The 54823-nt window shown below is 64.8% G+C and carries 58 protein-coding genes (1 of these 58 running past the window's edge); 28 read left to right on the top strand and 30 right to left on the bottom strand.

The window, feature by feature from the left end:
• Both AC1Q5P_RS08755 and rho read right to left on the bottom strand, forming a co-directional pair.
• Positions 1-495 carry the 5' end (the start) of a helicase-related protein gene (locus tag AC1Q5P_RS08755; protein WP_492518727.1) on the bottom strand. 2067 nt of this gene lie to the left of the window's left edge, so the window shows 495 of its 2562 coding nt (coding positions 1-495); the start codon lies at positions 493-495; its stop codon lies off the left edge, out of view.
• Positions 496-616: 121 nt separating this feature from the next.
• Complete coding sequence (gene rho / locus AC1Q5P_RS08750) at positions 617-1873, bottom strand: transcription termination factor Rho (RefSeq protein WP_039333211.1); 1257 nt, start codon at positions 1871-1873, stop codon at positions 617-619.
• A 212-nt stretch (positions 1874-2085) separates the two neighbouring features.
• Between rho and AC1Q5P_RS08745 the strand changes: the two genes are divergently transcribed.
• Complete coding sequence (locus tag AC1Q5P_RS08745; protein WP_156135736.1) at positions 2086-2244, top strand: hypothetical protein; 159 nt, start codon at positions 2086-2088, stop codon at positions 2242-2244.
• A 41-nt stretch (positions 2245-2285) separates the two neighbouring features.
• Here the strand turns inward: AC1Q5P_RS08745 and AC1Q5P_RS08740 are convergent, their stop codons facing one another.
• Together AC1Q5P_RS08740 and hemE are read right to left on the bottom strand one after the other, a co-directional pair.
• Entirely contained in the window at positions 2286-2729 is a 444-nt protein-coding gene (locus AC1Q5P_RS08740) for a CopD family protein (protein ID WP_039333213.1), read from the bottom strand.
• A gap of 82 nt (positions 2730-2811) precedes the next feature.
• Entirely contained in the window at positions 2812-3840 is a 1029-nt protein-coding gene (gene hemE / locus AC1Q5P_RS08735) for a uroporphyrinogen decarboxylase (RefSeq protein WP_492518726.1), read from the bottom strand.
• A gap of 341 nt (positions 3841-4181) precedes the next feature.
• Here hemE and AC1Q5P_RS08730 point away from each other — a divergent pair, with 341 nt between their 5' ends.
• The 10 genes from AC1Q5P_RS08730 to AC1Q5P_RS08685 all read left to right on the top strand — a co-directional run bounded on the left by AC1Q5P_RS08730 (position 4182) and on the right by AC1Q5P_RS08685 (position 10802).
• On the top strand, positions 4182-5024 hold the full coding sequence (locus tag AC1Q5P_RS08730) for a pyruvate, water dikinase regulatory protein (protein ID WP_039333360.1): 843 nt from the start codon (positions 4182-4184) through the stop codon (positions 5022-5024).
• Positions 5021-5623 (top strand): Maf family protein, encoded by a 603-nt coding sequence (locus tag AC1Q5P_RS08725; RefSeq protein ID WP_039333214.1) that lies wholly within the window; start codon positions 5021-5023, stop codon positions 5621-5623. The genes AC1Q5P_RS08730 and AC1Q5P_RS08725 overlap by 4 nt, the downstream gene beginning before the upstream one ends.
• On the top strand, positions 5620-6492 hold the full coding sequence (aroE, locus tag AC1Q5P_RS08720) for a shikimate dehydrogenase (protein ID WP_492518725.1): 873 nt from the start codon (positions 5620-5622) through the stop codon (positions 6490-6492). Before AC1Q5P_RS08725 ends, aroE begins: the two co-directional genes overlap by 4 nt.
• On the top strand, positions 6489-7094 hold the full coding sequence (coaE, locus tag AC1Q5P_RS08715; RefSeq protein ID WP_492518724.1) for a dephospho-CoA kinase: 606 nt from the start codon (positions 6489-6491) through the stop codon (positions 7092-7094). The genes aroE and coaE overlap by 4 nt, the downstream gene beginning before the upstream one ends.
• A gap of 49 nt (positions 7095-7143) precedes the next feature.
• Positions 7144-7845, top strand: coding sequence for a DNA polymerase III subunit epsilon (dnaQ, locus tag AC1Q5P_RS08710; protein ID WP_039333217.1), 702 nt, complete (start codon positions 7144-7146; stop codon positions 7843-7845).
• A 68-nt stretch (positions 7846-7913) separates the two neighbouring features.
• Positions 7914-8498, top strand: coding sequence for a ribosome hibernation-promoting factor, HPF/YfiA family (gene hpf, locus AC1Q5P_RS08705; protein WP_062343044.1), 585 nt, complete (start codon positions 7914-7916; stop codon positions 8496-8498).
• A 173-nt stretch (positions 8499-8671) separates the two neighbouring features.
• Positions 8672-9133, top strand: coding sequence for a PTS sugar transporter subunit IIA (locus tag AC1Q5P_RS08700; RefSeq protein ID WP_039333222.1), 462 nt, complete (start codon positions 8672-8674; stop codon positions 9131-9133).
• Positions 9123-9605, top strand: a complete 483-nt coding sequence (locus AC1Q5P_RS08695) for a PaaI family thioesterase (protein WP_039333224.1) — start codon at positions 9123-9125, stop codon at positions 9603-9605. Before AC1Q5P_RS08700 ends, AC1Q5P_RS08695 begins: the two co-directional genes overlap by 11 nt.
• 6 nt (positions 9606-9611) lie before the next feature.
• Positions 9612-9956 (top strand): DUF1491 family protein, encoded by a 345-nt coding sequence (locus tag AC1Q5P_RS08690; protein WP_492518723.1) that lies wholly within the window; start codon positions 9612-9614, stop codon positions 9954-9956.
• 213 nt (positions 9957-10169) lie between these two features.
• On the top strand, positions 10170-10802 hold the full coding sequence (locus tag AC1Q5P_RS08685) for a cell wall hydrolase (RefSeq protein WP_039333228.1): 633 nt from the start codon (positions 10170-10172) through the stop codon (positions 10800-10802).
• Between the two features lie 102 nt (positions 10803-10904).
• Here the strand turns inward: AC1Q5P_RS08685 and purH are convergent, their stop codons facing one another.
• The 3 genes from purH to rpe are packed head-to-tail and all read right to left on the bottom strand — an operon-like array spanning position 10905 to position 15074.
• On the bottom strand, positions 10905-12494 hold the full coding sequence (gene purH, locus AC1Q5P_RS08680) for a bifunctional phosphoribosylaminoimidazolecarboxamide formyltransferase/IMP cyclohydrolase (RefSeq protein ID WP_427463610.1): 1590 nt from the start codon (positions 12492-12494) through the stop codon (positions 10905-10907).
• Positions 12495-12508: 14 nt separating this feature from the next.
• On the bottom strand, positions 12509-14398 hold the full coding sequence (locus AC1Q5P_RS08675; protein WP_062343050.1) for a heparinase II/III family protein: 1890 nt from the start codon (positions 14396-14398) through the stop codon (positions 12509-12511).
• A gap of 1 nt (position 14399) precedes the next feature.
• Complete coding sequence (rpe, locus tag AC1Q5P_RS08670) at positions 14400-15074, bottom strand: ribulose-phosphate 3-epimerase (RefSeq protein WP_062343059.1); 675 nt, start codon at positions 15072-15074, stop codon at positions 14400-14402.
• A gap of 342 nt (positions 15075-15416) precedes the next feature.
• Between rpe and AC1Q5P_RS08665 the strand changes: the two genes are divergently transcribed.
• On the top strand, positions 15417-15914 hold the full coding sequence (locus tag AC1Q5P_RS08665) for a DUF2141 domain-containing protein (RefSeq protein WP_039333233.1): 498 nt from the start codon (positions 15417-15419) through the stop codon (positions 15912-15914).
• Between the two features lie 57 nt (positions 15915-15971).
• Here the strand turns inward: AC1Q5P_RS08665 and AC1Q5P_RS08660 are convergent, their stop codons facing one another.
• The 5 genes from AC1Q5P_RS08660 to AC1Q5P_RS08640 all read right to left on the bottom strand — a co-directional run bounded on the left by AC1Q5P_RS08660 (position 15972) and on the right by AC1Q5P_RS08640 (position 20895).
• Positions 15972-16730 (bottom strand): phosphocholine cytidylyltransferase family protein, encoded by a 759-nt coding sequence (locus AC1Q5P_RS08660; protein ID WP_492518722.1) that lies wholly within the window; start codon positions 16728-16730, stop codon positions 15972-15974.
• A 92-nt stretch (positions 16731-16822) separates the two neighbouring features.
• Positions 16823-17923, bottom strand: coding sequence for an inositol-3-phosphate synthase (locus AC1Q5P_RS08655; RefSeq protein ID WP_039333237.1), 1101 nt, complete (start codon positions 17921-17923; stop codon positions 16823-16825).
• 276 nt (positions 17924-18199) lie between these two features.
• Positions 18200-18883: an HAD family hydrolase gene (locus AC1Q5P_RS08650; protein ID WP_492518721.1), complete on the bottom strand. Its 684-nt coding sequence runs from the start codon at positions 18881-18883 to the stop codon at positions 18200-18202.
• The gene (locus tag AC1Q5P_RS08645; protein ID WP_492518720.1) at positions 18880-19602 is read right to left on the bottom strand and encodes a phosphocholine cytidylyltransferase family protein; all 723 of its coding nucleotides are present in this window, start codon (positions 19600-19602) and stop codon (positions 18880-18882) included. The genes AC1Q5P_RS08650 and AC1Q5P_RS08645 overlap by 4 nt, the downstream gene beginning before the upstream one ends.
• A 195-nt stretch (positions 19603-19797) precedes the next feature.
• Positions 19798-20895 carry a CDP-alcohol phosphatidyltransferase family protein gene (locus tag AC1Q5P_RS08640; RefSeq protein ID WP_492518719.1) on the bottom strand — a complete coding sequence of 366 codons (1098 nt, stop codon included), beginning with the start codon at positions 20893-20895 and terminating at the stop codon, positions 19798-19800.
• Between the two features lie 125 nt (positions 20896-21020).
• Here AC1Q5P_RS08640 and AC1Q5P_RS08635 point away from each other — a divergent pair, with 125 nt between their 5' ends.
• Positions 21021-21953, top strand: coding sequence for a CDP-alcohol phosphatidyltransferase family protein (locus AC1Q5P_RS08635; RefSeq protein ID WP_039333244.1), 933 nt, complete (start codon positions 21021-21023; stop codon positions 21951-21953).
• Here the strand turns inward: AC1Q5P_RS08635 and AC1Q5P_RS08630 are convergent, their stop codons facing one another.
• A complete protein-coding gene (locus AC1Q5P_RS08630) occupies positions 21954-23456 on the bottom strand; it encodes a lipopolysaccharide biosynthesis protein (RefSeq protein WP_492518718.1) in 1503 nt (500 codons plus the stop codon). It abuts the gene before it with no gap.
• 64 nt (positions 23457-23520) lie between these two features.
• Positions 23521-24807: an MFS transporter gene (locus AC1Q5P_RS08625; protein ID WP_492518760.1), complete on the bottom strand. Its 1287-nt coding sequence runs from the start codon at positions 24805-24807 to the stop codon at positions 23521-23523.
• Between the two features lie 181 nt (positions 24808-24988).
• Between AC1Q5P_RS08625 and AC1Q5P_RS08620 the strand changes: the two genes are divergently transcribed.
• Positions 24989-25615, top strand: coding sequence for a class I SAM-dependent methyltransferase (locus AC1Q5P_RS08620; RefSeq protein ID WP_039333248.1), 627 nt, complete (start codon positions 24989-24991; stop codon positions 25613-25615).
• Positions 25616-25619: 4 nt separating this feature from the next.
• Here AC1Q5P_RS08620 and AC1Q5P_RS08615 read toward each other — a convergent pair whose 3' ends face one another.
• Positions 25620-26453, bottom strand: a complete 834-nt coding sequence (locus AC1Q5P_RS08615) for a hypothetical protein (protein WP_492518717.1) — start codon at positions 26451-26453, stop codon at positions 25620-25622.
• A 97-nt stretch (positions 26454-26550) separates the two neighbouring features.
• Here AC1Q5P_RS08615 and lipB point away from each other — a divergent pair, with 97 nt between their 5' ends.
• A complete protein-coding gene (lipB, locus tag AC1Q5P_RS08610; protein ID WP_039333252.1) occupies positions 26551-27219 on the top strand; it encodes a lipoyl(octanoyl) transferase LipB in 669 nt (222 codons plus the stop codon).
• On the top strand, positions 27198-27512 hold the full coding sequence (locus AC1Q5P_RS08605; protein ID WP_039333255.1) for a hypothetical protein: 315 nt from the start codon (positions 27198-27200) through the stop codon (positions 27510-27512). Before lipB ends, AC1Q5P_RS08605 begins: the two co-directional genes overlap by 22 nt.
• Here AC1Q5P_RS08605 and AC1Q5P_RS08600 read toward each other — a convergent pair.
• Both AC1Q5P_RS08600 and AC1Q5P_RS08595 read right to left on the bottom strand, forming a co-directional pair.
• Positions 27495-28376, bottom strand: coding sequence for an HpcH/HpaI aldolase/citrate lyase family protein (locus AC1Q5P_RS08600; RefSeq protein ID WP_492518716.1), 882 nt, complete (start codon positions 28374-28376; stop codon positions 27495-27497). The two genes, AC1Q5P_RS08605 and AC1Q5P_RS08600, sit on opposite strands and share 18 nt — an antisense overlap.
• Before the next feature lie 24 nt (positions 28377-28400).
• Positions 28401-29507: an alkene reductase gene (locus AC1Q5P_RS08595; RefSeq protein ID WP_492518715.1), complete on the bottom strand. Its 1107-nt coding sequence runs from the start codon at positions 29505-29507 to the stop codon at positions 28401-28403.
• Between the two features lie 81 nt (positions 29508-29588).
• Between AC1Q5P_RS08595 and AC1Q5P_RS08590 the strand changes: the two genes are divergently transcribed.
• Positions 29589-30482 carry a DMT family transporter gene (locus tag AC1Q5P_RS08590; protein ID WP_492518714.1) on the top strand — a complete coding sequence of 298 codons (894 nt, stop codon included), beginning with the start codon at positions 29589-29591 and terminating at the stop codon, positions 30480-30482.
• Position 30483: 1 nt separating this feature from the next.
• Here AC1Q5P_RS08590 and nadA read toward each other — a convergent pair whose 3' ends face one another.
• The 6 genes from nadA to AC1Q5P_RS08560 all read right to left on the bottom strand — a co-directional run bounded on the left by nadA (position 30484) and on the right by AC1Q5P_RS08560 (position 34832).
• Positions 30484-31482, bottom strand: coding sequence for a quinolinate synthase NadA (gene nadA / locus AC1Q5P_RS08585; protein ID WP_492518713.1), 999 nt, complete (start codon positions 31480-31482; stop codon positions 30484-30486).
• 57 nt (positions 31483-31539) lie between these two features.
• Positions 31540-32271 carry an adenylate cyclase gene (locus AC1Q5P_RS08580; RefSeq protein WP_492518712.1) on the bottom strand — a complete coding sequence of 244 codons (732 nt, stop codon included), beginning with the start codon at positions 32269-32271 and terminating at the stop codon, positions 31540-31542.
• A gap of 111 nt (positions 32272-32382) precedes the next feature.
• Positions 32383-33036, bottom strand: coding sequence for a DUF4230 domain-containing protein (locus AC1Q5P_RS08575; protein WP_492518711.1), 654 nt, complete (start codon positions 33034-33036; stop codon positions 32383-32385).
• Complete coding sequence (locus tag AC1Q5P_RS08570; protein ID WP_492518710.1) at positions 33018-33935, bottom strand: MBL fold metallo-hydrolase; 918 nt, start codon at positions 33933-33935, stop codon at positions 33018-33020. The genes AC1Q5P_RS08575 and AC1Q5P_RS08570 overlap by 19 nt, the downstream gene beginning before the upstream one ends.
• Positions 33936-34021: 86 nt before the next feature.
• A complete protein-coding gene (locus AC1Q5P_RS08565) occupies positions 34022-34507 on the bottom strand; it encodes a DUF1465 family protein (protein WP_174544576.1) in 486 nt (161 codons plus the stop codon).
• Positions 34508-34634: 127 nt separating this feature from the next.
• Entirely contained in the window at positions 34635-34832 is a 198-nt protein-coding gene (locus AC1Q5P_RS08560; RefSeq protein WP_039333267.1) for a YdcH family protein, read from the bottom strand.
• A gap of 234 nt (positions 34833-35066) precedes the next feature.
• Between AC1Q5P_RS08560 and AC1Q5P_RS08555 the strand changes: the two genes are divergently transcribed.
• From AC1Q5P_RS08555 to ftsH, 6 genes are all read left to right on the top strand, one after another.
• The gene (locus AC1Q5P_RS08555) at positions 35067-35225 is read left to right on the top strand and encodes a YdcH family protein (RefSeq protein ID WP_082013319.1); all 159 of its coding nucleotides are present in this window, start codon (positions 35067-35069) and stop codon (positions 35223-35225) included.
• A gap of 148 nt (positions 35226-35373) precedes the next feature.
• On the top strand, positions 35374-37653 hold the full coding sequence (gene ptsP / locus AC1Q5P_RS08550; protein WP_193827367.1) for a phosphoenolpyruvate--protein phosphotransferase: 2280 nt from the start codon (positions 35374-35376) through the stop codon (positions 37651-37653).
• A gap of 126 nt (positions 37654-37779) precedes the next feature.
• Positions 37780-38760: a helix-turn-helix domain-containing protein gene (locus AC1Q5P_RS08545; RefSeq protein WP_492518709.1), complete on the top strand. Its 981-nt coding sequence runs from the start codon at positions 37780-37782 to the stop codon at positions 38758-38760.
• Between the two features lie 120 nt (positions 38761-38880).
• Positions 38881-39873 (top strand): tetratricopeptide repeat protein, encoded by a 993-nt coding sequence (locus AC1Q5P_RS08540; RefSeq protein ID WP_492518708.1) that lies wholly within the window; start codon positions 38881-38883, stop codon positions 39871-39873.
• Between the two features lie 16 nt (positions 39874-39889).
• Positions 39890-40840 carry a tRNA lysidine(34) synthetase TilS gene (gene tilS, locus AC1Q5P_RS08535; protein ID WP_492518759.1) on the top strand — a complete coding sequence of 317 codons (951 nt, stop codon included), beginning with the start codon at positions 39890-39892 and terminating at the stop codon, positions 40838-40840.
• Positions 40841-40987: 147 nt separating this feature from the next.
• A complete protein-coding gene (gene ftsH, locus AC1Q5P_RS08530) occupies positions 40988-42919 on the top strand; it encodes an ATP-dependent zinc metalloprotease FtsH (RefSeq protein ID WP_039333275.1) in 1932 nt (643 codons plus the stop codon).
• Between the two features lie 145 nt (positions 42920-43064).
• Here the strand turns inward: ftsH and AC1Q5P_RS08525 are convergent, their stop codons facing one another.
• Positions 43065-44108, bottom strand: a complete 1044-nt coding sequence (locus AC1Q5P_RS08525) for a DUF3667 domain-containing protein (protein WP_492518707.1) — start codon at positions 44106-44108, stop codon at positions 43065-43067.
• A 187-nt stretch (positions 44109-44295) separates the two neighbouring features.
• Here AC1Q5P_RS08525 and AC1Q5P_RS08520 point away from each other — a divergent pair, with 187 nt between their 5' ends.
• The 4 genes from AC1Q5P_RS08520 to AC1Q5P_RS08505 are packed head-to-tail and all read left to right on the top strand — an operon-like array spanning position 44296 to position 47695.
• Positions 44296-45825, top strand: a complete 1530-nt coding sequence (locus AC1Q5P_RS08520; protein WP_492518706.1) for a peptidoglycan DD-metalloendopeptidase family protein — start codon at positions 44296-44298, stop codon at positions 45823-45825.
• 37 nt (positions 45826-45862) lie between these two features.
• Positions 45863-46855, top strand: coding sequence for a porphobilinogen synthase (hemB, locus tag AC1Q5P_RS08515; protein WP_039333282.1), 993 nt, complete (start codon positions 45863-45865; stop codon positions 46853-46855).
• An 11-nt stretch (positions 46856-46866) separates the two neighbouring features.
• A complete protein-coding gene (locus AC1Q5P_RS08510) occupies positions 46867-47430 on the top strand; it encodes a gamma carbonic anhydrase family protein (RefSeq protein ID WP_039333376.1) in 564 nt (187 codons plus the stop codon).
• Positions 47411-47695, top strand: coding sequence for a DUF167 domain-containing protein (locus AC1Q5P_RS08505; RefSeq protein WP_492477108.1), 285 nt, complete (start codon positions 47411-47413; stop codon positions 47693-47695). Before AC1Q5P_RS08510 ends, AC1Q5P_RS08505 begins: the two co-directional genes overlap by 20 nt.
• On the opposite strand, the gene AC1Q5P_RS08500 is transcribed toward AC1Q5P_RS08505, so the two are convergent.
• The 5 genes from AC1Q5P_RS08500 to AC1Q5P_RS08480 form a co-directional block, all read right to left on the bottom strand.
• Positions 47692-48330, bottom strand: a complete 639-nt coding sequence (locus AC1Q5P_RS08500) for a YoaK family protein (protein WP_492518705.1) — start codon at positions 48328-48330, stop codon at positions 47692-47694. The two genes, AC1Q5P_RS08505 and AC1Q5P_RS08500, sit on opposite strands and share 4 nt — an antisense overlap.
• Positions 48331-48378: 48 nt before the next feature.
• Positions 48379-48774: a group II truncated hemoglobin gene (locus tag AC1Q5P_RS08495; RefSeq protein ID WP_492518704.1), complete on the bottom strand. Its 396-nt coding sequence runs from the start codon at positions 48772-48774 to the stop codon at positions 48379-48381.
• A gap of 99 nt (positions 48775-48873) precedes the next feature.
• Positions 48874-49062, bottom strand: a complete 189-nt coding sequence (locus AC1Q5P_RS08490) for a hypothetical protein (RefSeq protein ID WP_193827361.1) — start codon at positions 49060-49062, stop codon at positions 48874-48876.
• 59 nt (positions 49063-49121) lie between these two features.
• Complete coding sequence (locus tag AC1Q5P_RS08485; RefSeq protein ID WP_492518703.1) at positions 49122-50717, bottom strand: cisplatin damage response ATP-dependent DNA ligase; 1596 nt, start codon at positions 50715-50717, stop codon at positions 49122-49124.
• Complete coding sequence (locus tag AC1Q5P_RS08480) at positions 50717-51733, bottom strand: ligase-associated DNA damage response exonuclease (protein WP_492518702.1); 1017 nt, start codon at positions 51731-51733, stop codon at positions 50717-50719. Before AC1Q5P_RS08480 ends, AC1Q5P_RS08485 begins: the two co-directional genes overlap by 1 nt.
• Before the next feature lie 136 nt (positions 51734-51869).
• Between AC1Q5P_RS08480 and AC1Q5P_RS08475 the strand changes: the two genes are divergently transcribed.
• The gene (locus tag AC1Q5P_RS08475; protein ID WP_082013320.1) at positions 51870-52385 is read left to right on the top strand and encodes an EF-hand domain-containing protein; all 516 of its coding nucleotides are present in this window, start codon (positions 51870-51872) and stop codon (positions 52383-52385) included.
• A 64-nt stretch (positions 52386-52449) separates the two neighbouring features.
• On the opposite strand, the gene clpA is transcribed toward AC1Q5P_RS08475, so the two are convergent.
• Entirely contained in the window at positions 52450-54813 is a 2364-nt protein-coding gene (gene clpA / locus AC1Q5P_RS08470; RefSeq protein WP_039333296.1) for an ATP-dependent Clp protease ATP-binding subunit ClpA, read from the bottom strand.
• Positions 54814-54823: the final 10 nt, after the last annotated feature.

Below are 54823 nucleotides of genomic sequence, written 5' to 3'. Positions count from 1 at the left end.
CGAAAAGCGCGGGCGAGTGACGATTTCCGCCTCGGGCACCAGCGCCTTGATCATCGGCTCCAATGTCGAGGAGCCAAGCAGCATCGTCTCCTCGCGACCGCGCGTGTGCAGCAGGCGATCGGTGAAGACGTGGCCGCGTTCGGGATCGGCAGAGAGCTGAGCCTCGTCCAGCGCGACGAAGGCAAGATCCGGGCGCGAAGGCATGGCCTCGACCGTGCAGAGATGCCAGCGCGCGCCCTTGGGCTCGATCTTCTCCTCGCCGGTGATCAGCGCGACGTTGTCAGTGCCCTTTATCGCGCAGACACGGTCATAGACCTCACGCGCCAGCAGCCGCAGCGGAAAGCCGATCGCACCCGAGGAGTGCGCGCAGAGACGTTCGATCGCGAGGTGGGTCTTGCCGGTGTTGGTCGGCCCAAGCACCGCCTTGACCACGCCTCCACCATTTGCGCCGGTGTGGGCGCTCTTCCGAGGCTGGGCAGGAATGCGCGGGGCCATGTGTCTGAATGTGGCGGGCATGATGCCCATAAACAAGAAAGGGCGGGGAATTTATCCCCGCCCTCGATTCTCGTGCGCTCATCGAGCTTACTGGTTTCCAGAGTTACTGGTTCCCCCAGAGTTACTGATTCATCGTCGCGAAGAAGTCTTCGTTGGTCTTCGAATCCTTCATCTTGTCGAGCAGGAACTCCATCGCATCGACAGTGCCCATCTGCATGAGGATGCGGCGCAGGACCCACATCTTCGAGAGCTGGTCCTTCGGCACAAGCAGCTCTTCCTTGCGGGTGCCGCTCTTGCCCACATCGAGCGCGGGGAAGATGCGCTTGTCGGCAACCTTGCGGTCGAGCACGATTTCCGAGTTGCCGGTGCCCTTGAATTCTTCGAAGATCACTTCGTCCATGCGGCTGCCGGTGTCGATCAGCGCGGTGGCGATGATCGACAGCGAGCCGCCTTCCTCGATGTTGCGGGCAGCACCGAAGAAGCGCTTGGGGCGCTGCAGGGCATTGGCGTCGACACCGCCGGTCAGCACCTTGCCCGAGGAGGGCACCACGGTGTTGTAGGCCCGGCCCAGGCGAGTGATCGAATCGAGCAGGATGACGACGTCACGCTTGTGCTCGACCAGGCGCTTGGCCTTTTCGATAACCATCTCGGCAACCTGCACGTGGCGCGTGGCGGGCTCGTCGAACGTCGAGGAGATGACCTCGCCCTTCACGCTGCGCTGCATGTCGGTGACTTCTTCCGGGCGTTCGTCGACCAGCAGCACGATCAGGAAGACTTCCGGGTGGTTGTCGGTGATTGCCTTCGCCATGTTCTGCAGCAACACGGTCTTGCCGGTGCGCGGCGGGGCGACGATCAGCGCGCGCTGGCCCTTGCCCTGCGGGCTGACCAGATCGATCACGCGGGCCGACTTGTCCTTGACCGTCGGGTCGAGCGTGTCGAGCTTGAGGCGCTCGTTCGGGTAGAGCGGGGTGAGGTTGTCGAAGTTGACGCGGTGGCGCACGGCCTCCGGCTCGTCGAAGTTCACCTTGATCAGGCGGGTGATCGCGAAATAGCGCTCACCATCCTTGGGCGCGCGGACTTCGCCTTCGACGGTATCGCCGGTGCGCAGGCCCCACTTGCGGACCTGGTTGGGCGAAACATAGATATCGTCAGGGCCAGCAAGGTAGTTCGCCTCGGGGCTGCGCAGGAAGCCGAAGCCGTCGGGCAGGACTTCGATCGTGCCGATGCCGAGGATTTCCTCGCCGTCTTCCGCCATTTCCTTGAGGATGGCGAACATCAGGTCCTGGCGGCGCATGGTGCTGGCGCCTTCGACCTCGAGCTCTTCGGCCATCTGGACCAGCTCGGCGGGGGTTTTCTGCTTGAGTTCCTTCAGGTGCATTTCGTGTTTTTCCAAAGGGTTGGATAGATGGCCGGAAACCTCTGAAGGGCTTGGAGAAAGCGAGAGGGCGGCTGCATCGATCGGCAGCACATCTGCATTCCGGTTCGCCGCAGATATGCCTGCGCCAGCCGATAGTCAATTGTGGATAGGGGCACGGGGGTGGTATCCTCCCGGCATCAAACCGGAAAACCGGTCTTTCGAGAGGAACAACAATGATCAGATTGCCCCGCCGCGGCGAAACCTTCCCCCGCCCGCAGGCACAAGATGCTCCGGCCAATGCCTGGGGCTCGCAATGGAAGCATCTGCCGCGTTCGCCCATGCACCTGGTGCGTAACGCAATGCGCGATGGCCTGCGGACCTTGCGCGGCTGACCTGGGCTCTGACCCCTCCCGCCTGAGGGAGGGGAGAAGAGTCAGAACGGCTTCACGATCACCATGATCACGATCACCGCGGCAGCGATGCCCGGGATCTCGTTGAGCATGCGCAGCTTCTTGCCTGAAAGCTTCCGCACCCCTTGGGCGAGCAACTGCGCGTAGCTGGCCAGCCAGAAGTGATAGGCCGTCAGCACCAGGACGAAGGCCAGCTTGAGGTGGAACCACCCTTGCGCAAACGCGCCGATGTCCACCGCCAGCAGCAGCCCGAGCACCCAGACCACCACCAGCGCCGGCCACATGATGATCTTCATCAGCTTGCGCTCGCGGTCCACCCAGACCGCATTCTCGGGCGAGCCTTCCGGCGCCTCCTGATGGTAGACGAAGAAGCGCGGCAGCATGAACAGGCCGGCCATCCAGAAGATCACGAAGATGACATGGCCCGCCTTGAGCCAGAGATAGAGCATCGCCAATACCTGCTGCATCTGTTGCGGCTCCGCCTGCCAGTGCGCCCCTGCTGAGGGCTATTTCGGCGCGGAAACCGGGGTTTGCAAGTGCCCGAAAAGTTCAGTCGCGCGACCAGCTCCGCACGATCTTCAGCAGGGCCTCGACGTTTTCGATCGGAGTGTGCTGGCCGATGCCGTGGCCCAGGTTGAACACGTGCGGACGGTCGGCGAAGGCTTCGAGGACGCGGATCGTCTGCTTTTCCAGCTCCGGTCCACCCGCCAACAGCAGCAGCGGATCGAGGTTGCCCTGCGCCGGCATCCCGGCAGGCATTTCGCGCGCGGCCCACAGCGGGTCAATCGTCTCGTCGACGCCGACGGCATTGACGCCGGTCTCGCGGGCATAGGCGGCCAGCTTCTCGCCTGCACCCTTGGGGAAGCCGATCACCGGCACGTGCGGATAACGGCGCTGCATTTCGGCCGCGATCCTGGCATTGGGCGCGATGACCCAGCGTTCGAATTCGGCAGGGGCAAGGCTGCCCGACCATGAATCGAACAGCTGCAGGCCTTCGGCACCGGCCTCGACCTGTCCCGAAAGGTATTCGATGGTTACCTGCGCGATGGCATCGACGATCGCCTGGAACTGGCCGGGATCGCGATAGGCCAGCGCACGGGTATCGTGATGATCGCGGCTGCCTTCGCCTGCCACCATGTATGTGGCAACCGTCCATGGGCTTCCGGCAAAGCCCAGCAGCGTCGTCTCAGGGCCGATCTGTGCCTTCACCTTGGCCACCGTCTCGTAGATTGGCGAAAGGCGCTCAGGCACCGCGACAAGGCTTTCCAGCGCAACGTCGAGCAGGCGAGGAGACAGGTCCGGGCCTTCGCCAACGAGGAACTTGAGATCCTGACCCATCGCATAAGGCACGATCAGGATGTCCGAGAACAGGATCGCACCGTCGAAACCGAAGCGGCGGATCGGCTGCACGGTCACTTCTGCCGCGGCGTCAGTGTCATAGACCAGCGCCAGGAAACCGCCCTTTTCCGCGCGCAACTCGCGGTATTCGGGCAGGTAGCGCCCCGCCTGGCGCATCAGCCAGATCGGCCGACGGGAGAGATTCTCACCCTGAAGAGTCCTGAGAAGAGGGCCGGGCATTTCGATCCAATCCACTAAAATAGATTCTTAGAATCAGGTTGAAGGTGTTTGTTGGCCCTGTGGAAACCGGGGATTGCGTGTCACTGCCCGATTTGTGAGTCCGCTTCCACACTTTTTGCTGTTCGCGACTCTGGACAGCACATGAGTCAACGCGAAGTTCTCACCGCTCTCCACAGGCTGGGGAAAACACTGTCCACTTGTCCACAAATGGTCCTGAACAGGACTCGGATCGAGGGTGAATCTGCCGGTCAAACTTGTCCCTGACTCTGTCCCGTGGTTTATCGGTGCTGTTTCCACAGGGTCATCCCGGCCCTGCCCGGATGTCCACGGAAAGCCCGCCAATGCAGCGCCTGCACCTGCACCTCCTGTCGGATTCCACTGGTGAAACGCTGGAAATGATCGCCAAGGCGGCGCTCGCGCAGTTCGATGGCGCAGACGTCGTGCGGCATTTCTGGCCAATGGTGCGTTCGATGCAGCATCTCGATCGCATCATGGGCGAAATTGCCGCAAATCCGGGACTTGTCCTGTTCACGCTGGTCAATGCCGAAACGCGCGAGCGACTGGAACAGCGCTGCATTGCCCTGGGCCTGCCGATGGTCCCCGCGCTCGATGCGGTGACGGATGCGCTGCAGCAGCAGCTCGGCGTTCAGGCCAAGGGTCGCCCCGGCCGCCAGCACATGATGGACGAGGCCTATTTCGCCCGCGTCGATGCGATCCAGTTCACCATTGCCCACGATGACGGCGTGAACTGGGAAAACTGGGAAGAGGCCGACATCGTGCTCGCCGGCGTTTCGCGCAGTTCGAAGACGCCGACCTCGATCTACCTTGCCAATCGTGGATACAAGGTGGCGAACATTCCGATCGTGGTGGAAAGCCCGCCGCCGCCGATGCTGTTTTCCCTGCGTCGGCCAATGGTCGTGGGCCTCACCACCAGCCCGGAGCGCCTGATCGCGGTGCGTCGCAACCGCCTCCTGTCCTTGAACCAGGCGCCCGAGACCGCATATGTCGACAACGAACAGGTGACGCGCGAAGTGCAGTACGCCCGCCGCATGTTCGCCGACAATGGCTGGCCGGTGATCGACGTGTCGCGGCGTTCAATCGAGGAAACAGCAGCGGCCGTGATCAATCTCTATAACGAACGTGGCGCTGCTGGCGGCAGCGGGGACGGAGCAAAACCGATATGACACTCGTGCCCCAGAAGCTGATTTTGGCCAGCCAGAGCTTCTCGCGCCGGATGATGCTCGAAGCCGCGGGCGTGCCCTTCGAGACGCGCACGTCCGATGTTGACGAAGCCGCGATCAAGCGCGAGCTGATCGGCGTCACCGGCTGCCAGATTGCCAGCGTTCTTGCCGAAGCCAAGGCTTTTGCCGTGTCCCTCGCCATGCCCGGACGGCTGGTGCTCGGCGGGGACTCGATGGTCGAAGTCTGCGGCCGTCAGTTCGACAAGCCGACGAGCCGCGAGAACGCTGTCGAGCATCTCGAATTCTTCTCAGGCAAAGACATGCACCTCCATTCCGCTGCCGTGCTGATGCGCGATGGCAAGGTGGTGTGGAAAACCTGCGAGACCGCAAACCTGCGGGTCCGGGAGCTTTCTCCCGCATTTATCCAGAGCTATCTCGACAGGGAGTGGCCCGAGGTTTCGGGCTGTGTCGGCGTGTTCCGCATCGAGGCACTGGGCGTGCAACTGTTCGAGAGAATCGAGGGCAGCCATTTCACGGTTCTCGGAATGCCGCTATTGGCGCTGCTGGGCGCGTTGCGTGAACAGGGTGAGTTGCCGTCTTGAAGCCTGACAAAGTTTCCGTGCCTTATGCCGAAGTGATCGGCGATCCGATCGCACAATCGAAATCCCCGGTGATCCACGGCTTCTGGCTGGAAAAGCTCGGCCTCGAAGGGCGCTATGATCGCGCGCATGTGAAGCCTGAAGGTCTCGCCGACTACCTTGCCGCGCGTCGCGCCGATCCTGACTGGCGCGGCTGCAACGTGACCATGCCGCACAAGCAGACGGTGATTCCACTGCTCGACCGGCTGGACCCCATGGCCGCGCGCATCGGCGCGGTGAACACCGTGGTGCCCGAAGACGGCGCGCTGGTCGGCTACAACACCGATGCGCCCGGCTTCCTCGAACCGCTGCGCGAAGACCTCGGCAGACCTCACTATTTCCGCATGGCCCGCGTGCTCGGCACCGGCGGCGCGGCGCGGGCGATCATCGCCGCGCTGGCGGACGAGCACATGGTCGTCGTGCTGGCCGGCCGCAATGTCGAAAAGGCCCGTGCCCTGCTCGACGAACTTGATCCGCAGGGGGAGCACCACGTCGCCCCGCTCGATCATTTTGCCGACGCCACCGATTTCGCTTTCGACGACCGCGAAGGCTGCTTCGATCTCGTCGTCAACGCCTCGTCGCTGGGGATGAGCGGTCAATCCCCGCTCGCCTTCGACATGACCCACGCCCCGCCGGGCTCGGTATTCTACGACATCGTCACCAGCCCGCTCGAAACCGAGTTCCTGAAAGCCGCCAAGGCCGCCGGATTCCGCACGGTCGATGGCCTGTCGATGCTGATCGGCCAGGCCGACCACGCCTTCCGCCGCTTCTTCGGCGCCGTGCCGCCGCGTGGGCAGGCAGACAACGAACTGCGTGCGAGAATTCTGGCATGAGCAGGCCCTACATCCTCGGACTCACCGGCTCGATCGGCATGGGCAAGTCTGCCGTCGCGCTCATGCTGCGCGAACTGGGCGTGCCGGTGTTCGATGCCGATGCCGCCGTGCACCACTTGCAAGGCCCGGGCGGCGAACTGATCCCAGCCATCGAGAAAGCCTTCCCCGGCACCACCGGCCCCGAAGGCGTCAAACGGCAGGAATTGGGCGCGAAGGTATTCGGCAATCCCGAAGCATTGAAGCGTCTTGAAGCCATCGTCCATCCTGCCGTTGCCCGCATGCGCCACGCCTTCATGGTAGAGCACATGGGCGAACCGCTCGTGGTGTTCGACATTCCGCTGCTTTATGAAAAGGGCCATGGAGCGGATCTCGACGCGGTCATGGTCGTCTCCGCCCCCGCCGAGGTGCAGCGAAAGCGCGTGCTCGCCCGTCCCGGCATGACGCCCGAAAAATTCGCCCACATTCTTTCGCTACAGGTGCCTGACGCCGAGAAGCGCGCCCGGGCGACCCACGTGATCAACACCGGCGTCACCCTCGCCGAGACGGAGGCCCAAGTTGCCGCGCTGGTTGCGGCCATCCGGGAAAAAAACCCCCGTCAGTAACCGTCTCACCCCCTTGCCAGTCCGCGGCGAGGGGTCCACATATTCTTCAATGCGTGAGATCGTTTTCGATACCGAGACGACCGGACTGGACCCGAAAAGCGGGGATCGGCTGGTCGAGATCGGCTGTGTCGAAATGGTCAACCGGGTGCCTACGGGCCAGGTTTTCCATTGTTATTTCAATCCTGAGCGCGACATGCCGGCCGAGGCTGAAGCTGTCCACGGCCTGTCGATCACATTCCTTTCCGACAAGCCGAAGTTTGCCGAACTGGCAGACGAGTTTCTCGCCTTCATCGCCGACTCGCCGATGGTCGCGCACAACGCCGGATTCGACTTCGGCTTCATCAACAACGAGCTGGAAATGTGCGGGCGCCAACCTGTCAGCCGGGATCGCATGGTCGATACGGTGGCGATCGCGCGGCGCAAGCACCCCGGTGCCAAGCTCAGCCTCGATGCCTTGTGCACGCGCTACGGCATAGATCGCAGCCACCGCACCAAGCACGGGGCGCTACTTGACGCGGAACTGCTCGCCCAGCTCTATGTCGAGCTGATGGGCGGGCGGCAGATCGGCCTTGAACTGGCGGCAGTTGCCGCAGGGGCAGCCGGTCTCGTCGTGGTGGAGGAGTCGATCACCGTCACCTCCAGCCTGACCCGCACCTTCCGTTCCCCGCGCCCGCACGCTGCGAGCGCAGAGGAGCTTGCCCGTCATGCCGAATTCATGGCGGGCTTTGCCGAGCCGATCTGGTCGCGCTGAAACCTTCCGGCTTGCCCGTGGGTTCAGTCAGACCGGGCGTCTCGCCCGAGTGACAGGAGAAGTGACTTATGGATATTCGCGTTTCGGGACACCAGGTCGAAACCGGCGCTGCGCTGCAGACCCATGCCGAGGAGCGCCTCGGCGCCATCGTCGACAAGCACTTTTCCCGAGCGCTTTCCTCGAACGTGACCTTGGGCAAGGCCCCGCACGGGGGCTTTCGATGTGACATCGTAACCCACGTGACCCAGGGCCTGATCCTCAAGGGCAGCGCCGTGGCGCAGGACGCGCACGTTGCGCTCGACCAGTCGGCCGAGAAGATCGAGAAGCAGCTGCGCCGTTATCGCCGCCGCATCAAGGACCGCCATGAAGGCGCCGATCACGCCCGCAAGGCAGACGAGGCCAACTTCGAACTGCAGGAAGCCGCGTACACCGTCTTCGCCCATGACGAAGCGGGTGAGGAAGAACCCGCCGACGCACCGCTGGTCATCGCCGAAACCCGCGTCGACGTGCCCACCGCCAGCGTCTCGGACGCAGTGATGATGCTCGACTTGCGCAACACCAATGCCCTGCTGTTCAAGAACGCCGGCACCGGGGTGCACAACATGGTCTATCGCCGTGGTGACGGATCGATCGGCTGGGTCGAACCCAAGTAAGGCCCAAGTAAGGACCGCCAGGCCAACCCGGCTCGCCACGGCGGGCCGGGGATGGCAAATGCAAGCCTGCGTACGGCCCAGGAACGTGCTTTGCGCTTGCCTTCCCCAGCATTCGGGAGCATGGCGCGCCCCAATTCACCGTGCCTTTGCACTCATGTGATACGTTTTACCGTATGTCGGCTCTGTTCCAACTCGATCCACAAGCTGTCCGCGTCATCCGCGCCGATTCCAAGCAGCAGATCCTTGCCGATCTCGCTGCCTGCTTCGCGTCGGTCTACGCGCTCGACAAGGAAGTGGTGATCGATGGGATCGAGGAACGCGAAAAGCTTGGCAGCACCGGCTTCGGCCGAGGCGTTGCCATTCCCCACGCGCGTATCGACGGGCTGGAACGTCCGGTTGCAGTGTTCTTCCGGCTCGAGAATCCGGTCGAATTTGCCGCCGCCGATGGCATGCCGGTCGATTGCGTGTTCGGTCTGCTCTCGCCCTCGCAGGCTGGCGCCACGCATCTTCAGGCCCTCGCTGCGATCTCGCGCCTGATGCGGGACGAGCGGATGCACGAGCGTCTGGTCTCCGCTACCGATGCCGATGCGATCTACGGCCTGCTTGTCAACGTCATCGATCGCGATGCCGCCTGAGGACGGCGCCGACAGCGCAAGCCTGCACTGGCGCGCGCTGGAAGGTCTCTACGCTTCGGCGCCGGTCAACAGCCTGTTCGAATCCCGCCTGGAAATCGTCGGCGAGGGCTTGTCCCGCATCCATTTCGATGTCTCGCCCTCGTGTTTTCATGCTGCTGGGGCGGCCCATGGCACCATCTACTTCAAGATGCTCGATGACGCCGCGTTCTACGCTGCGAACACGCTGGTTACCGACCGTTTCCTGCTGACCACATCGTTCAACCTGTTCTTCAGCCGCCCGATCAAGGGCGGGCGCGTCACGGCGGAAGGGCGCTGGGTCTCGGGCCGGCGCCGCGTGCTCGTGGCCGAAGCGCGCCTGATCGATGAGGAAGGCGAGGAAGTGGGGCGGGGAACCGGCACGTTCCAGCGCTCGCGCATCCCCTTGTCCAGCCTCGATGGCTACAACGCCGGCCTGCGCGCCGCGCTCGCCTGATCCGCAGTGACGGAATCGCGCCTTCCGGCACACCTCGAAGTCCAGGGAATCATCCGTGCGGTCCAAGCCGAAGGCGGCTTTGCCATGGTGCTGCACAAGGGCGAACGCGATGGCGGAACAGTCCTGATTGTTATCTTGGAAAATCAGTCTCTTGGCATTCTTTACGAACGCATGCCCGACGTTGATGGACGCCGCAAATGGCGTATTTCCAAGTCGCAAGTAATTGAAAATAAGCAGGAATTCGAAGACTATCTGAGCCGCCGAATGCAGCAGGATCCGGACGTGTGGATAGTTGAACTGACCGTCGCGGATCGCGAACGGTTCGTCCGGGACAACCTTTCCGCTGGCTGAACGCGGGTTGACTCTTCCGCAGCGCACAATAAAGGCCCCATACCGATTTTTGCGCAGGCGGTGACGGACGGCAGCAAGGCCCGACGCACTGGCACGCAGACGGGGGGCAACCGACATGGCCCTTCGGCGATTGACCGGCACGCGGCATCGTTCGCGCACACCGGCCTTTTGTCGCGCCATGGCAGGAAGCTCACCGCCCATTGACGACAAAGTATGAGCACGAAATTCAAATACGCAGCCAGCTTCAGCATTGCTGCGACTTTCATCACAACGCTTCTCAGCACTGGCGGATCCCACGCCGCCGCTCAAAGCCTCAACACCCCGGCCGCGATCACCGCGACCTTCATCTCCCAGCCCGTGGTTCAGCCCACCCCGATTCAAGCCGTTGCCACCGCAACGCCCGGAGCTGCCATCGAAGCTGAAGCCGCCGACGCGGATTCGCTTGCCGAGCTGGTCGAGGACACCCAGATTCCCGCCACGCTGTCGAACGAGCTCGAGTGCCTTGCCGGCGCCGTCTACTTCGAGGCCAAGAGCGAAACTCTTGCCGGACAGCTTGCCGTCGGTCGCGTGATCGTCGCTCGCGCCAATTCCGGGCGCTTTCCTTCGTCGTACTGCGGCGTGGTCTACCAGCCCTCGCAGTTTTCGTTCGTTCGCGGCCACGGCATGCCGGCAATCAACCGCGACAGCCGCGCCTGGCAGACGGCCGTGCGCATCGCCAAGATCGCCGATGAAGGCCTGTGGAAGAGCCCGGTAGAGGGCGCAATGTTCTTCCACGCGGCGCACGTCTCACCGCGCTGGGGCAAGACCCGCATCGCGCGCGTCGACAGCCATATCTTCTATCGCTGATTTCAGCTGCCTTGGACGGCAATGAAAAGGGCCGGTCCCCGATGCGGGGCCGGCCCTTTCTTCTTGGCGTCTCCCTCGCCGTGGCGAGGGAGACGTAATCAATCAATGTCGGAAGTGGCGCATGCCCGTGAAGACCATGGCCAGGCCGGCCTCGTCGGCAGCCTTGATCACGTCTTCGTCGCGGATCGAGCCACCGGGCTGGATCACGCAGGTCGCGCCTGCTTCCACCGCCGCCATCAGGCCATCGGCAAACGGGAAGAACGCATCCGAAGCAACGGCAGAGCCTACCGTGCGCACTTCGGCAAAACCGTGGGTTTCAGCCGCTTCCTTGGCCTTGGCTGCCGCAATGCGCGAGCTGTCGCGGCGATTCATCTGGCCCGCACCGATACCGGCGGTGACGCCGTCCTTGGCGTAGACGATCGCGTTTGACTTGACGTGCTTGGCCACGGTCCACGCGAACAGGGCGTCTTCCAGCTCCTGCTCGGTCGGGGCGCGCTTGGTCACGACCTTGAGGTCGGCCTTCTCGATCTTGCCGGCATCGCGATCCTGCACCAGCAGGCCGCCTGCGATCGGCACCGTCGTCAGGCCCTTGCGATTGGCATCGGGCAGACTGTCGATCAGCAGCAGGCGCAGGTTCTTCTTGCGCGCAAAGGCTTCCTTGGCCGCATCGTCGGCGCCGGGCGCCACGACCACCTCGGTGAAGATTTCGCAGATCGCGTTCGCGGTCGGCCCGTCGAGCGGAACGTTGGTCGCCACGATGCCGCCGAATGCCGAAACCGAATCGCACTCCAGCGCGTCCTTCCACGCATCGAGCAGCGTATCCGCCGTGGCGACGCCGCAGGGATTGGCGTGCTTGACGATGACCACGGTCGGCTTGGCGCCGGCGAACTCCGCCACCAGTTCCAGCGCGGCGTTGGCATCGTTGTAGTTGTTGTAGGACAGCTCCTTGCCCTGCACCTGGGTTGCCTGTGGCAGGCCGGTGACGGCAGGATTGCGCGGCACATAGAGCGCTGCGTCCTGGTGCGGATTCTCGCCATAGCGCAGCGTCGTCACGCGGGTGTGCGCGGTGGCGAGGACGGGCGGGAAGTGCTCGCCCTGGTCCACGGTGGCGAACCACTGCGAGATCGCCGAGTCATAGGCCGCCGTCGCCGCATAGGCCTTGGCCGCCATCTTGCGCCGGAAGGCCAGCGTCGTCGCGCCGCCGGTCTGCTCCAGCTCACCCAGGAACGTGGCGTAGTCCGCAGCGTCGGTCAGGATCGTCACGTAATCGTGGTTCTTGGCGGCAGAGCGCACCATCGAAGGTCCGCCGATGTCGATGTTCTCGATCACTTCGTCGCGCTCGGCACCCTTGGCCACGGTCGCCTCGAAGGGATAGAGGTTGACCACGACCAGATCGATCGCGCCGATCTGGTGTTCGGCCATGGCGGCGGCGTGTTCGGGATTGTCGCGCACGGCCAGAAGGCCACCGTGGATCGTCGGGTGCAGTGTCTTGACGCGGCCATCCATCATTTCCGGAAAGCCGGTGTGCTCCGACACGTCCTTCACGGTGAGGCCTGCATCACGCAGTGCCTTGGCGGTGCCGCCGGTCGAAAGCAGCTCGACGCCGCGCGCTGCCAGCGCCTTGCCAAGATCCACAAGACCGGACTTGTCGGACACCGAAAGCAGCGCCCGCTTGATCGTAACCTCGCTCACGTGGGAATTCCTATCTATCGCATCTTCTTCAGCAGCCAGGAGAAGCTCTCGCCGCTGCGGGGAACCTTGGCCGTCACGACCAATTGCCGCGTGCCGATAGGCCTTCCGAGCCCGTCTGCCCAGAGGGATTCCTCTATTCCGACAGCATCGCGGCCAGAGCGGAACTGCCACAGGCTGCCGTCTGGCAGCGATAGCGTCACGCCTTTGCCATCCGCGCTGGCGGCCAGTTCGATATGGGGCCCGAGATGAAAGCGCAGAGCAACGCCGATCATCCCGCGCTTGCCCTTGCGCCCGGAGGGCACCAGCAGGTCTTCGCCGCGCAGCTCGGTCCCGTCATCGCGCAGGATCAGGATGCGGCGGTGGGTCAGGCCGTAGCGGCTGACGTAACCGTTGTGGCTCGCCTCGATCCGCGTCGCGCCGGGCCCTGCACCTTCGGCCGAAAGTGTGCGCCGATCGACCTCGACCTCGGACACGCCTGACCCCAGCTTGCCGTTGATCAGCACTGCGGTGGAATTGAAATCGTCGATCGTCAGCGTCGAATGCGCTGCCGTCGCGCGCAGGCCCTGTTCAAGCCGCAGCGGGATCATGCCGCCGGCAAAGGCCGCGCCGCCGCAGTTGACGATCAGCCGCTCCGCCCCGTGGCTCAGCTCGAATGCCAGCGTCGAAGCACAGCCATCGCGCGTATGCCGCGCCACCGGCGGGGGCCCCGCATCGAACTGCAGCACCGCCTTGCCTGCCGTCGCGCGTTGGTAGCCCCACTGCCGCGCATCGCGCAGGGGCCGCGTGCGGACGCCGCTGGCGCGCACCAGTTCCTCGATCCGCTCGGCCGGGATCGCGCCCGCGCCCTGCCAGTTGCCAAGGCCGCCATCGCCGTGAAGCAGCGCCAGCAGGGGCGGCACCAGCAGCGTCAGCATCGTCTGGATCTGCGGTAGCGGTTCGGCCCGGATCGCTTCGTAGCAGGCGCGCAGGTCCACCAGCAGCTCGATCGCCTCGATCTGGCAGAGCGGGCTGCGCGACAGCACGCCGCCATCGTCACCCACCAGTTCGCCCAGCGCCTTGACCAGCCCGGCCTCGCCATAAAGGCGGCGCGGCTTGCCATCGGCCATGAGCAGACCGACCGCGACCAGCGCGCACCAGCCTGCCACTTCGGAAAGCCGGTCGTCAGCCTTGGTCACGCGGCGGTCGAGCCAGCGCGCCGTGTCCTCGATCGTGTGCAGCACCCGCGTCCGGAACGCGCGGTCCTGGCCCGAAAGGATCAGCGGTGCGTGGACCATCCAGTTCAGCAGGCGGTGGCCGACATTGCCCACGTCCCACGCCGGCGTGGGGTCCGGCTTGGGATTGGCGGCCAGCCAGGTCTGGAGAATACGCTCGGCCACTTGTGCGCATTGTGCCCGCGTGCCGCCCGATTCAAGATCGCGCAGCCAGCGGAAACCATGGACCATCCGCTCGAACGAGGGCGACAGGCGGGGCCCCGAAAAGGCCGTGTCGGCGATGGGTGACTTGTAGCCGTGGACAAGGAAATGCCCGGCGCGCAAGGCCTTGCCCGCTGCGGCATCGCCCGGCAGCGGCGGCGTGACCGTGGCCGTCAATCGCGTGCGGGCGCGCTTGCGGAAAGGATGGATCGCGCTGGCCGGAAGTCCCAGGCTGTAGGCGAACCGCACCAGCCTGTCGCCCGTGCCGATGGCGGGAGGTGCGAAATCGGCAAGGGCAAGCGCGCGCCCCGGCTCGATCACCGCCGGGTCCGGGCGGTCGTCGTCAAGCGCCACGTAGCGGCTGCTTGCCTCGGGCGTCGGATCGGCCAGCGGTTCCTCCTTCGTCGCATCGAGCGGGATGGCGGGCGTGAGAGCAGAGCGGCCAGCACCTGCCGGGCGACTTCCAACATCCGGGAAGCCGCGTGTCTCCATGTCAGGCGGCCTCACCCTGCCCGAGGGCCTTCAGGGCGGCGATGTTGGCCGCATACTGCGAAGGGCCGCCCTTGAACGTGGCGGTCCCGGCGACCAGCACGTCGGCCCCGGCTTCGACGCAGGAGCGGATCGTGCGGGTGTCGACCCCGCCGTCGACCTCGAGGTGGATGTCACGGCCCGACTTGTCGATCATTTTCCTCACCGCCTCGATCTTGCGAAGCTGGCTGGAAATGAAGCTCTGCCCGCCAAACCCGGGGTTCACGCTCATGATCAGGACCAGATCGACGTCATCGATAAGGTAATCGAGCATCTTCGCCGGGGTTCCGGGGTTGAGCGAAACGCCCGCCTTCTTGCCAAGGCCCTTGATCGCCTGAACCGTGCGATGAATGTGCGGGCCTGCTTCGGGATGAACCGTGATGATGTCCGCCCCGGCATCGGCAAATGCCTGAAGGTAGGAATCGACCGGCGAGATCATCAGGTGCACGTCAAACGGCTTGGTCGTGTGCGGGCGCAGCGCCTTTACCACCATCGGTCCGATCGTGATGTTGGGCACGAAGTGGCCGTCCATCACGTCGACGTGGATCCAGTCTGCCCCGGCTGCATCGATTGCGCGCACTTCCTCGCCCAGCTTGGCGAAATCTGCGGAAAGGATCGACGGCGAAATCAGCGGGGTCATCTGGTCATCTTCCTGCGTCGGGTGGCAGGCAGATTGGTAAACGCTCATGCGCTCAGGCATAGCCACCCCATCCCTTGCGCTTACCTTTCGCGAATCGGCGGAACAAGCACTATCGGCCTCATTATCCACACGGAATGTCCCGCTTTGGAGGCGGTTGATGTGATGAACGGCGGGCGAGCCAAGGGTTCAGCCACTATTCACGGCACGAATCTTACTTAACGAACCAGCCAACCGCCGTTATTGGAATCGGCGGGGAAGAAACGAGGCGCTGCGAGAGCTTTCATTGGAAGCGCGTGGATCAAGCGGTTGCCGCAGGAAACATCGAAATCGGGGCTTTTTGATATGACCAAGCCGAGACGGCTGCGCGCTGCGGCCGCTTTGACTGCCACTGCACTCGCCGCCACTGCAATGGGTGGAAGCACTGCTGCCAGTGCGGCTGGCCCGAACTGTGCAGGGCCGGTGAGCGACACCTGGATCAACGTCACGATCGACGGCGTGCGCAACGGCAATGGACTGATGGCGGTGACCCTCTATGCCGACGAGCCGCGCAAGTTCCTCGTCAAGAAGGGCTCGATGTACGTCGGCCGCGTTGATGCCACGGCGCCCGAAACGCGCATGTGCCTTTATGTGCCCAAGCCCGGCGTCTATGCGCTCGCCGTCTATCACGACGAGGATGCGAGCCGTAACATCAAGCGCAGCGGGGTTCTCGGCCTGCCCGAGGAAGGCTTCGGCTTTTCCAACAATCCGCCGACGATCGCAAGCATTCCCTCGTTCCGCTCGGTCCGCCTGAACATCTCGAAGTCGGGCCTGTCGACCCGGATTCATCTTAAGTATCCGTGAACGCTTGCCTCCTCCCCTCCCGCAGGCGGGAGGGGTTGGGGGTGGGAAGCTTGTGTATTACTCGCCCGCAGGCACGCCGATATCCGCGAAAGTGCGCGCCAGGTGCCATGGCGCCAGTTCCTCGGCCAGCGCATGGGCGCGCGGATCGTCGACGTCCATCCACCACGCATCGTCGATGTCCATGGTGCCCGCGCGTCCTGCATCGGCGAGCCGTTGCATGCCGTCCGAAAGGCTGCCGGGCTTGCCTTCGGCAATCGCCTCGTGGATCGCCCTGGCCAGGTCCGGGGTGGCCAGAAACGCCCCGCAATCGACCGCATCATAGGGTGCGATGGTCTTGCCGATAGCGGTAATCATGCCGTCGTCATCCAGCTTGACCCAAGTCGCGTCCTCGGGATCGACCAGCGGGTTGTCGATGCGGCGGTCAACCGCCAGCGTCACGGCGCAGTCCGGCCGGTGTTCGTGGATCAGCCGCTCCAGAATGTCGGCATCGAACATGTGGTCGGCCATCATCAGCAGATAGTTGCCGTCGCAGCGCGTGGCCCCGGCCATGACCGAATGGCCGTTGGGCGTGGACCAGTTGGTCAGTCGCACCGGCACGATCTCGATGCCGGCGCGCATCGAGAGATCGGCAAGAAAACCTTCCAGAAGGTCGGCCTGATGGCCGGTCACCACGACGACGCGCGTCACGCCGGCCTGCATGGCCTGCCGCACGCCGATTTCGATCAGCGGCACGCCTGCAACCGGGGTCATCGGCTTCGACGGGGAAAGCTCGGCAAGGCGGCTGCCAAAACCGGCAGCGATGATCAGCGCATCCATGGTCGCTTCGGGTAAAGGTTTAGGAGCCAAATGAAAAGGCCGACCAGACGAAACGTCGGGCCGGCCTTTCAATCCGTCAGGGAAGCTGTCGCTTATTCAGCGGCCAGCTTCTCGACCGAAGCGTATTCGTCGACCATCTGGGCGGCGACGTCGTCATTGAACTGCTGCGGCGGGTGCTTGCAGAAGTAGGCCGACGGGCCGATCAGCGCACCACCTTCGCCACGGTCGAGCGCGACCTTGCAGCAGCGGATCGCGTCCATCACGCAAGCAGCCGAGTTCGGGCTGTCTTCAACCGACAGGCGCAGTTCCAGGTTCATCGGAACGTTGCCCCACTGCTGGCCTTCCATGCGGATGAAGCACAGCTTGTTGTCCTTCTGCCAGGGAACATAGTCCGAAGGACCGACGTGGATGTTCTCGTCCTCGAGACGCGTGGCGAGCATTGCCTGCACGGCCTCGGTCTTCGATTCCTTCTTGCTGCCCAGACGCTGGCGGTCGAGCATGTTCATGAAGTCGGTGTTGCCACCGGTGTTGAGCTGGTAGGTGCGCTCGACGTTCACGCCGCGAGCAGCGAACAGGCTGGAAAGCACGCGGTGAACGATCGTTGCACCGACCTGCGCCTTGATGTCGTCGCCGACGATGGGGATGCGCTTCTCGCGGAACTTCGCTTCCCATTCCGGGGTCGAAGCGATGAACACGGGCATGCAGTTGACGACGGCGACGCCGGCTTCAAGCGCGCATTCCATGTAGAATTCGGTCGCTTCCTGCGAACCGACGGGGAGGAAGTTCAGGAGAACTTCGGCGCCCGATTCCTTGAGAGCCTTGACGATGTCGGCCTGGGTGGCTTCGGGCTGGTCGGCCACGATGAAGCCCTTTTCGCCGACCGAGGTCATGTGCGCGGCAACGCCGTCCGACACGCGGCCCATGATCACCTTGCCGCCGGTCATCGGGACATTGGGCTGGAACACGGTGGTGTTGTTCGGCGCGGCGAAGATCGCCTCGGCGATGTCCTTGCCAACCTTGCGCGCATCGACGTCGACGCCGAGCACGAAATCGACGTCACCGGCGCCATAGCCGCCAATGCGGTCGTGGATGAGGCCCTGCGACGAATTGTTGTTGCGATAGTAGGCTACACCCTGCACCAGCGAGCTAGCGCAGTTGCCCACGCCGATCACGGCGACCTTGATTGGCTTCATGAATAACGATCCCTTCAGACAGGCGCCCTGCGGCGGCTGTAATCAAACTGCCTCAAAATACCGAAATGCCATCGAATGCAAGCCGAATCCTCAGTCCGTCAAGACGAAGCGGGGAACCGCCGGTCATGGCAGACCTTGCAATCCCCACTCCCTGCTCGCAATCGTGCCGCCTGCGCTGCACCAAAGGGTGGGCGCGCAAGCCACAGCAATTTCCGATGGGACCGCGCCCTTAACGGAAAAAAGCTGCCAGCGATAGCCCGTTTCGCCAGAAGCCCTTCACAAGCTGGTCACAGCGTCGGCAACCGTTGCAATATGGTCACCGAGATCGGCCAGGTTCATCAGGGTCCGGGTGCCCGGAACCGCCCGTTCGAAATCTTCCGGACCAAAGGCATCGGTCAGAAGAGCACGAAAACGCACCCGTGCGGCGGCCGCGATGTGGGCGTCGTTCGGTGAATCTCCGGTGAACAGGAATGCGGAGCGGTCGATTCCGAACCGCTCCTCGATCGCTCCGAAGTGCGGTTCGCCCTTGGCAAAGCCGGGATCATCCATTGACGGGGCGCGATAGCCCAAAGCGCAATCGACCGGCCAATCGCTCGCCAGACGCTCGACATATTGCTCGAGGTTGTTCGAGGAGATGACCACGAGAAGGCCGGAATCGCGCCACCGCTGCAGCAGCGCGGCCGTGTCGGGGGCAATGGTAATCCCGGTAAGGTAGCCGTCCTTCCAGTCCTCGAAGCGCTGCGCAACCGGATCGGTGTCCTGCCCGGGGTAAAGCTGGCGCAACTGCTTTTCGAATGGCAGGCCCGAGGTTGCGAAGTAGGAGCGGCGGGCCTGCGCAAACGGCGTGCCGAATGATTCTTCCATCAATTGCGCCGCACGGTCGGCGTAGTCCTCCATCGTCGGCACCAGCGTACCGTCGAGGTCGAACACCAGAACGCGGACATTCTGCTCCTGGCTCACGCGGTCAGGCTTTCGCGGGCCACGGCAAGGTCCTCGGGCGTGTCGACTTCGAACCACTTGAGGCCGGAGAGCCAGCGCACCTGCGGGGCGGTCGCCTCGTCCTGCGCCAGTTCATGCAGCACCATCTCGACCGAGGCAGTGGCGAGGTCCTTGGTTTCGCCGACCCTCTCGAACGCGGCCCAGTATGCGTCGCGGGCTGACTCGCGTACGAACGTCGTGCCGATATAGGCGCCGTCATACCTCGGCAGGGTCTTGGAAATGGCCTGCAGCGCGCCGTCCTTCTCGATGACCTTCATCTCGTCGGGCAGGACCGGCCGTTCCCGCTCGCAGGCGACCGCCACAGTAGCGCCCGCCGCTTCGGTGGTGAAATGGCGGGTGTACATGTCGGCGGGGAAGAGGTGGTCGGCGTTGGTCAGCACGAAGGGCGCGTCGCCGATGAGCTCCCGCGCCGCACCCAGCGAGGTCAGGTTCCCGGCTTCGAGCTGCGTGTTGCGCACGGTCCGCACCGGGGCACCCGGCCACTCGGCAGCGATGTGATCCTCGATCAGCTGCGCGCGATAGCCGGTCACCACGATCACGTCGTCGGCCACCGCAAGCAGGGCTTCGATCGCGAAATCGAGACAGGTGCGCGAGGCGACCGCCATCAGCGGCTTGGGCAGGGACTCGGTCGCGTCGCCGAGCCGACTGCCACGGCCCGCAGCAAGGATAACACCTTTCATGTTTTCTCACGGTTCCTTGTTGCGGTCGTTGCTTGGGCTAATTTGGGGGAAGGCGGCGCGTCGCGCAAGGGGTGGGGCTGATTGGTGCCGCGTTGCAGCACCAAAGGGTGCCCGAGTTCGCGCCAGGTTACCTGCAAGTTGTGCCAGAGTTGCCGGGGAGTTGCCCGGAAGTTCGGGAGAGTTGGAAATGCCGGGTCAGAGCTGGCGCATGTGCGGCGGAAGCAGCAAGCCTTCGCTGTCGGCGGCAATCAGCGGCGCGCACCAGGCCACTGCGCCAAGCCAGATGCACAGGCCGCCGAGCAGCATTCCCGGGAGGACCCAGGCAAGGCCCAGGAGGCAGAACACGCAGGCAACAAGCACATAGACGTCGCGCTTGAACAAGCGCTCCAGCGTCAGCGTCACGCTCTGCAGGATCGGACGACCTTCCAGCCTGCGCTCAAGCGCCGCGCGCAGAACATCGAAGCTGCCGCGCTTGGGGCCGATACGGACAAGGATGCTCATGGCCACGATGCCGCAGACCAGCAACACCACGCAGGCTAGGGCAATCCAGCCATAATCCAGGCCATAGGTGCGGATGACGCCGGTCATCAGCCCGATCACGAAGCCGAGATTGGCCACCATGTCGCAGGCGGTATCGAGCAGCGCACCGCGCCGGCTCATCGCCCACGAGACGCGGGCAATGTCGCCATCGACGCAATCGGTGACGGAAACCGCCTGGAACAGGAAACCGCCCAGGGCCAGCCATTCCACGCCGCCCCGTCCCAGAATGACGGCCATCACCATGGCCAGCGCCAGGGTGAACCAGGTGATGGGGTCGGGACCAAGGCCGAACTTCATCGCCAGCGCGGACATGCGGAACGAAATCGGCCGGTTGATCCAGCGACCTACCGGTCCTTCAGTGGGCTTCAGCGTCGCGCGCAGCAGCGCCAGGACCGTGGCATGGTCGCTCTCGGCGCGAATCAGCCGTGGATCGCCGCGGACCAGAACCAGCGCCGGATCCTCGCGCAGGGCTTCGAGCGCGGCCTTGGTGGGCTGCGCATCGGCTGGCAGCAGCGCGGTGCCGGGTGGCAGCGGCGCAGACGGTGCGGCGTAGGTGATCTGCGGCAAGGGGCGCGCGCGCATCGTGAAACTGCGCTGCCAGTCCTCGGCGACCGGAGAATCGGCGAGAATCACGATTGCGCTGGCGCCTGTGAGATCGGCAAGAATCACCGCTCGTGCCACGCCGCTGATGCCACCGATGCGGCGGCGCAGGTAGGGACTTGCCGGAATCGCGACGGAAAACGGGGTATTCAAGCGTGCGTGCCTCATCCAGAGCCATCAGGCCCTTTCCACGGCCTATAGACACGGCTACCTGATGCGCCAAGCCAGCATCGTCGGGATACTTGCTGGCTGGCCAAGGCATTCAAGGGGTCGCAAGGGTGAACGCGGGAAACAGGACCGGGGCAATCGAGCGGCCCAAGCGTCCGCGTGAATTGCAGGACAGGCTGAACTACCATCTCTACCATCCGCTGGCGTGGCGGCTGGCGCGGATTCTTGCGCATACGCCGCTCACCCCCAACATGGTCTCGGTCTTCGGCGGCCTGCTCGTCGTGGCGGCAGGCGTGGTCTATTTCAACATGGATTCGACCGGCGGCCCATGGGCGCTCGGCTGGCCGATGGGCGCGATGCTGGGCATGGCCCTGCACATGAGCTGGCACGTGGTCGACGGTGCCGACGGCGATCTGGCGCGGATCACCGGCAGGACCAGCCCGATCGGCGAGATGGTCGACGGCATCTGCGACTATGCCAGCCATATCGTGCTCTACGTCCTGCTCGCCTTCGTGCTGACCCGGCAGATCGGGTCCGGGCAGGCCTGGGCCTGGACTCTCGCCGCAGGCGCCAGCCACATCGTGCAGTCCAATCATGTCGAGGTGCAGCGCCGGTTCTACCAGTACTGGACCTATGCGGTCCCGTGGCTGAACAATGCCAAGGACAACAACGCCGGCCTGTTCGGGGAAAAGACCCTGTTCGCGCGCCTGTTCGAGCCGATCGCGCGCGGATACCTGTTCCTCGCCGCCGGGATGACGCCGCATGCCCGCCAGATCGACGAAGCAGTGCGACAGGCGCTGGCAGCGGATGACAAGCCAAGGCTCGCTGCCATCCGTGCCGAAGTGGCGCGCGAGCAAAAGCCGCTGCTCGATTTCCTCAAGCTGCTGGGCCCCAATCCGCGCGCGATCGTGCTGGGGCTGGGCATGATTGCGGGCAGCCCGGTCTATTACTTCTTCTATCAGGTGGTGGTGCTCAACCTGCTGCTGCTGATCTCGGTGCAGCTTCACAACCGCGCCGCCAAGCGCACGGCGTCGAGGATCTGATCAGTTGATGCGGTAGCGGTTGAGCGAAAGCACGCCTGGCTGCGCCTTGCGCCAGACCATCACGAAGCCTGCATAGAACAGCAACGCGATCATCGGCGCCATGGCGTTGGTCACGACGGGATGTGCGTCGGCAAGAGCCGTGCCCTTGGCAAGGCCGCCAAGCCATATGCCCAGCAGCACTGCCGCTCCCGCTGCAAGCAAGGGAATCGCGGCGTGGAACGGATGGGGTCGCACACCGAGGCCCGAAAGCCAGTGGCGCCGCATGTAGGACGCGACCAGCGCTGCCAGCAGCATGGCCAGCGCCGCGCCGAGAATGCCGTACTTCGGGGTCAGCAGCGGGATGGCGAGTCCGGCAATCACGATCAGGATCAGGTTGACCTGCAGGGCAAGCGCCGGGCGGCGGTAGTAGAGGATAAGCTCTGATACTCCGAATGCGCCGTTGACGGTTTCGGCCAGCACCATCGCCAGCAGCGCGGCATAGCCGCCTGCATAGTGGGCGCCGAACAGATCGAGCAAGGCCTCGCCGGTTGCCGCCATCAGCAGGACCACGCCAAGCTGGATGGTCAGGATCACGCGCGTTGCCGCCGCCGTGGCCTTGCCGGTGGCGATGTCGCCATCGGTCATCATGGTGCGGGCCGTGAGCGGGGTGAGGATGCCGTCGAAGGCCTGGCGTACCTGCAGGATCGGCGTGCGCAGCTGTCGCAGCACACCATAGACACCGACCGCTGCATCGCCGAGCAGGAAGCCGACGAGATAAAGGTCGATGCGCTGGGCCAGCGTGGTCAGGAAGTCGCTACCGCTGGCCGGCACCAGTGCGCGGACGCGGCGGAGCAGTTCGGACGGGTGCGGACGCCAGCGTCGCAAGCCAAGCGGACCGAGGCAGTGCCGCGCGCTCCACAGCGAGAACAGCGCGAGGGCGATCGATCCGGCCCAGTAGCCGATGATCATGCCGGTCTGTTCGAAGCCCAGATACCAGGCGCCGAAGGCCACCGCGGTCATCACATAGGGTTCGACAAGACCGCGTGCGATGACCTCGTAGCGCATCTTGTGGGTCCAGCGCGTGGCAGCGAGTGCAATATCGCCAGTGATCTGGCCCAGCACGGCAGGGGCGATCAGGGCGAGGGCAAGGCGCAGGCTTTCGGACACGAGGCCATCCGGCAGCGCCTGCGCGCCCAGAACCAGCAGCACCGAGACCGCCATTCCGGCAAGCGCGGCAAGCAGCAGCGCATCAAGCAGGACATGGGTGGCGCTGCGCCGGGCATTGTCCGGCGTCGTCTCTTCCAGCCAGGGAAAGATCATGCGCTTGAGGCCCAGGCTGGCGATCGGCACGGCAAGTTCGACCATTGCGCTGGCCATGGTGAACACGCCGTAGTTTGCCGCACCATAGAGCCGTGCGCCGACATAGAGGAACGATGCGCGCGCGGCGAAGCGGATGACGAAGCTCAGGGCGTTCGATCCCGCGCCGCGCGCGATTACTGTCTGTGAGCCCCGGTCTGCCGTCATTGCGCCCGCGCGCTTGGCGACAAATGCGCGCTGGCGCAAGGGTGCCGGGGTGCGTGGAGCGCGGTCAGGCCGGGTCGCGCTTCATGGCGACAAGGCACAGCAGCACGACGCCGAGCGCCAGAACTTCCATCACGCCCCAGGCAAGCCATTGCGAATGGTTGTAGAGCCAGACGCCGATGGCGGGTGCCGCGATGTAGGCCGCGCCGTTCACCGAAGCGACGATGCCGGCGGATTGGCCCTGTTCGGCCGGCGAAACGGCAAGGCTCGCGCCCGAGGTGAAACCGGGGCGGAACAGGCCGAAGCCCATCGAAGCGATGGCAAAACCGACTGCTATGGTGTGAAGGTCACGGCCCATGGCAACGGGAACGATGCCGGTAGCGGCCAGGCTCATTCCCCAAAGCGTCGATGTTCTGGGTCCGAGCCCGAGCATCGGGATCAGTCCCCACTGCGCGAGCAAGGTCGCCACCGCGCCGCACATCAGCACGAGGCCGACCGGGCCGGCGCCAGCATCCGGATCGCCGCGCAGGCCAAGCCGGTCCAGCAGCAGGAAGCCTATAACGCCCAAGACCATCGCTTGAGCATGCCCACCGACCAACCCTGCAGCCAGCCAAGGGCGCAGGCGGCGGTCGGTCCAGCGCAGACGGTCGATTCCCTGCTGCTGGGGCTCCGCTTCGGGCAGTTCGTCGGGACTGCCATCGGGATGATCCTCCACCATGCGCGGATTGGACGAGGCGCTGAACGGCGCCGACATCACCTCGCCCCGCGCGGCAAAGCGGGGATCGTCATCGGGCAGTTGCGTGCGCAGCAGGACCAGCACGATCACCCCGAACAGCGCGAACATGGCAAAAGGGCCGACCAGCCCGAGGCCGGGCAGGATCAGCAGCGGAGCAAGCGCGGGGCCCAGGACCGTGCCCAGACCGAAGCTCGAAGCGACCAGCGACAGCGCCTTGGTCCGCTCGGCGCGGCCGGTGCGGCTGGCGACATAGGCCTGCACAGCAGGTGGCGCGGCCGATCCGAAGCCGCCATACAGCGAACGGGCGATGGCAAACAGGCTCATGGTCAGGCCCGCGCCGAACCAGCCATCGAGGCCGAAGTGGAGGATCGCCCCGCACAGGGCGAATGAGGAAATGAAGCCGATAACCCCCAAGGCCATCATCGCCTTGCGCCCGCGACGGTCGGACCGGCGCGCCCAGTAGGGGGCCATGATCACCCAGAGCAGCGCCGACCAGGAATAAGCGAGGCTTACCCAGACGTCGGCAATGCCAAGCCGCGTGCCGATCGAGGGCATGACGGATTGCATGGCAGTATTGCCCGCAGCCGTGACCAGCATGACCGCAAAAAGCAGGGCCATGCGCTCTTTCGGCAGGCGGATGGCACCCTCGCTCATGTCTTCACGCCCAAGGCGGGGATCGAAATTGTCCACGGCTGGTTCATCCAATGCTGACTAGGCCGGGCGAACGGTGCTTGCAATGGCAGGCCAAATTTGCGACCCGCTTCAGCCAAGCTTGACCGGCAGAGGACCATTTCCTGCAATGACTTCGACCCAGGTGGCGCGTGAGCCTCTTCTTCAGCGGGCAAAACGCAAGGTGGAACGCTTGGCTGGGCCGGCCGGGATCTTCTTCAAGGGCTTCCTCAAGCACCCCGCCATGGTGGGCGCAATCGTGCCGTCCTCGAACCGCACGATCGAGCGCGTGCTCTCGGTGGTCGACTGGGAGGAATGCCGCCTTTTCGTGGAATACGGCCCGGGTGTCGGCACCTTCTGTCGTCCGGTGCTGGAAAAGCTGCGCCGCGATGGCCGCCTGATCGTGATCGACACGAACCCCGATTTCATCGCCTACCTGCAGAAGACGATCGGGGACAGCCGCTTCATCGCCGTGCATGGTTCGGCTGCCGATGTGGAAGAGATCGTCAAGGCGCATGGCTTCGACCATGCCGACTACGTGCTTTCCGGCCTGCCGTTCTCGAACCTGCCCGAAGGCGTCGGCCCTGCGATCATGGGCGCAACGCATCGCGTGCTGCGCCCGGGCGGCGCGTTCCTCGTCTATCAGTACACCGCCCGCGCGCGCGATCTGATGGGCCAGTTCTTCCGCCGCATTGACAAGGGCTTCGAGCCGCTCAACGTTCCGCCCTGCGTGATCAGCTGGGGCTGGAAGGAATAACCCTTCAGTCGAAGATCGAGCGGATTTCCAAGGTGTTCGGTCCGCCGAGCTGGCGGTAGACCGCCGCCAGCACCGCGATGAAATAGATCAGCGCGCCCGAGGTGATCGCGCTTGAAACCGCGGCTGTCAGCACGCGCTGCAATTCGCCGCCGGTCGTCAGCACCAGGACGACGCCGACCAGCATCATGGCCAGGCCATAGACCACCGCAAAGAGCAGGCCGAGAAGCACGAGGAAGGCCAGCAGGCGGCTTGAATTGCCCTGGGTCAGCGCCCACGAGCGGCGCAGGGCCCGGATCGGGTTGCGCTCGCCCTCGATGGCGAGAACCGGCGCGACGAGCGCCATGCGCAGGCTGCACCAGACCATCGCCACGAATGCGGCAAGGATGACGATCGCACCAATGGCCTGAACGCCGGTCAGCGCGGCCGCGCTCACCAGCACGAGGAACGCCATGCCAAGCGCACCACCGACGATGATCTGTGCCAGCACATAGGGCCCCAGCGCGCGAAAACCGCGCGCGATGGCCTGGGCAACGGTCGGCCGGTCAGGATCGGTCATGACAATGAGCACGGTGACCGTCCCGGCCATCTGCAGCAGCGTGACGATGATCAGCAGGGGCAGTGACGAAGTCCAGGCATCGGCCATGATCTCCATCATCCGGCCCGGCGGCGTGCCGGGCGCCATCTGCGGTTCGGGCACGAAGATCGAGAAGGCAAGGCCCGGCAGCAGGAAGAATACGCCGGCAATGGCCATCAACACATCGCGGTTCGTCGCAACGAGGCGCGTGGCGGTCTTCCAGGCAAGGCTGCTGTCAAGTTTGCTGTCAGGGCGAGGCGTCATGCCGTGCGCAATAGCAGCGTCGGACGATCACGTCGAACGTCAGTTTTGCGTGCCCAGCCTCTTGTCACCCGTCCGGCGCTGGGCCATTTCGCAGGCCATGGCCCGAAATGAGACTATCGAGATCCGGTGCGAAAGCGCGCAAGTGCCCTATCGCGTTGCGCTGGACGAAATGGCCCGGCGCAATGCCGCGATTGCCGAGGGCGGCGCACAGGAACTGATCTGGCTGCTCGAACATCCGCCGGTCTATACCGCCGGGACCAGCGCCGCGCCCGACGAACTGCTCGATCCGCGCTTCGAGGTGGTCGAGGCCGGGCGGGGCGGGCGTTACACCTATCACGGGCCGGGGCAGCGCGTGGGCTACGTCCTGCTCGACCTGCGCAAGCGGGCGCGGGACGTGCGCGGTTTTGTTCATGCGCTCGAAGGCTGGGTGATCGATACGCTGGCCGATTTCGGTGTCGAATCTTGGCGAGCCGAAGGGCGAGTCGGCATCTGGACGCATGGTGCCGACAGGCGCGAGGCCAAGATCGGTGCCATCGGCGTGCGCATCCGCCGATGGGTGACGATGCACGGATTTTCAGTCAATCTCTCGCCCGATCTCTCGCACTTTGGCGGTATCGTGCCCTGCGGGATCGAGGAATTCGGCGTGACCAGTCTTGCCGCGCTGGGCAAGGAGGTTACACCGGAAGCGTGGGACGAGGCGCTGCTCTCGCACCTCGATCGTTTTCTCGAACGTCTGGATACGCCGTGCCCGCCATCAGCCGCCTGATCAGTCACCCGATTGCACTTCTCCCGATTGCACTGGGGCTCGCGCTGGGCGGTTGCGGCAAGAAAGCCGATGACAAGGCGGCGACAGCAGCCGGTGCAGAGGTGCTGCCAGGAACGATCTCGGACGACATGATCAACCTCGATACGTCCACCGCATCTCCGCCACTGGCACCAGTCCACACCGAGAAGAAGAAGGCAGCAGCGCCCTCGGCAAGCGAGGCTGCTGCGCAAACACCGGTTGCAGGCGATGACGCCGCTGCGGCACCGGCAGCAGGTTCAGCTGATCCCGAGTAGCTGCCGCGCCATCCTCAAGTGCGGCTGATCGACCATGCGGCCGTTGTATTGCAGCGTGCCAGCGTGGGGATTGGCAGAAAAGAGTGCCACTATGGCGTGGGCCTCGGCCAGTTCCTCCTCGGTGGGGGCAAAGGCGGCGTTGATGATCGGTACCTGTGACGGGTGGATCGCCAGCATGCCGGTGAAACCATCGGCCTTGGCCGCTTCGGCGGCGCGGCGCGTGCCCTCTTCGTCACGGAAATCGTCGTAAAGCGTGTCGATTGCCCACACCCCCTTGGCATGGGACACCAGCAGGCACTGCGCGCGGATGAACCGGAAGGCATCCGTCCACGCGCCCGCGGCATCGCGCTTGCGGCTGGCGCCAAGCACGGCAGAGAGGTCCTCAGCGCCCCAGGTGAGGCCGGCAAGGCGTGGCATGGGCTCGTCGACGTACAACGGGATGGTAAGAGCCGAGCGCGCGGTTTCGCTGACCAATGGCAGGATTTTCGTGGCGCCGTTGGGCAGGCGGTTGCGTTGCTCGAGTTCGTAGATTTCGGCAGCGACCATGCGGAACTGGCCGGGGCCTTCGCACTTGGGCAGCATCACGCCATCGGGCGCGCCAGCCATGACCACGGCGAGGTCCTCGCGCCACAGGCCGGTCTCGATCGCGTTGATGCGCACCCAGCGCGCCAGCGGGCGGTTCTCGGTCACGTGCTGGCGGTGGATCGCAAGCCAGTCGCGAGCGAGGATGCGTGCCTGTGGCTTGGCCGCAGGGGCGACCGCATCCTCCAGATCGACGATCACCGCATGCGCGCCGGTGGTCATGGCCTTGCCCAGCTTCTTGTCACTGTCACCGGGAACGAAGAGCCATGATCTTGGCGGCATGCGGCATTGCTCCATTGGGTTTTGTTACTCGGCCGAGGCGGTTTCCTCCGCCAGCGTAGGATAGTCGGTATAGCCGACCTCTCCCGGGAAATACCATGTCTGTGGCACCCCCTTGTTCGGATTGATGTGCGCTCCGACACGGATGCGCTCGACCAGATCGGGGTTGGAGATGAACGGACGGCCGAAGCTGATCGCATCGGCCCGACCCGAGGCGACGTCGGCAGCCGCCTGTTCGGGTGTGTAGTCGCTGTTGAGCACCAACGGGCCGGTGTAGATCGAGCGGATCAGCGCGTCCTGCTGCGGCACGCCGGTCTGGCCGAAGGTACCATCCGGGCCGGGCTGGCGAAGTTCGAGGAACCCGATGCCGAGGTTCTGCAGAACGCGGGCCGCCTCACCGAAGGTCGCCGCCGGGTTGCTGTCGTCAGTGCCTTGCGAATCGCCGTTGGGTGAGAGGCGCACCGAGACAAGGTCCTTGCCCCAGACCTCGATCAGGCGCTCGACCACTTCGCGCAGGATGCGCACACGGTTTTGCGGGCTGCCGCCATAATCGTCGTCGCGCAGGTTGGTGCCATCGCGCAGGAACTGGTCGATCAGGTAGCCATTGGCCGCATGAAGCTGCACGCCATCGAAGCCGGCCTTCTTCGCGTTTTCCGCAGCAAGGCCGTAGTCATCGACAAGACGCGGCATTTCATCGAGGCGCAGGGGCCGCGCCGTGGCGAAGTCCTTCTTGCCCTCCGGGGTGTGCGCCTGTCCCGGCGCGCGGGTGGCCGAGGCTGAAACCGGCGGCTCGCCTCCCAGGAAATACGGGTGCACGATGCGGCCCATGTGCCACAGCTGCATCACGATGCGGCCGCCAGCCTTGTGCACGGCTTCGGTCACCGGCTTCCAAGCCTCGGTCTGTTCTGCCGACCAGATGCCCGGTGCGCTCGGCCAGCCCGACCCTTCGCGGCTGATGCCGGTGGCTTCGGAAATGATTAGGCCTGCGCTGGCGCGTTGCCGGTAGTATTCGGCCATGACTGGCGTCGGCAAGCCTTCGCCAGTAGCGCGACCGCGGGTAAGCGGCGCCATGATGATGCGGTTCGGGGCTTCGATCGCGCCAAGGCGCAGGGGCTGGAACAGCGGTTCGTGCATGCTAGAGGACCTTTCCGAAGATGACGGGAAACGCCAGGTTTCCCTCTAAGTTTCTCTTTGCAACTGGATTAGGCTGCGCTCATGACGAATTCAAGTGACGCGGTCCTGTCATTTCGCCCCAGTCCCAAGCATTTCCTTGCCCTGCTGACAGGAAACCTTGCGTTGGCGCTGGGCCCATGGTTCGTGCGCATTGCCGATAGCGGGCCGGTCTCGGCGGGGTTCTGGCGGCTGGCACTGGCGCTGCCGTTACTCGGATTGTTTGCATGGCGCAGCAGGGAGCCTCTGCGCGGCTATCCGGCCAAGGACTGGTGGTTCATCGTCGCTGCCGGCGTGGTCTTCGCGCTCGATCTGGCGAGCTGGCATGTCGGGATCGAGCGGACCAAGCTCGGCAACGCTACGCTCTTCGGCAATTCGGGCAGCGTGATCCTGATGGTGTGGGGCCTGGTGACGATGCACCGCCGCCCGCACTTGCGCGAATTTGCCGCAGTGGCCATGGCGCTGGGCGGGGCCGGGCTGCTGCTGGGCCGCTCGATGGAGATCGATGCGCGCACCCTGGCCGGAGACCTGTTCTGCATCCTCGCCGGGCTGTTCTACGTCGTCTACATCCTGCTGGTGCAGAACGTGCGCGAGCGTCTTCGCCCGTGGAGCCTGCTGTTCTGGTCAAGCCTTGCCGGTTGTCCGGTCATGCTCGGCACGGCGCTGGCGATGGGTGAGCCGGTACTGGCACACAACTGGTGGCCGCTGATCGGCCTGATGCTGGCAAGCCAGATCGTCGGCCAGGGCCTGCTGGTCTATTCGCTCGGCCATTTCCCGCCGCTGGTGATCGGACTGGTCCTGCTCACGCAACCGGCCGTCTCGGTCCTCGTCGGGTGGCTCTCGTTCAGCGAGGTCCTCGCCCTGCCCGACGCCATCGGCATGGCGCTGGTCGGCACCGCGCTGGTACTGGCACGGCTGGGCGAGGGAAAGAGCGCCTAGCTCAGCTACCGAACGGCTTCGCCCCCAGATCGCCCAGGCCGACCGTGCCGCTGGCCATGTCGAGCATGCGGTCGAGGCTCTTCTTGGCGGCGAGGCGGAGGCCCTCGTCCATCTCGATGCGCGGCTGCAGGTCGCGCAGGGCGAGGTAGAGCTTCTCCATCGTGTTGAGCGCCATGTACGGGCAGATGTTGCAGTTGCAGTTGCCGTCAGCGCCCGGCGCACCGATGAAGGTCTTGTCGGGGACGGCCAGTTCCATCTGGTGGATGATGTGCGGCTCGGTCGCCACGATCAGCGTGTCGCCCGGCATGGTCTTGGCAAACTGCAGGATACCGCTGGTCGAGCCCACGTAGTCGCAGTGGTCGATGATGTGCGGCGGGCATTCGGGATGTCCGGCTACCGGAGCGCCCGGATGCTGGGCCTTGAGCTTGAGCAGCTCGGTTTCCGAGAACGCCTCGTGCACGATGCACACGCCCGGCCAGAGCAGCATGTCGCGCCCGAACTTGCGGTTGAGGTAGCCGCCGAGGTGGCGGTCCGGCCCGAAGATGATCTTCTGTTCGGGCGGGATCTGGGCGAGGATCGTTTCCGCGCTCGAGGAGGTGACGATGACGTCGGAGAGCGCCTTCACCTCGGTCGAGCAGTTGATGTAGGTCAGCGCGATGTGATCGGGGTGGGCTTCGCGGAACGCCTTGAACTTGTCGGGCGGGCACGAATCCTCAAGGCTGCAGCCGGCATCCATGTCGGGCAGGACCACGATCTTGTTAGGAGACAGGATCTTGGCGGTATCGGCCATGAACTTTACGCCGCAGAACGCGATGACGTCGGCATCGGTCTCTGCAGCCTTGCGCGAAAGCTCGAGGCTGTCGCCCACGAAATCGGCAATGTCCTGAATTTCCGGGCGCTGGTAATAGTGCCCGAGGATCACCGCGTTGCGCTCCTTGCGCAGGCGGTCGATCTCGGCGCGCAGGTCGAGGCCGGAAAGATTCAGGGGCTGGGCAGTCATCGCATCAAATCCTCTCGCCCGGCGGAAGGCGGCCGGGCGAGAGGGGACTTAGGGTTCTCAGCCCGCTGCCGCAATACCTTCAGCAAGCGAAACGAACGGCGGGAATACGGCGAGCCCCATGATGACGCCGAACAGCACCACCACCGCAAGGGCGCTGAAGCGGGTGGCGGGATGCACCGTGCCGGTCTCGCGCAGGTCATGCATTGCGATGATGCCGACAGCGAAGAGCTGGAACGCACCTTCGACGACCGGCGTCAGCACGGGGCCGAGGATCGGCGCGGGCACGAGGCGGCCGATGGCCGGTTCGAGGATCAGGATCATCGCACCCATCATCAGGCGCCGGTGCCACTGCGTTTCGCGGCGCATGGCGATCGCGGCGATGACCATCGCGGCGAACAGCGCGGTGCCGATGTGCGTCAGCGCCAGGAAATAGGCGTTGCTGAAGAAGGGCGGCACGCGGTGCAGTTCGATCGCCATGCGACCAGTGAACATGCCAAGTCCGGCAATGAACAGGACCAGGGCGAGCGACACCCAACCTAGCTTGCGGTGCAGCGCGATGTTGCCGGTGAGTGCCAGCTGGTTCTGCAGCACGAACATGCCGAGCCATGACAGCATCGCCACACCGTGGAGATGGACCCACACCGGTGCGGTGGACGGTGAGGCCATCCCGCGCAGGGCCCATTGGCCGAACGCAAAGACGACGAACACCGCCATGCCGGTGGTCATGCGGGTAAAGAAGCGCTGGTCGCGCGAGTACGGATAAACGGTATTGATTGCGGCGGTTGCCATAAGGTGTCTCCACCAGTCCCGACGCGCCCGCTAGGTGATTCGGTCCGATCTGGCGGTGATGTCAGTCACACTTGCAACCAATTTGCGGCGGCAATCCTCATCTGTCGCCCGCTACTTGTCGAACGTGACCTCGACCTTGGCCTTGCCGTAGCCTGCCACCTGCAGCGGGATCGACAGGTTCTGGGCGATGGCTTCCCTGGCAGCTTGCCGCGCAAGGTTCATCAGCACCGGATTGGCCGCCTGCTGGACCGCCTGCGCCTCGGCAAGGCGGGTATTGTCGCGAGTCAGCTTGTCCTGTGCATCGCGGCTGATCCAGATGCCGTCACGCAGGTATTGCGCGCGCGCCTCGTCAAGATTGGGACGGCTGACAGTGAGCGGCGGCAGGCGCACTGAAAGGGTCTGTGCGTCCGCGTTCCAGGTCAGCCGGTCCCGACCGACCTGGGCAAGATTGATGGTGTAGTCGACCCGCGCCGGGATTACCGCGACCTGCTTGGAATTGACGAGGCCGAACAAGCGAGAGTCGTTGCTCGACACGACGGGAGCGAGTTCGGCGCTGAATACGGTCAGCTTGTCCTGCTTTTCGAACGCAACAAGGCTGGTGGCAAGCGGATCGCCAAGATCGTCGGGTTGCCACCATCTCCATGCAAAGAACGCTGCCGCTGCAAGCGCAACTAGGAACAGGCCCCACGGCAAAAGCGAGATCCGCGCGAGGGAGGGCGCGGATTGCTGCGGGGAAGGGTGGGGGGTCAGGCCTGGATCATCCATGTCTCATCCTCAACCCGGACTCGCCCCTGTCGTTCCAGATCGAGCAGGTGGGCAAGCACCGAGCGGCCTGCTGCACCGTGGAGCCGAGGATCGAGGCCCTTGTACATGGCGCCGACGAACTCGGGAATGGCGTGCGGCCCGCCGTCCTCGAGCAGGCGCAGGATCTGACGCTCGCGCTGGCGGCGATGGCCGAGCATCCCGCGCACCAGCTGGCGCGGGTTGTCGATCTGCGGCCCGTGTGCCGGATAGAGCACACGATCGGAGCGGTCATGGAGCTTCTGCAGGCTGGCCATGTACGCGGCCATGTCGCCATCGGGCGGCGAGACGACCGAGGTCGACCAGCCCATGACATGATCGCCGGTGAACAATGCGCCGCTTTCCACCACGCTGTAGCACAGGTGGTTGGAGGTGTGCCCGGGCGTGGCCACGGCTTCCAGCGTCCAGCCATCGCCCGAAATGCGCTCCCCATCGGCAAGCACGCGGTCGGGCATGTAGTCGGCATCGAACGCGGCATCGGCGCGCGGGCCGTCATCTTCCATGGTCAGCGGTGCGCAGCCGATGATCGGGGCGCCGGTGGCTTCGGCGAGCGGACGCGAGGCCGGGCTGTGGTCGCGATGGGTGTGGGTGCAAACGATGGCGACAACCTTCGCGCCGCCCACGGCGGCGAGGATCGCGTCGAGATGGCCCTGGCTTTCCGAGCCGACGACATCGTCCATGCCGAAAGGGCCGGGATCGATCACGGCCACGTCCTTGCCGGCGCCGACGAGGTAGGTCTGCGTGCCGGTGAAGGTATAAGGCGAGGGGTTGGGCGCAAGCACGCGGCGCACCAGCGGTTCGAGCTGTTCGGCGCGGCCGACGGGCCATTCGCTGCGGTCGGGGATCGGGGGCATCTGGGCCATGGCTGGGGTATGGGGGCTGCGGTGCCCCCGCGCAACCGCACAAGTCATGTCAAATCGCCGGCGGCGACGTCACAACGTCGTCAAGATCACGCTGCGCTGGGATGATCCTCGACAGCGCGGGCGAGACGGTCACGCAGGCGCTGCACGGCACTGCCATTGGCAACGGCCTCGGAACGCCATGCCTGTTCGAGACGCTGAATGCGCTGGTAGAGGCGCTGGCTGTCATGAACCAGCGCCTGGACGTCTTGTGGCAGATTCGCGACGACTTCGGGGTCACTGTCCGGAAAGTTCGCGATCAGGCGGCCATGGCGGCGCAGTTGCAGTTCCGACAGCTCACCTGCAAAATGGGCGCGGTGATTCAGCAGCCAGGCGAGGCAGTGCATCACCCGCGTCGTCGTGCGGAGCGCTTCGCAGCTTACCTGTACGCGCTGCAGATCCTCGTCGTCGGCCACGATCTGGTTGGTCTCGTTGCGTAGCCGGTCGAAGCGCGTGCGCACCTTATCGGCAAGGTCGAGGGCCTGCGCGTGGAGGGCGTCTATGATACGCGGGTTGAGGCTCGGCAACAAAGGCATGGATAGCGCATAGTCTTGTGGTCAGGCTTTCGCCAACAGGACAACGCTCGGATGCTTGTCCCGTTTCGTGAACGTTTCTTAACGGGACACCGCGCTTTTCGCCCTCATGTGAATCAAGTGCCTGATTTCAGGCGATGATATCGGGAATAAGATAGTCTTCGATCATCGCGATCTGGTCTTTCAGCAGCAATTTGCGCTTCTTGAGGCGGGCGATCTGCAACTGGTCGCGGGCGCCATTGAGCGAGAGCGCATCGATCGCCGCGTCGAGGTCACGGTGTTCGATACGCAGCGCCGCAAGCCGCTTGCGCATTTCCTCTTCGGTCACGTTCCGCCCAACTCCTTCGACCCGGTGAACCGGTCGGCTTCTGCGACTTACGGCATAACCCGTAAAGTGCAACGCTCCGGCGCGGTTTGACTTGCAAGATACGGCCAATGTGGGAGCATGACAACGCGCCGCCTGTTCGAGTCGTGAAGAACCGGCTGAAAGGTGGCGCCGCCCCGCACGGGGATGGCCTCGTGCGGTTTTCTGAAGGGGGCTTTCCCTTAAGGAGGAAAAAGCATGGAATCGACGCACATCAGCGCACTCCAGACAAAGCACGCCGGACTTGAAAAGCAGATCCAGATGGAAATGTCCCGGCCCCTCCCTGACGATACGCTGGTGGCTCAGCTCAAGAGAAAGAAGCTGAAGATCAAGGAAGAGCTATCGCGCCTTCACTGATCGCGCGCCGCCTTCCAAGGCACCGCACGGAGCCGCCCCAAGGGGCGGCTCTTTTGCGTGAAGGCGTGCGTGAATAGCTATCCGCTCCACATCGGTTTCGCATCCGATTGTGCGCAACATTCCCAAACCGCACGCACTAGGCTAATCCATGTTCATGCTCAGTGCCGTCACCTCTGCTCGACAAATCCTGACTTCGCTGCACGAGGTCATGGCCTCCCGCGCCGGTGCCCAGGCCAAGCTCAACCAGATCGTCGAAGTCATCGGCGAAAATCTCGATTCAGAAGTGTGTTCGATCTACCTCCTGCGCGAGGGGATGCTCGAACTCTTCGCCACGCGCGGCCTCAACCAGGCGGCGGTCCACGTCACCCGGCTGGCCGTGGGTGAGGGCCTTGTCGGCACCATCGCTGGCAATGTCGAGACGCTCAATCTCGCCGAAGCTGCTGCCCACCCCGACTTCGCCTTCCGCCCCGAAACGGGGGAAGAAAAGTTCCACTCCTTTGCCGGCGTTCCGATCGTCCGGCGCGAACGCGCGGTGGGCGTAGTTGCGGTCCAGCACGTCGAGCCGCGCCGCTACGAAGAGGTCGAGATCGAGGCGTTGCAGACAGTGGCGATGGTTCTTTCCGAACTCATCGCCAATGCGGAGCTGATCGACGACGAGGAGACGCTGGGAGTCCCGGCCCACCTCACCGGGCCGGACCGCATCAAGGGCCTCACGCTCGTGAAGGGGCTGGCCAGCGGGGTTGCCGTCTATCACCAGCCGCGCGTCACCATCGAACATGTCGTTGCCGAGGATACCGAGGCTGAACGCCAGCGGGTCTACCTCGCGTTCGACAAGATGCGCGAACAGATCGACCGCATGGCCAGCCAGGCGGAGTTCGGCGTCGGGGGAGAGCATGAGGAGGTGCTCGAGACCTACCGCATGTTCGCCTACGACGAAGGCTGGTCGCGCCGGATCAACGAGGCAATAGATTCAGGTCTTACGGCAGAAGCGGCGATAGAGCGCGTCCAGCAGCGTACTCGCATGCGCATGCGCCAGATCGACGACCCGTTGCTGGCCGATCGCATGCACGATCTGGAGGATCTGTCGAATCGCCTGCTGCGGATCGTCTCGGGCCAGCTCGGCACGGCAGCCAGCATGGGCCTCAAGGGCGATGCCATCCTGATCGCGCGCAATCTCGGCCCTGCCGAACTCCTCGAATACGACCGGCGGCGCCTCAAGGGGGTCATTCTCGAGGAAGGCTCGCTCACCGCGCACGTCGTCATCGTGGCGCGGGCCATGGGCATACCGGTGGTCGGCCGCATGCGGGCGCTGCGTGGCAAGGTCCGCGACGGCGATCACCTGCTGCTGGATGGCGATCAGGGCGTGGTCGATGTCCGTCCCGCACCCACGCTGATCGAGGCGTTCGAAGCGCGCTTTGCCAGAAACCGCGAACGGCAGGCCCATTACGCCACGATGCGCGAGGTCGAGCCTTTCACCCGCGACGGCACGCGCATCGCCGTGCTGATGAACGCAGGGCTGCGTGACGATACGCCCATGCTCAACCTTACCGGCGCGGATGGCATCGGCCTGTTCCGCACCGAGTTCCAGTTCCTCGTTTCCGCAACTCTGCCTTCGCGCGAACGCCAGACCCGGCTCTATCGCGATGTGATGGACTCGGCCGGCGATCGCCCGGTGGTGTTCCGCACGGTTGATATCGGCGGGGACAAGGTGCTGCCCTACCTGCGCCACAACGACGGCGAGGCCGAAGAGAACCCGGCAATGGGTTGGCGCGCGCTGCGCGTGGCGCTCGAACGCGATGGTTTACTGAAGGTGCAGGCACGCGCCCTGCTGGAAGCGGCAGGTGGGCGCACGCTCAACGTGATGTTCCCCATGGTCACCGAACCATGGGAGTTCGATGCCGCCAAGGCCGTATTCGACGGTCAATTGGCGTTCCTGCGCAAGCAGAAGAAGATCCTGCCCGAGGCGATCCGCTACGGGGCGATGCTCGAAGTCCCGGCACTGGCCGAGTGTCTTGACCTGCTGGCCCCGAAGCTATCCTTCCTGTCGATCGGCACGAACGACCTGACACAGTTCCTGTTCGCGGCCGATCGCGCCAATCCCAAGCTTGCCGAACGCTACGATTGGCTCAGCCCGGCCATCCTGCGCTTCCTGCGTCGCGTGGTGAACACGGTGGCGCCGTTCGGAACCGACGTGACGGTGTGCGGCGAGATGGGTGGCCGCAGGCTGGAGGCGCTCGCCCTGCTCGGCCTTGGCATCACGCGGCTTTCGATCACGCCAGCCGCTGTCGGGCCGGTCAAGGAACTCGTCCGCAAGGTCGATGTGAACGAGATTCGCGCGGCGATGGCTGGCTGGCTGTCCGAACCACCACAGGACCTTCGTTCTGCGATCGCGGAATGGGCCTCCTCGCGCGGGATCGAGTGCGACTGAGGGTGACGCAGGGGCGTTTCGTCGTCGAAATCCGCAATTCCTCGTCGAAAGCCGTTGACATTCGCAGGGGTGACGCGAACCCTGTTAACGGGTTGCAAAGCATACGCGGAAGACGGGAGTAACGCCTTGGCTGAAGCCGGCGGTCTGCAGGACATTACCAATATCGACACCACGCCCATGCCCGCCGGGCAGCCGGGCCGACAGAGCGTGGGTGAAATGCTGCGCGCGGCGCGTGAGGCCGCAGGGCTGGACATCAAGCAGCTCTCGCAGGCCACGCGGGTAACGACCCGGCATCTGCAGGCGCTGGAGGTGGGCGATTATGCCGCGTTTCCCGGAAGGCCCTACACGCTCGGCTTTGCCAAGAGCTACGCCAGGGCTGTCGGCCTGGATGACAAGGTTGTTGCCGAGGCCGTCCGGGCCGAGCTGGACCAGCAGGCGCCTCCGCCGCCGCCCCGCGTCATCAATCAGTTCGAGGTGGGCGATCCGGAAAAGACGCCTTCGCGGCTGACCGCATGGCTCGCTGCCGGTCTGGTCATCGCAATCGCGCTGGCGGGGTTGGTGTTCTGGCGCAGCTATTATCTCCCGTCGGCTGAACTGCCCCCGCTGGTCGGGCCGGAAGAGGCCAGGCCGGTCCCGAACCAGGTCGCCGCCGCACCAGCGCCAGTTGCGTCACCAGCCGGACCGGTGGTGTTCACGGCCACCGAAGATCGCATCTGGGTGAAGTTCTACGACGGCACCGGCAAGCAGATCCTGCAGAAGGAACTGGCCAAGAGCGAAAGCTTCACCGTGCCGACCGACGTGCCCGAACCCAAGCTGTGGACCGGGCGTCCCGATGCACTTGCGATCACGGTGGGCGGGCAACCGGTTCCGCGCATTGCCGAGAAGGAAGGCATCGTGAAGGACGTTGCTGTCAGCGCAGCGGCCCTGCTCGCGCGCGGCACTGCTGCCGCCACGGCAAGTCCTGTGCCGACGCCTTCCGCGGCCGCCCCGGTCGCACGGCCTGCGCCGCGCCCCCGTGCGCAACGGCCTGTGGCGGCCAGCGAGCCGACAGCGGCTCCGGCGACGACCCAGGCTGAGGCATCACCGCCACCTGCCGCCCAGCGCTGAAGTGACGGGCGGAGGCGGATAAACCGCTGGCCGGTCTCGACTTGGTGCGGGCTATCGGGCAAACTTGAGGCGTTGATTGAGGGTGCGCGGGGGATCGTGCGCCGCTGAACGGGAACGACCATGACCATGACTTTCCGGCGTGCAGCGCCACTTGGAGCCATCCTTCTGGGGCTGACCGCCCCGATCGCCGCGCCGGTGCTGGCCCAGTCCTCTGCACAAAAGACCACTGCCACACCGGTCGATCCCGAAATGCGTCTGCGCCGGATCGAGGCGGAAATCCGCGCGATGCAGCGCAAGGTTTTCCCTGAGGGCGCCGGCAAGACTTTCGTTCCGGAAATCACTGCAGGGCCGACAACCACGACACCGGCTGGCGCGCCGGCTTCGTCAGCGGTGACTGACATTCTGGCACGGATGGACGCGGTCGAGGCGCAGATGGCACGACTGACGGCGCAGGTTGAGGAAGGGCAGAACCGTTCGGCCAAGATCGAGGAACGCTTGGCCAAGCTGGAGGCCGCTGCCGCACCGGCGTCTGAAGAGCCCGCGGCGACGCCTGCGCCTGTCGTCACGACAACGCCCGCTCCCGTGCCCGTGGCACCGAAACCCACGACACCCGCCGCCACCAAGCCGACCGAGACCAAGCCTGCGACGCCTGCCGCCAAGCCGGCATCGCCCTCGGCCGCGCGCGTGGCCGCAGTTCAGGCGATCGAGAAGCCTGCGACCGGCGATGCCGCGCTTGACGACTACAACTACGGCTTCCGCCTGTGGGAAGCCAAGTTCTATCCCGAAGCGCAGCAGCAGTTGCAGATCTATGTCGATCGCTATCCCAAGCACAACATGATCAGCTTCGGTCGGAACCTGCTGGGTCGGGCCTGGCTAGATGATGGCAAGCCGGGCACCGCGGCGCAGTTCTTCCTGCAGAACTACCTTGCCGACAAGAAGGGCGCGCGTGCGCCAGACAGCCTGCTGTATCTCGGGATTGCCATGGTGCGCCTCAAGGATACCGAAAAGGCTTGCGGTGCGTTCGCAGAACTGGCCTCGGCCTATCCCGATGAAGTCGCCGGTCGTCTCAAGGGCCAGTACGATGGCGCCCGCGCTTCGGTGAAGTGCAAGTAATGGACTCGGGAATAGCCTGACCGCTGCTGCTGCGCGTTTTGCCGCGCAGTGGGCAGCGGTCGCTCCGCATGGGCCGGTCGGACTTGCCGTGTCGGGCGGACCGGACAGTCTCGCCATGCTGGTGCTGTTCCACGAAGTTGCGCCGCGCAACTTTCAGGTGGCCACGGTCGATCATGGCTTGCGCGCGGAATCGGCAGGGGAAGCGGCGATGGTCGCTGCGATCTGCGCCGGGCGCGGCATCGCGCATCAGACGCTGACGCTTTCGCTGGAAAAGGGCAGCGCCGTGCAGGAGCGGGCCCGCGCGGCGCGCTATCGAGCGCTCGCCGAATGGGCGCAGGCAGAACGGCTTGCAGCAATCGTGACCGCCCACCATGCCGACGATCAGGCCGAGACGATGGTCATGCGGCTCAATCGTGGTGTGGGCTTGCGAGGCTTGGCAGCGATGCGGCCCGTTGCGCAAGTGCCGGGCGCCCCCAGGCTCAGGTTGCTCCGGCCTTTGCTGTCATGGCGGCGGGCGGAGTTGCAGGCTGTTGTAGACGTCGCCGGTCTTGCAGCTGCCGACGATCCGTCGAACCGCGATCAGGGCTATGAGCGGGTGCGCATGCGTGACGCCCTGACGTCAAACGAAGCGTTTGCGATCATGGGTTTCGCTCGCAGTGCCCGGAACCTTGCCGACGCCGATGCCGCTCTGGAATGGGTGGTCGACCAGCTCTGGGAGGAGGTCGTGGCTGCGGGCGAGGGTTTCACGTGGAACCCACCGTCGGGCTTGCCCGATGTGCTCGCGATGCGCCTGCTCGAGCGCGTGCTGGCCGCACTGGGTGCGGGTGCGCCACGGGGCGCGGAGCTGGTCCGGTGGCTTGGAATGCTGCGCGAGGGCGGAGTCGCGACACTAGGGGGCGTAAAGGGCGATGCACGGGCAAACGCCTGGCGGTTCACCTTGGCGCCCCCGCACGCGTCCAGGTCTTGACCCTTGCACCATGCCCTATCGGCACAGGTCGCTGAAAAACCACATTCGCGCTATATTGCGAGTTACCCGATATTGAGAATCGGGGTGGCAATCCTACATTGCCTCCATACCCGCCCGCGTTTTCCGGGCGATTGCGGAAAGACAGCGATGAACGACGACCAGCCCCAGGGTAATCCGTGGATCAAGAGCCTCCTTGTCTGGGGCGGAATCTTTCTCGCGCTGTTGCTGGTGGTTTCGATGTTCGGGTCGCGGGTCGATACCAATGCGACGACAATCCCCTATTCGGCCTTCCGCTCGCAGGTCAGCGATGGTTTGGTCCGTTCGGTCGAAATCGCGCCCGAGCGCATCACCGGCACGCTCAAGAACGGCAGCCAGTTCGCGACCGTTCCGGTCCCCGGTGATGCCGATCTGCCCAAGCTGCTGCAGGACAACGGCGTGCAGTATGCCGGCAAGGCGGCCGAACAGCCGAACATGCTGATGTACATCCTGTTCAACTCGTTGCCGTTCCTGCTGATCCTCGGCGTTGCCTTCTTCGCGCTGCGCCAGATGCAGAAGGGCGGCGGTTCGGGCGCGATGGGCTTTGGCAAGTCCAAGGCCAAGCTCCTGACAGAGCGTTCAGGCCGCGTGACCTTCGATGACGTCGCCGGCATCGACGAAGCCCGCGAGGAACTGGAGGAAATCGTCGAGTTCCTGCGCGATCCCTCGCGCTTTTCCAAGCTCGGCGGCCAGATCCCCAAGGGTGCGCTGCTGGTCGGCTCGCCCGGTACCGGCAAGACCCTGCTGGCCCGCGCCATTGCGGGCGAAGCGGGCGTGCCGTTCTTCACCATCTCGGGTTCGGACTTCGTCGAGATGTTCGTCGGCGTCGGCGCGAGCCGCGTGCGCGACATGTTCGAGCAGGCCAAGAAGAACGCGCCGTGCATCGTCTTCATCGATGAAATCGACGCGGTCGGCCGTCACCGTGGCCACGGCCTCGGCAATTCGAACGACGAGCGCGAGCAGACGCTGAACCAGCTGCTGGTCGAGATGGACGGCTTCGAGGCAAACGAGGGCATCATCATCATCGCGGCAACCAACCGCCCCGACGTGCTCGATCCCGCTCTGCTGCGTCCCGGTCGTTTCGACCGCCAGGTGGTCGTGCCGATCCCTGACATCGAAGGCCGCGAGAAGATCCTGTCGGTGCACATGAAGAAGGTGCCGCTGGCGCCTGACGTCAACCCGCGCACGATCGCGCGTGGCACGCCCGGCTTTTCGGGTGCCGACCTTGCCAACCTCGTCAATGAAGCCGCCCTGCTGGCCGCGCGCCGCAACAAGCGTCTCGTTGCCATGCAGGAGTTCGAGGACGCCAAGGACAAGGTCATGATGGGGGCCGAGCGCCGCTCGATGGTCATGACCGACGACGAAAAGAAGATGACCGCCTATCACGAGGCTGGCCATGCCATCGTTTCGGTCAAGGAACCGGCATCCGATCCGATCCACAAGGCAACGATCATCCCCCGTGGCCGGGCCCTAGGCATGGTCATGCGCCTGCCGGAACGGGACAGCTATTCCTATCACCGTGACAAGATGCACGCGAACCTCTCGGTCGCGATGGGTGGACGCGTGGCGGAAGAGCTGATCTTCGGGCACGACAAGGTGTCGTCCGGTGCATCTTCTGACATCCAGTACGCCACTTCGCTGGCGCGCTCGATGGTCACCAAGTGGGGCATGTCGGACAAGCTCGGGCCGCTGCAGTATGAAGACCAGCAGGAAGGCTATCTCGGCATGGGCGGTTCGCAGCGCCTGTTCGTCTCGGACGAGACCAACAAGCTGATCGACAGCGAGATCCGCGGGTTGGTTGACGGCGCACACGCACGTGCGACCGACATTCTCAAGACCAACGAGGACAAGCTCCACCTCCTCGCTCAGGCTTTGCTTGAGTACGAGACGCTGACCGGCGACGAGATCAAGGAACTGCTTGACAGCGGCAAGCTGGACCGACCGCAGAACCCGACGGGCACCGCCCGGCCGGTTGCGGCCCAGGGCTCGGCAGTTCCGCGCGCGGGCAAGAAGTTCGGCTCGACCAATCCGCAGCCGGCCTGATCCCCGGCCAGATCTTAAAGCGAAAGGGCGGAGGGCAACCTCCGCCCTTTTCGTTGAAGAAACCGCTCATCCTGAGCCTGTCGAAGGATGCACACGAAGCACCGGCGTCCTTCGACAGGCTCAGGTCGAGCGGGGGTGGGGTGCTTTATCCCCCCGCTTCCACGAGGATTACCACCGCGAACAGCATCATGGCGACGAAAGCGAAGAGGCTAAGGAACCACGTCCGCCACCATGCGCCGAACCAGGACAGGCCGTAAGCGCCGCGCAACTGCAGCAGCATGTGCAAGGGCGGCAGGAAAGCGAGCGCGGGTAGTCCGGGCAGGGCCAGCCTGCCCCCGACGGTCGCCACGATGCCCAGCAGCGTCATGAAGCACAGCGAATAGGTGACGAACACGGTGTGATCGTAAAGCCCGAAGCGGCGGCTGAACGGGAACAGCAGCCACAGGAACGGCACCGAGATCGGGATCAATGCCCAGCTCAGCTTGTAGCTGTAGTTCTGCACCTTATAGAGCGCGAGGCTCGGATTGGCCTTGGCCTTCTTCACCGCTTCGTTGATCCAGCCGATATCGCTGGCAGTCTCGAGGCCGCTGGTATCGATGTTGCCGACGTTGATGCCGCTCGCCTTGACCTGCTCCAGCCCGGCGATGTTCTTGCGCGTTTCGGCAATTGCTGCGTCGATCTTCGCCAGCTCTGCAGCGTCGCCGCGTGCCGCGATCCGTTCGGCCTCGAGGACCGCCAGATCGTTGCGTTCCTGTTTGAGGCCCTGCTCTACCGTCGTATTGACGCTGGCACCAATATCGCCGCCCAGCGAATTGATCGTGGTGAACAGCGCGAACACGCAGAACAGGAACAGCGCGATCGGCGAGACATAGCTCGCCCGCCGTCCGTCAATGTATTCGCGGGTAAGCTTGCCGGGCTTGGTCACCAGCATCGGCAGCGTGCGCCAGATCTTGCCTTCGAAGTGGAACACGCCGTGAAGCAGGTCGTGGAAGAACGCGCCGAGTGTCTTGTGGACGTGCGCTGCCTGACCGCAGGCATGGCAGTGGCTGCCGACCAGCGGCGTGGCGCAATTGAGGCAGGCCGATTCGTGGGTGTGACCGTCGGCCCGATGCTCGCCCGCCGTCGGCTCCACGGTGCGTGCCGCTGCCAGCGCGCCCGCCATGTCGCCCAGAGTCTCGGTGCCGTTCAAAATCTCGTTCCCCCTGTAACTTGTTGCAGCATAACGAGCGTGCGACGTTCTCGCCACACCCTTGAGACGGCGCGACAAGTGAGACGGCGCGGCAAGGGGGGTGATTTCACGGAACATTAACCTTGTCCGTGCAGTCCGGAGCCCAAGAGGGTAAGCAGCACGCGTGTACACGTCGCGGGATCAGATGATGGCGCTCGGTGGAGCGGGAGGGGGAAGCGGCTTCGGCCAGCGCACCGCGCCGCCGCGCGCGCCCGTGCCGCCGGCGCGCTGGGGCCTTCTGCACAAGACTGCCGAGCAATACCTGTCGCGCCACTGGCAGCGCCTGACTGCGCCGGTGGAGCGCGCTTTCGCCCGATTCGATCTCGTGCCCGATCTTGCCGAAGATCTTGGCAGCGCCCGCTGGTTCAGGGGCTTTGGCACCATGCTCGCTCTCGGCGCGGCCGCTGTGCTGATGTGGCCGAGCTTTGCCCCGTTGCAAGCCGCGCCGCTGACCTTGATGGACGATGCCGCGCAAGACGAGCTGCGTGTGCAGGGCATCCGCCCGCTCGCCTTCGGTGCGGACAACGGCCGACGGATGAACGCCACGTCCGCCGTCATCCCGCTTGCCGCCGCGCCCGAGCGCCCGAGCATCGACCTGACGGCAACGCTTGGCGCCGGCGACAGCTTCCCGCGCATGCTGCAGCGGGCCGGCCTTGCCAGCACCGACATCGTGCGCGTGCTCGACCTGGTGGGTGGGCAGGTCAAGCCCGGCGCAATTCCGGAAGGCACGCGCTTTTCCATTCGCCTGGGCGCGCGCACCAGCCCGGCGCAGCCGCGCCCGCTCGAGCAGCTGTCGTTCCGCCCCCGCTTCGACCTCGCGCTCGATATCCGGCGCAGCGGTGGCGCGCTGGCGCTCGCCAGCAACGCCATTGCCGTTGACACATCGCCACAGCGCATTCGCGGAATCGTCGGGGCGAGCCTCTATCGCTCCGCCCGCGCGGCAGGCGCACCTCCGTCTGCGGTGCAGGACTACCTGCGCACGATCGACGAGCACATGGCGTTCGAGGAGATCGCGCCGGGTGACGAGTTCGACCTGGTCTATGCCAATCGCCGCGCCGGCACGGGCGAGCAGCAGGCCGGCGATCTGCTCTATGCAGGCGTTGTCCGCGCCGGAAAGCCGGTGCTGCAACTCCTGCGCTGGGGCAGCGATGGGGCGTTCTATTCGCCGCAAGGCATGGCCGAGGGTGCGCAGGCGACCACGGGTTTCCTCGGTGCGCCGGTCAACGGCCGCATCACTTCGGGCTATGGTGCGCGCCGCCATCCGATCCTCGGCTATGTGCGCATGCACGCCGGGATCGATTTCGCCGCCAGCTGGGGGGCTCCCATCTATGCTGCCACCGATGGCCGCGTCAGCATTGCCGGGTGGCATGGCGGGCACGGCAACTACGTTCGCCTCGATCACGGCGGCGGCATCGGAACCGGCTATGGCCACATGAGCCGCATCGCCGTTTCGGCGGGCATGACCGTGCGGCGCGGGCAGGTGATCGGCTATGTCGGCTCCACCGGGCTTTCGACCGGGCCGCACCTCCATTACGAGATGTATCGCGCAGGACAGACGGTGAACCCGATGTCGATGACCTCGATCGTCCAGCGCGCGGCTATCGACCCGGCGCAGCTTGCCGCCTTCCGCAGCAAGCTCGCGCAGATCACGGTGATCCCGGCTAACCGCTCCCGATGATTGCAGCGGGGCGAGCCAGCGGCTAGGCCTTCCTGCCATGACGACTTATCCGATGACTCGCCTGCGCCGCACCCGTGCCACTGCATGGAGCCGCGCCATGCACCGCGAAGTGCTGGTCACGCCTGCGGACCTGATCTGGCCGCTGTTCGTGACCGAGGGGGAGGGCGTCGAAGATCCGATCCTGTCGCTTCCCGGCGTATCGCGCTGGTCGGTTGACGGCATCGTTGCGCGGGCCAGGGAAGCGGTGGCGCTGGGCATTCCGTGCCTTGCCCTGTTTCCGAATACCCAGCCCGATCGCCGCAGCGAGGATGGCAAGGAAGCGCTCAACCCGGACAACCTGATGTGCCGGGCGATCAAGGCGATCAAGCAGACCTGCGGTGACGATATCGGTGTGCTGACCGACGTCGCGCTCGATCCCTACACCAGCCACGGGCAGGACGGCCTGATCGATGATGAGGGCTATGTCCTCAATGATCAGACCGTGGAAATGCTTGTCGGGCAGAGCCTCAACCAGGCCGCAGCCGGGGCCGATATCATTGCCCCGTCCGACATGATGGACGGCCGCATCGGTGCAATCCGCGAGGCGTTGGAAGGCGCTGGCCACATCAACGTGCAGATCATGTCCTATGCGGCCAAGTATGCCTCGGCTTTCTATGGACCGTTCCGCGATGCGGTGGGTTCGCGCGGGCTGCTCAAGGGCAACAAGAAGACCTACCAGATGGACCCGGCCAACGCCGAGGAAGCGCTGCGCGAGGTCGAGATGGATCTGGCCGAAGGTGCTGACAGCGTGATGGTCAAGCCGGGCCTGCCCTATCTCGACATTGCGTGCCGCGTGAAGCAGACCTTCGGCGTACCCGTGTTCGCCTATCAGGTGAGCGGCGAATACGCGATGATCGAGGCAGCCGTGGCAGCCGGGGCCGCCGATCGCGATGCCATGGTTCTGGAAACGCTGGTGGCCTTCAAGCGCGCGGGCTGTTCCGGCGTGCTGACCTACCATGCGGCCCACGCTGCCCGGCTTATGGGCGCCTGAAGGACCAGATGATGTATCCCGACGTTTCGATCGTCCCGCTCAACGGCAAGACCCCGCGCATCCACGAGAGCGCCTTCATTGCGCCCGGCTGCCGGATCATTGGCGATGTCGAGATCGGGCCGGACGTTTCCATCTGGTACAACTGCGTCCTGCGCGGCGACGTCAATTTCATCCGCATCGGCGCGCGGACCAACATTCAGGATGGCAGCGTCATCCACGTCGACAGCCCCGCGCCCACCAAGCCCGATGGCTTTCCGACGATCATTGGCGAGGACGTATTGGTCGGTCATCTGGCCATGGTCCACGGCTGCGTCATCGAGGATCGCGGCTTCGTCGGCCTGGGCGCGATCGTGATGAGCGATGCCCATATCGAGAGCGACGGCATGCTCGCAGCAGGCGCGATGCTGACAGGTGGCAAGCGCGTGTTGTCGCGGCAGTTGTGGGGCGGCCGTCCCGCCAAGTACATGCGCGACCTCGACGATGCGGCCATCGCCGATATGCAGCGCGGCGTGCAGCACTACGTCCGCAACGGTCAGGCGCACAAGGCGGCGGTGCTTGGCACGACCGAAGGCTGACCTGCCACCGCCAGCGGCCTTGCGCGCGCTGGTAGATGCCGAGGGGCGTCTGGCGGTGCGCGTGACGCCGGGCGCGCGCAGCGAGGGCATCGAGATCGAGCAGGGGCGCGTTGCCGTCAAAGTCCGCGCCAAGCCCGAGGATGGCAAGGCGACGGCAGCGGTCGGCGAACTTCTGGCAAGGGCGCTGGGTGTTGCGCCGTCCAAGGTAGAAATGTTGCGCGGCGCAACTTCTCGGGAGAAGTTGTTCAGGATTCCGCCAGCCTAACTTTCAGAAGGCACCCTGAACGCGACGACGACCATCGCCGCACTCCAGACGCTGGCGATCCACAGGCATCCCATCGGCAGCCGATCCTGCAGGAAGGCGCCGAGCACGGCACCGCCCAGCAGGCCAAGCCAGAGCTGCGCCCATGACGCCCATCGGCCATCGCCTTTACCCGTGATGCGGCGTGCCAGGCCAATGCCGAGCTTGACCAGGGCGCCGGTCATGTAGGTCAGGCCGACAGTTACTTCGCCATCGCGCTGGAAAGTGTTGTTCAGCGCACCCATCGCCAACACCAGCGCCGCCATCATGAGCGTTGCGATCCCGGCAGCGCGGGCCAATGCGCCGATCACCAGCAGCGCGGTCACCAGCGCCAGCACGGCGGGTTTGCGCATCGACCCCGCACGCTCGGAAACGAGCGCGCCACCCGTCACGCCAGCGATGAAGCCGCCGATCAACAGGGCCGGAACTATCGCATCTTGCGGGGCAGTGCCAATCGCAACGCCAAGCCGTGTCGTATTGCCCGACATGAAGGAGACGAAGTAGGCCTGCGCCGAAAGAAACCCGACCGAGTCCACAAACCCGGCCATCGCGGCAAGAGCCATGGCGAATGTCCGGCGCTGGCGGTCGTTGAGGATCACGCTGCGCCTTCTAGCGCGTGTTTGCGCCGAAGGGAATCAACGGGGGAATCAGTCGCGCGCCATGCCTCGGGCCATCTGGCCAAGGACTTCGCTGAGCCCGACGGCAATTTCGCGGTCCTCCGGGGCAACATCGGCGATCGCCCGCGCCATGCAGTCGGCCCATTGCTTTGCCGTGTCGCGCGTGATCGGGAAGGGCTTGTGCATCGACATCATGCACTTGCCCGGATGCGCCTCGAACCAGTCGCGTGGACCGCCGCTCCAGCCCGCCAGAAAGCCCGGCAAGGATTCGCGCATCGGCGCAAGGTCCGGCGCATGCATGGCGCGCAGTTCTGCAAACGCAGGATCGGTTTCCATCAGGTCATAGAAACGGTCGGTGATGCGGCGCAGCGTTTCGATGCCGCCAAGGCGGTCATAAGGACTTGTCGCGGGGGCCTGGGTAGCCAAGGGAATGCTCCGGAACAGGGATCTGGAACCTTGCTTGTGCCCCCAACCCGCGCCGACAACATTGACCGCAATCAATCACTTGGACAATCACTTGGCGCTTCAGTTGCGATGGGGGAGTGCCTTGGCCGCCAGTCCTGCTGCCATTCCGCCAAGGACTGCCCCGATCGCCCAGTTGGTCGCCACCGCATCCCACTGGCGATAGCGGGTCCATTCACTGCCGGTGCGGAGCGACGTCCAAGCGAGTCGCCCCAGCGCATAGGCCGGAGCGGCGAGCAACACGTTTGCCATTCTTTTCTCTCCCAGAGGTTTTTCTGGCAACGGCAGGCAAGTGACTAGGTTCCGCAAGCTCAATCCGCGATCAGGCCCTTCAGCGTCTCGAGCCGGTCCGCTTCATGCGCGGGCTTGTCGCTGCGGATGCGGCTGATGCGCGGGAAGCGCATGGCGACGCCCGATTTGTGCCGCTTGCTGGCGTGGACCGAGTCAAAGGCGACTTCGAATACCAGCGACTTGTCGGTTTCGCGCACTGGGCCAAACTTGGCTACCGTATGCTGCCGCACGTAGCGGTCGAGCCATTTCAGTTCATCGTCGGTGAACCCGAAATAGGCCTTGCCCACGGGTAGAAGTTCCGCGCCCTCGTCGGGGTCGCCGTTCCAGCAGCCGAAGGTATAGTCCGAATAGAACGACGATCGCTTGCCGCTCCCGCGCTGCGCATACATCAGCACGCAATCGATCAGCAGCGGATCGCGCTTCCACTTGTACCACAGCCCGGTCCGCCGCCCGGCGACGTAAGGGCTGTCGCGCCGCTTGAGCATGACTCCCTCGATCGCCTCGTCCCGGGCCCGGGCGCGCACTTCGGCAAGCTCGTCAAAGTCCCGCGCCTCGATCACCTGCGAGATATCGAAGCGGCCCTGGTCGAGCTTCGGCACCAGGGCTTCCAGACGAGCGCGGCGCTGCTCCCAAGCCCATTCGCGCAAGTCTTCGCCATCCTCGATCAGCAGGTCATAAAGACGTACGAAGGCGGGATAGTCGCTGAGCATAGCCTTCGACACGGTCTTGCGCCCCAGGCGCTGCTGCAGCGCGTTGAAGCTCGCCGCGCCACCACTCTCGCCACCCTGATGCACCCCGCGCACCAGCAGTTCGCCATCGAGCACGCAGGGCGTGGAAAGCGCTGCCGTCACTTCCGGGAATGTGCCGGAAATGTCGTCGCCACTGCGCGAATAGACGCGCGTCTCGCCGGCGACGTGGACGATCTGCACGCGAATGCCGTCCCATTTCCACTCGGCTGCGAACTCCGACAGCTCAAGGCTTTCCGCTTCGAGCGGGTGTGCCAGCATGAACGGCCGGAACAACGGGAGCAGGTCGGTGCGCGGAGGCGCAGTTCCGTTGGCGGCCCAATCGAACAGGGGCAGGTAAGGAGGCGCCTGTCCGTGCCAGTACTCCTCCACATCCTCGACGCTCACGCTGAACGCCTGTGCGAACGCGACCTTGGCGAGCCGCGCCGAAATACCGATGCGCATCGCACCGGTGGCAAGCTTCAGCAGGGCATAGCGACCGTTGACGTCAAGACGGTCGAGCAGATCGGTAAGTACGCCCGGCGCGGTGGTACGTGTGGTTGCGTGCAGGGTTTCTACCACCTCCGCTACGGAAGGCGGAGGCAGCCGATCTCCCAATGGTTCCGGCCAGAGCAGGCTGGCCGTCTCGGCGGTGTCGCCAACATAATCGCGGCTCAACGTCCACAACACGGGGTCCACCCGCTCGGCCATCAGCGAGCGGATCAGCCCGGCCTTGACTGCGGGGAAGTCCAGCCCATCGGTCAGCGCGGCCAGCGCCCAGCCGCGGTCGGGATCGGGTGTCTCGCGCATGTAGTCGGCCAGCAGCGCCAGCTTGGCATTGCGCGATGGCGTGAGGACGAGCGCGTCGAGCAGGGCGGCAAAGCGCTCCATCAGTCGTCCTCGTCCTCATACCCCACCAGCGCAAGGGCCCGCGCCTTGCGCTGCGTCAGTTCGCACCAGCGCAGCAGCGCTTCCTCGCGCCCGTGGGTGATCCAGGTCTCGGCCGGATTCACTTGCGCGATGGTCTGGGTCAGTTCGTCCCAGTCAGCGTGGTCCGAGATGATCAGCGGCAGCTCCACATTGCGTTGCCGCGCCCGCTGCCGCATCCGCATCCAGCCCGAAGCCATGGCGGTGACAGGGTCAGGCAGGCGGCGGCTCCAGCGGTCGTTCAAGGCAGATGGCGGGCAGATCACGATGCCGTTGGCCAGCGCCGCCTTGGGCACCCCTGCCACGGCCTTGAGATCGCCAAGATCGACGCCGTGGTCCTCATACAGCCGGCACATCCGTTCCATCGCGCCGTGGAGCCAGATCGTGTCGTGAAATCCCGCCGCGCGCAGTTCGGCAATCACCCGCTGCGCCTTGCCCAGGGCATAGGCGCCGACAAGCACGCAGCGCCCCTGATCGTTCTCGCGGGCACTGAGCAGCTTGGCCATTTCCTCGGCAATCGGCGGATGGCGGAACACCGGCAGTCCGAACGTGGCTTCGGTGATGAACACGTCGCAGGGCGTCACTTCGAAGGGCGGACAGGTGGGATCGGCACGGCGCTTGTAGTCGCCGGTCACGATCACCCGCTCGCCGGCGTGCTCGAGCAGGATCTGCGCAGAGCCAAGGACATGTCCCGCCGGCACGAAAGTTGCGCGCACCCCTCCGGGAAGGCTGATCGTCTCGCCATAGGCAACAGGCGCCGCCCGGACCGCGCTATCCGCTTCGACACCATAGCGCAGCTGCATGATCGCCAGCGTTTCGGGCGTCGCCACTGTCCGCCCGTGACCACCCCGTGCATGATCGGCATGCCCATGCGTGACCAGGGCGGTATCGACTGGCCGTGCCGGATCGATCCACACATCCGCTGGAGCGACGTGGATGCCCATCGGCTCTGCCCTGATCCACGAAAATGCCGCTGCCATGCCGGAACAATGGCGGGCTCACGGGATTCGTTCCAGATGAACCATCGCCACAGGATTGCGCGCGCGGGACAGGGGAGGTTCAGGTCACCGGGTTAGCTTTCGCCCGCCCTCAAACAGACGATCCGGGAGACTGGCCATGCTCCGCAAAAGCACATTGCTCCTCGCACCACTATGCGCCGCTGTGCTCTTGGCAGGGTGCGACGGAAAGGAGAAGGAAACCGGACCGGATGTCTCGCCGACAGCGTCGATCCCGGCGATTGCCGGGGCCGAGCCGCCGGTTACAGCGGTGCCGCCCTCGGCCAATCCGCTCGCCAGCTTCGACCGGCTCGATGCCGCGCGCGATGGGGCGATATCCAGCGCGGAGTATGCACAAGGGGCGCAGACCCTGTTCGAGATGATGGACCTGAAACAGAACGGCAATCTCGACGTCGACCAACTCCGCGCGGGCTCTGCCATGCTGGCCGAGATCGACGGGCTGACTCCGCGGGACCTGCTGGCCGTCGCCGATGCCGATGGTGACGGCAAGCTGACCCTGTCCGAATGGATGGCCTTCAACAACGCCCGATTTTCGATGATCGACAGGAATGGCGATGGCATGGTGAGCCGCGCCGAATGGGACGCCCCTCATCCCGCGCCGCCTCGGGCGCCATAAAGGATGATCGAGAAGGGGCGGCACCTCACGATGCCGCCCCTCTGCTCGTGCACAGCTCTGGAGCCTATTCGGCTTCGTCGGCACTCGGCTCTTCGGTCGCCGCGCTTCCCGCCTTGCCCTTCCTGGCCTTCTTCTTGACCAGCTTTGGCGCGGCTGGCGTCAGTTCGAAGGACAGCGCGTCCTCCTTCAGGCTGACGTGGACTTCGCCGCCATTGGCCAGCTTGCCGAACAGCAGTTCCTCGGCGAGCGGCTTCTTGACCTTCTCCTGGATCAGGCGGGCCATGGGCCTTGCGCCGTAGAGCTTGTCGTAGCCCTTCTTCGCCAGCCAGCTGCGCGCGTCGGCATCGAACTGGATGTGGACGTTCTGTTCGGCCAGCTGCAGTTCGAGCTGCAGCACGAACTTGTCGACCACGCGGCTGACGACTTCGGGCGGCAGGTAACCGAACGGCACGATCGCATCGAGACGGTTGCGGAATTCAGGCGTGAACATCTTCTTCACCGCCTCGTCACCGGCGTCGGCCTTCGACACGTCGCCAAAGCCGATGCCCTGCCGCGCCATGTCCGAAGCGCCCGCATTGGTGGTCATGATCAGGACCACATTGCGGAAGTCCACCGTCTTGCCGTGGTGGTCGGTCAGGCGGCCATTGTCCATCACCTGCAGCAGGATGTTGAACAGGTCGGGGTGGGCCTTCTCGATTTCGTCGAGCAGCAGGACGCAGTGCGGCTGCTGGTCGATCGCATCGGTGAGCAATCCGCCCTGATCGAAGCCGACATAGCCCGGAGGCGCGCCGATCAGGCGCGAAACCGAATGCCGCTCCATGTATTCCGACATGTCGAAGCGCTGCAGCGGAATGCCCATGATCTGGGCGAGGCTGCGGGCAACTTCGGTCTTGCCCACGCCAGTGGGACCCGAGAACAGGAACGAGCCGATCGGCTTGTCCGCATCGCGCAGGCCGGCGCGGCTCAGCTTCATGGCCGAGGACAGCACCTCGATCGCCTTGTCCTGCCCGAAGACCAGACGCTTGAGATCGCGCTCGAGATGTTCGAGCACCTTCTTGTCGTCGCTGCTGACCGACTTGGGCGGGATGCGCGCCATCGTCGCGATGACCTGCTCGATCTCGCGGGCGGTGATCGTCTTCTTGCGCTTGTTCGGCGGCACCAGCATCTGCATCGCGCCCACCTCGTCGATCACGTCGATCGCCTTGTCGGGCAGCTTGCGGTCATTGATGTATCGCGCCGAAAGCTCGACCGCGGTCTTGATCGCGTCCGGCGTGTACTTGACCTTGTGGTGCTCCTCGAACGCGGTGCGGAGGCCCCGAAGGATCTTGATGGTGTCCTCGACGGTCGGCTCGTTCACGTCGATCTTCTGGAACCGGCGCAGCAGGGCACGGTCCTTCTCGAAGTGGTTGCGGAACTCCTTGTACGTGGTCGAGCCGATGCAACGGATCGTCCCGCCCGAAAGCGCAGGTTTCAGGAGGTTCGAGGCGTCCATCGCCCCGCCGCTGGTGGCGCCAGCGCCGATCACGGTGTGGATCTCGTCGATGAACAGCACCGCGTGAGGCATCTTCTCGAGTTCCGAGACGACCTGCTTGAGGCGTTCCTCGAAGTCGCCGCGATAGCGCGTGCCCGCGAGCAGGCTGCCCATGTCGAGCGAGTAGATCACCGCTTCGGACAGCACTTCGGGCACTTCGCCTTCGACGATCTTGCGCGCGAGGCCCTCGGCAATCGCCGTCTTGCCCACGCCCGGATCGCCCACGTAAAGCGGGTTGTTCTTGGAGCGGCGGCACAGGATCTGGATGGTACGGTCCACTTCCGGGCCGCGCCCGATCAGCGGATCGACCTTGCCGTTCAGCGCCTTCTCGTTGAGGTTGACGCAGAACTGGTCGAGCGCGGTTTCCTTCTTCTGGCCCTTGGTGTCGGCCTTCTCTTCCTGCTGCTTCGGAGCCTCCTCCTCGGCGCCCTTGGGCGTGCGGCCTTCGACCTGGCGGCCGCCCTTGCCAATGCCGTGGCTGATGAAGCTGACCGCATCAAGGCGGCTCATGTCCTGCTGCTGCAGGAAATAGACAGCGTAGGAATCGCGCTCGGAGAACAGTGCGACCAGCACGTTGGCGCCCGTCACGGTGTCCTTGCCCGAGGACTGCACGTGAAGAATGGCGCGCTGGATCACCCGCTGGAACCCGGCGGTCGGCTGCGGATCGGCCTTTTCCTGGGTCTTGAGCGACTGGTATTCCTGATCGAGGTACTGGCGCACCACGTCGCCAAGATCCCCAAGGTCCACGCCGCAAGCCTGCATGACCTGCGCCGCGTCCGGATCATCGATCAGGGCCAGCAGGAGATGCTCGAGAGTCGCGTACTCGTGGCTGCGCTCGGACGCGTTGGCGAGCGCGGTGTGCAGCGTTTTCTCGAGACTCTGGGCGAAACTGGGCATGTTGCGGCTA

Source organism: Novosphingobium sp. GW835-FHT14H07, assembly GCF_058793515.1.
The sequence above is the reverse complement of the archived record's forward strand: the minus strand, read 5'-3'. Positions and strand labels throughout refer to the sequence as shown.

What these genes read in the sequence shown, in the direction of transcription:
- AC1Q5P_RS08645 (WP_492518720.1), bottom strand. Translation starts at nt 19,602, where the DNA reads ATGAAAGGTGTTATCCTTGCTGCGGGCCGTGGCAGTCGGCTCGGCGAC.
- AC1Q5P_RS08570 (WP_492518710.1), bottom strand. Translation starts at nt 33,935, where the DNA reads ATGGCCCAGATGCCCCCGATCCCCGACCGCAGCGAATGGCCCGTCGGC.
- clpA (WP_039333296.1), bottom strand. Translation starts at nt 54,813, where the DNA reads ATGCCCAGTTTCGCCCAGAGTCTCGAGAAAACGCTGCACACCGCGCTC.
- AC1Q5P_RS08740 (WP_039333213.1), bottom strand. Translation starts at nt 2,729, where the DNA reads ATGCAGCAGGTATTGGCGATGCTCTATCTCTGGCTCAAGGCGGGCCAT.
- lipB (WP_039333252.1), top strand. Translation starts at nt 26,551, where the DNA reads ATGGCCCGAAATGAGACTATCGAGATCCGGTGCGAAAGCGCGCAAGTG.
- dnaQ (WP_039333217.1), top strand. Translation starts at nt 7,144, where the DNA reads ATGCGTGAGATCGTTTTCGATACCGAGACGACCGGACTGGACCCGAAA.
- nadA (WP_492518713.1), bottom strand. Translation starts at nt 31,482, where the DNA reads ATGACTGCCCAGCCCCTGAATCTTTCCGGCCTCGACCTGCGCGCCGAG.
- AC1Q5P_RS08625 (WP_492518760.1), bottom strand. Translation starts at nt 24,807, where the DNA reads ATGGCCCTGCTTTTTGCGGTCATGCTGGTCACGGCTGCGGGCAATACT.
- AC1Q5P_RS08655 (WP_039333237.1), bottom strand. Translation starts at nt 17,923, where the DNA reads ATGAAGCCAATCAAGGTCGCCGTGATCGGCGTGGGCAACTGCGCTAGC.
- AC1Q5P_RS08700 (WP_039333222.1), top strand. Translation starts at nt 8,672, where the DNA reads ATGTCGGCTCTGTTCCAACTCGATCCACAAGCTGTCCGCGTCATCCGC.
- AC1Q5P_RS08600 (WP_492518716.1), bottom strand. Translation starts at nt 28,376, where the DNA reads ATGCCGCCAAGATCATGGCTCTTCGTTCCCGGTGACAGTGACAAGAAG.
- AC1Q5P_RS08685 (WP_039333228.1), top strand. Translation starts at nt 10,170, where the DNA reads ATGAGCACGAAATTCAAATACGCAGCCAGCTTCAGCATTGCTGCGACT.
- AC1Q5P_RS08555 (WP_082013319.1), top strand. Translation starts at nt 35,067, where the DNA reads ATGGAATCGACGCACATCAGCGCACTCCAGACAAAGCACGCCGGACTT.
- AC1Q5P_RS08595 (WP_492518715.1), bottom strand. Translation starts at nt 29,507, where the DNA reads ATGCACGAACCGCTGTTCCAGCCCCTGCGCCTTGGCGCGATCGAAGCC.
- AC1Q5P_RS08730 (WP_039333360.1), top strand. Translation starts at nt 4,182, where the DNA reads ATGCAGCGCCTGCACCTGCACCTCCTGTCGGATTCCACTGGTGAAACG.
- hpf (WP_062343044.1), top strand. Translation starts at nt 7,914, where the DNA reads ATGGATATTCGCGTTTCGGGACACCAGGTCGAAACCGGCGCTGCGCTG.
- AC1Q5P_RS08490 (WP_193827361.1), bottom strand. Translation starts at nt 49,062, where the DNA reads ATGGCAAACGTGTTGCTCGCCGCTCCGGCCTATGCGCTGGGGCGACTC.
- hemB (WP_039333282.1), top strand. Translation starts at nt 45,863, where the DNA reads ATGACGACTTATCCGATGACTCGCCTGCGCCGCACCCGTGCCACTGCA.
- AC1Q5P_RS08540 (WP_492518708.1), top strand. Translation starts at nt 38,881, where the DNA reads ATGACCATGACTTTCCGGCGTGCAGCGCCACTTGGAGCCATCCTTCTG.
- AC1Q5P_RS08520 (WP_492518706.1), top strand. Translation starts at nt 44,296, where the DNA reads ATGGCGCTCGGTGGAGCGGGAGGGGGAAGCGGCTTCGGCCAGCGCACC.
- hemE (WP_492518726.1), bottom strand. Translation starts at nt 3,840, where the DNA reads ATGCCCGGCCCTCTTCTCAGGACTCTTCAGGGTGAGAATCTCTCCCGT.
- coaE (WP_492518724.1), top strand. Translation starts at nt 6,489, where the DNA reads ATGAGCAGGCCCTACATCCTCGGACTCACCGGCTCGATCGGCATGGGC.
- AC1Q5P_RS08695 (WP_039333224.1), top strand. Translation starts at nt 9,123, where the DNA reads ATGCCGCCTGAGGACGGCGCCGACAGCGCAAGCCTGCACTGGCGCGCG.
- AC1Q5P_RS08510 (WP_039333376.1), top strand. Translation starts at nt 46,867, where the DNA reads ATGTATCCCGACGTTTCGATCGTCCCGCTCAACGGCAAGACCCCGCGC.
- AC1Q5P_RS08580 (WP_492518712.1), bottom strand. Translation starts at nt 32,271, where the DNA reads ATGGCAACCGCCGCAATCAATACCGTTTATCCGTACTCGCGCGACCAG.
- AC1Q5P_RS08675 (WP_062343050.1), bottom strand. Translation starts at nt 14,398, where the DNA reads ATGGAGACACGCGGCTTCCCGGATGTTGGAAGTCGCCCGGCAGGTGCT.
- rpe (WP_062343059.1), bottom strand. Translation starts at nt 15,074, where the DNA reads ATGACCCCGCTGATTTCGCCGTCGATCCTTTCCGCAGATTTCGCCAAG.
- rho (WP_039333211.1), bottom strand. Translation starts at nt 1,873, where the DNA reads ATGCACCTGAAGGAACTCAAGCAGAAAACCCCCGCCGAGCTGGTCCAG.
- AC1Q5P_RS08745 (WP_156135736.1), top strand. Translation starts at nt 2,086, where the DNA reads ATGATCAGATTGCCCCGCCGCGGCGAAACCTTCCCCCGCCCGCAGGCA.
- AC1Q5P_RS08590 (WP_492518714.1), top strand. Translation starts at nt 29,589, where the DNA reads ATGACGAATTCAAGTGACGCGGTCCTGTCATTTCGCCCCAGTCCCAAG.
- AC1Q5P_RS08660 (WP_492518722.1), bottom strand. Translation starts at nt 16,730, where the DNA reads ATGGATGCGCTGATCATCGCTGCCGGTTTTGGCAGCCGCCTTGCCGAG.
- ftsH (WP_039333275.1), top strand. Translation starts at nt 40,988, where the DNA reads ATGAACGACGACCAGCCCCAGGGTAATCCGTGGATCAAGAGCCTCCTT.
- AC1Q5P_RS08485 (WP_492518703.1), bottom strand. Translation starts at nt 50,717, where the DNA reads ATGGAGCGCTTTGCCGCCCTGCTCGACGCGCTCGTCCTCACGCCATCG.
- AC1Q5P_RS08665 (WP_039333233.1), top strand. Translation starts at nt 15,417, where the DNA reads ATGACCAAGCCGAGACGGCTGCGCGCTGCGGCCGCTTTGACTGCCACT.
- AC1Q5P_RS08630 (WP_492518718.1), bottom strand. Translation starts at nt 23,456, where the DNA reads ATGACGGCAGACCGGGGCTCACAGACAGTAATCGCGCGCGGCGCGGGA.
- AC1Q5P_RS08615 (WP_492518717.1), bottom strand. Translation starts at nt 26,453, where the DNA reads ATGACGCCTCGCCCTGACAGCAAACTTGACAGCAGCCTTGCCTGGAAG.
- AC1Q5P_RS08565 (WP_174544576.1), bottom strand. Translation starts at nt 34,507, where the DNA reads ATGCCTTTGTTGCCGAGCCTCAACCCGCGTATCATAGACGCCCTCCAC.
- AC1Q5P_RS08480 (WP_492518702.1), bottom strand. Translation starts at nt 51,733, where the DNA reads ATGGCAGCGGCATTTTCGTGGATCAGGGCAGAGCCGATGGGCATCCAC.
- AC1Q5P_RS08575 (WP_492518711.1), bottom strand. Translation starts at nt 33,036, where the DNA reads ATGGATGATCCAGGCCTGACCCCCCACCCTTCCCCGCAGCAATCCGCG.
- AC1Q5P_RS08620 (WP_039333248.1), top strand. Translation starts at nt 24,989, where the DNA reads ATGACTTCGACCCAGGTGGCGCGTGAGCCTCTTCTTCAGCGGGCAAAA.
- AC1Q5P_RS08475 (WP_082013320.1), top strand. Translation starts at nt 51,870, where the DNA reads ATGCTCCGCAAAAGCACATTGCTCCTCGCACCACTATGCGCCGCTGTG.
- ptsP (WP_193827367.1), top strand. Translation starts at nt 35,374, where the DNA reads ATGTTCATGCTCAGTGCCGTCACCTCTGCTCGACAAATCCTGACTTCG.
- AC1Q5P_RS08725 (WP_039333214.1), top strand. Translation starts at nt 5,021, where the DNA reads ATGACACTCGTGCCCCAGAAGCTGATTTTGGCCAGCCAGAGCTTCTCG.